This window comes from Aeromonas sp. 9A (assembly GCF_963900955.1).
Classification (GTDB): domain Bacteria; phylum Pseudomonadota; class Gammaproteobacteria; order Enterobacterales; family Aeromonadaceae; genus Aeromonas; species Aeromonas salmonicida.
The window spans coordinates 3556316-3613986 of record NZ_CAWRFG010000001.1 but is presented as its reverse complement, the minus strand read 5'-3'; the positions used below and the strand labels follow the sequence as shown (position 1 = coordinate 3613986).

Annotated in this window: 39 protein-coding genes, 2 tRNA genes, 1 pseudogene and 1 riboswitch (2 of these 43 running past the window's edge); of the genes and pseudogenes, 21 read left to right on the top strand and 21 right to left on the bottom strand. The window is 59.3% G+C overall.

Annotated features, from left to right (window positions below):
• Nucleotides 1-1487: the 5' portion of an NB-ARC domain-containing protein gene (locus AACX78_RS16680; RefSeq protein WP_159166861.1), read on the bottom strand. 1159 nt of this gene lie to the left of the window's left edge; the window shows 1487 of its 2646 coding nt (coding positions 1-1487); it begins with the start codon at nucleotides 1485-1487; the stop codon falls past the left edge of the window.
• A gap of 386 nt (nucleotides 1488-1873) precedes the next feature.
• Here AACX78_RS16680 and AACX78_RS16675 point away from each other — a divergent pair, with 386 nt between their 5' ends.
• Complete coding sequence (locus tag AACX78_RS16675; RefSeq protein WP_159166860.1) at nucleotides 1874-2089, top strand: hypothetical protein; 216 nt, start codon at nucleotides 1874-1876, stop codon at nucleotides 2087-2089.
• A 75-nt stretch (nucleotides 2090-2164) separates the two neighbouring features.
• Here AACX78_RS16675 and AACX78_RS16670 read toward each other — a convergent pair whose 3' ends face one another.
• Nucleotides 2165-2605 (bottom strand): hypothetical protein, encoded by a 441-nt coding sequence (locus AACX78_RS16670; protein WP_159166859.1) that lies wholly within the window; start codon nucleotides 2603-2605, stop codon nucleotides 2165-2167.
• Nucleotides 2606-2620: 15 nt separating this feature from the next.
• A complete protein-coding gene (locus AACX78_RS16665; RefSeq protein WP_159166858.1) occupies nucleotides 2621-3145 on the bottom strand; it encodes a DinB family protein in 525 nt (174 codons plus the stop codon).
• Between the two features lie 276 nt (nucleotides 3146-3421).
• Between AACX78_RS16665 and AACX78_RS16660 the strand changes: the two are divergent.
• From AACX78_RS16660 to aqpZ, 3 genes and pseudogenes are all read left to right on the top strand, one after another.
• Nucleotides 3422-4337 (top strand): annotated as a pseudogene (locus AACX78_RS16660) (Gfo/Idh/MocA family protein).
• 272 nt (nucleotides 4338-4609) lie between these two features.
• Entirely contained in the window at nucleotides 4610-5131 is a 522-nt protein-coding gene (gene ruvC, locus AACX78_RS16655) for a crossover junction endodeoxyribonuclease RuvC (RefSeq protein ID WP_042873682.1), read from the top strand.
• A gap of 333 nt (nucleotides 5132-5464) precedes the next feature.
• Entirely contained in the window at nucleotides 5465-6151 is a 687-nt protein-coding gene (gene aqpZ, locus AACX78_RS16650) for an aquaporin Z (protein ID WP_159166857.1), read from the top strand.
• Nucleotides 6152-6218: 67 nt separating this feature from the next.
• Here the strand turns inward: aqpZ and AACX78_RS16645 are convergent, their stop codons facing one another.
• The 3 genes from AACX78_RS16645 to AACX78_RS16635 all read right to left on the bottom strand — a co-directional run bounded on the left by AACX78_RS16645 (nucleotide 6219) and on the right by AACX78_RS16635 (nucleotide 9890).
• Complete coding sequence (locus AACX78_RS16645; RefSeq protein WP_201302956.1) at nucleotides 6219-6980, bottom strand: lytic transglycosylase domain-containing protein; 762 nt, start codon at nucleotides 6978-6980, stop codon at nucleotides 6219-6221.
• A gap of 156 nt (nucleotides 6981-7136) precedes the next feature.
• Complete coding sequence (locus AACX78_RS16640; RefSeq protein ID WP_236556350.1) at nucleotides 7137-8534, bottom strand: alpha-amylase family protein; 1398 nt, start codon at nucleotides 8532-8534, stop codon at nucleotides 7137-7139.
• Between the two features lie 192 nt (nucleotides 8535-8726).
• A complete protein-coding gene (locus AACX78_RS16635) occupies nucleotides 8727-9890 on the bottom strand; it encodes a M23 family metallopeptidase (RefSeq protein WP_159166856.1) in 1164 nt (387 codons plus the stop codon).
• A 473-nt stretch (nucleotides 9891-10363) separates the two neighbouring features.
• On the opposite strand from AACX78_RS16635, the gene AACX78_RS16630 reads away from it, so the two are divergent.
• Nucleotides 10364-10804, top strand: a complete 441-nt coding sequence (locus AACX78_RS16630) for a GNAT family N-acetyltransferase (protein ID WP_159166855.1) — start codon at nucleotides 10364-10366, stop codon at nucleotides 10802-10804.
• Nucleotides 10805-10808: 4 nt separating this feature from the next.
• Here the strand turns inward: AACX78_RS16630 and AACX78_RS16625 are convergent, their stop codons facing one another.
• On the bottom strand, nucleotides 10809-11351 hold the full coding sequence (locus AACX78_RS16625; RefSeq protein ID WP_005316771.1) for a DUF1439 domain-containing protein: 543 nt from the start codon (nucleotides 11349-11351) through the stop codon (nucleotides 10809-10811).
• Nucleotides 11352-11449: 98 nt separating this feature from the next.
• Between AACX78_RS16625 and cls the strand changes: the two genes are divergently transcribed.
• Both cls and AACX78_RS16615 read left to right on the top strand, forming a co-directional pair.
• Nucleotides 11450-12931 (top strand): cardiolipin synthase, encoded by a 1482-nt coding sequence (gene cls, locus AACX78_RS16620; RefSeq protein ID WP_159166853.1) that lies wholly within the window; start codon nucleotides 11450-11452, stop codon nucleotides 12929-12931.
• A 95-nt stretch (nucleotides 12932-13026) separates the two neighbouring features.
• Nucleotides 13027-14289 carry a DUF945 family protein gene (locus AACX78_RS16615; RefSeq protein ID WP_125607592.1) on the top strand — a complete coding sequence of 421 codons (1263 nt, stop codon included), beginning with the start codon at nucleotides 13027-13029 and terminating at the stop codon, nucleotides 14287-14289.
• A gap of 69 nt (nucleotides 14290-14358) precedes the next feature.
• Here AACX78_RS16615 and purU read toward each other — a convergent pair whose 3' ends face one another.
• The gene (gene purU, locus AACX78_RS16610) at nucleotides 14359-15195 is read right to left on the bottom strand and encodes a formyltetrahydrofolate deformylase (protein WP_059113012.1); all 837 of its coding nucleotides are present in this window, start codon (nucleotides 15193-15195) and stop codon (nucleotides 14359-14361) included.
• Between the two features lie 209 nt (nucleotides 15196-15404).
• Nucleotides 15405-15564, top strand: a riboswitch (FMN riboswitch).
• Nucleotides 15565-15668: 104 nt separating this feature from the next.
• Between purU and ribB the strand changes: the two genes are divergently transcribed.
• Both ribB and AACX78_RS16600 read left to right on the top strand, forming a co-directional pair.
• On the top strand, nucleotides 15669-16322 hold the full coding sequence (ribB, locus tag AACX78_RS16605; RefSeq protein ID WP_005316761.1) for a 3,4-dihydroxy-2-butanone-4-phosphate synthase: 654 nt from the start codon (nucleotides 15669-15671) through the stop codon (nucleotides 16320-16322).
• A 225-nt stretch (nucleotides 16323-16547) separates the two neighbouring features.
• Nucleotides 16548-16790 carry an Lpp/OprI family alanine-zipper lipoprotein gene (locus tag AACX78_RS16600; protein WP_005334342.1) on the top strand — a complete coding sequence of 81 codons (243 nt, stop codon included), beginning with the start codon at nucleotides 16548-16550 and terminating at the stop codon, nucleotides 16788-16790.
• 142 nt (nucleotides 16791-16932) lie between these two features.
• Here AACX78_RS16600 and AACX78_RS16595 read toward each other — a convergent pair whose 3' ends face one another.
• Nucleotides 16933-17781: a tetratricopeptide repeat protein gene (locus AACX78_RS16595; protein ID WP_159166852.1), complete on the bottom strand. Its 849-nt coding sequence runs from the start codon at nucleotides 17779-17781 to the stop codon at nucleotides 16933-16935.
• Nucleotides 17778-18500, bottom strand: coding sequence for a 4'-phosphopantetheinyl transferase family protein (locus tag AACX78_RS16590; RefSeq protein WP_159166851.1), 723 nt, complete (start codon nucleotides 18498-18500; stop codon nucleotides 17778-17780). The genes AACX78_RS16595 and AACX78_RS16590 overlap by 4 nt, the downstream gene beginning before the upstream one ends.
• A 298-nt stretch (nucleotides 18501-18798) precedes the next feature.
• On the opposite strand from AACX78_RS16590, the gene AACX78_RS16585 reads away from it, so the two are divergent.
• The 3 genes from AACX78_RS16585 (at nucleotide 18799) to AACX78_RS16575 (ending at nucleotide 21322) form a co-directional block, all read left to right on the top strand.
• The gene (locus AACX78_RS16585; protein ID WP_059113016.1) at nucleotides 18799-19263 is read left to right on the top strand and encodes a C40 family peptidase; all 465 of its coding nucleotides are present in this window, start codon (nucleotides 18799-18801) and stop codon (nucleotides 19261-19263) included.
• A 149-nt stretch (nucleotides 19264-19412) separates the two neighbouring features.
• Nucleotides 19413-20369, top strand: coding sequence for a 23S rRNA (adenine(1618)-N(6))-methyltransferase RlmF (rlmF, locus tag AACX78_RS16580; protein WP_159166850.1), 957 nt, complete (start codon nucleotides 19413-19415; stop codon nucleotides 20367-20369).
• 245 nt (nucleotides 20370-20614) lie between these two features.
• Complete coding sequence (locus AACX78_RS16575; protein WP_159166849.1) at nucleotides 20615-21322, top strand: MaoC family dehydratase; 708 nt, start codon at nucleotides 20615-20617, stop codon at nucleotides 21320-21322.
• Between the two features lie 136 nt (nucleotides 21323-21458).
• Here the strand turns inward: AACX78_RS16575 and AACX78_RS16570 are convergent, their stop codons facing one another.
• Complete coding sequence (locus AACX78_RS16570) at nucleotides 21459-22457, bottom strand: DUF481 domain-containing protein (protein WP_159166848.1); 999 nt, start codon at nucleotides 22455-22457, stop codon at nucleotides 21459-21461.
• Nucleotides 22458-22487: 30 nt separating this feature from the next.
• Nucleotides 22488-23405 carry a L,D-transpeptidase family protein gene (locus tag AACX78_RS16565; RefSeq protein WP_159166847.1) on the bottom strand — a complete coding sequence of 306 codons (918 nt, stop codon included), beginning with the start codon at nucleotides 23403-23405 and terminating at the stop codon, nucleotides 22488-22490.
• 442 nt (nucleotides 23406-23847) lie between these two features.
• Here AACX78_RS16565 and AACX78_RS16560 point away from each other — a divergent pair.
• Nucleotides 23848-23937: transfer RNA gene (locus AACX78_RS16560), tRNA-Ser, on the top strand.
• 232 nt (nucleotides 23938-24169) lie between these two features.
• On the opposite strand, the gene AACX78_RS16555 is transcribed toward AACX78_RS16560, so the two are convergent.
• Nucleotides 24170-24245: transfer RNA gene (locus tag AACX78_RS16555), tRNA-Thr, on the bottom strand.
• A gap of 87 nt (nucleotides 24246-24332) precedes the next feature.
• Nucleotides 24333-25073, bottom strand: coding sequence for a phosphatase (locus AACX78_RS16550; protein WP_096118130.1), 741 nt, complete (start codon nucleotides 25071-25073; stop codon nucleotides 24333-24335).
• A gap of 466 nt (nucleotides 25074-25539) precedes the next feature.
• Between AACX78_RS16550 and AACX78_RS16545 the strand changes: the two genes are divergently transcribed.
• The 4 genes from AACX78_RS16545 to AACX78_RS16530 all read left to right on the top strand — a co-directional run bounded on the left by AACX78_RS16545 (nucleotide 25540) and on the right by AACX78_RS16530 (nucleotide 32867).
• Nucleotides 25540-26193, top strand: a complete 654-nt coding sequence (locus AACX78_RS16545; RefSeq protein WP_021138409.1) for a TetR/AcrR family transcriptional regulator — start codon at nucleotides 25540-25542, stop codon at nucleotides 26191-26193.
• Between the two features lie 48 nt (nucleotides 26194-26241).
• On the top strand, nucleotides 26242-28566 hold the full coding sequence (locus AACX78_RS16540) for an acyl-CoA dehydrogenase (protein WP_159166846.1): 2325 nt from the start codon (nucleotides 26242-26244) through the stop codon (nucleotides 28564-28566).
• A 173-nt stretch (nucleotides 28567-28739) separates the two neighbouring features.
• The gene (locus AACX78_RS16535) at nucleotides 28740-31805 is read left to right on the top strand and encodes an efflux RND transporter permease subunit (RefSeq protein WP_159166845.1); all 3066 of its coding nucleotides are present in this window, start codon (nucleotides 28740-28742) and stop codon (nucleotides 31803-31805) included.
• A gap of 15 nt (nucleotides 31806-31820) precedes the next feature.
• A complete protein-coding gene (locus tag AACX78_RS16530; protein WP_159166844.1) occupies nucleotides 31821-32867 on the top strand; it encodes an efflux RND transporter periplasmic adaptor subunit in 1047 nt (348 codons plus the stop codon).
• Between the two features lie 60 nt (nucleotides 32868-32927).
• On the opposite strand, the gene pyk is transcribed toward AACX78_RS16530, so the two are convergent.
• Both pyk and AACX78_RS16520 read right to left on the bottom strand, forming a co-directional pair.
• Nucleotides 32928-34367: a pyruvate kinase gene (pyk, locus tag AACX78_RS16525; RefSeq protein WP_017412636.1), complete on the bottom strand. Its 1440-nt coding sequence runs from the start codon at nucleotides 34365-34367 to the stop codon at nucleotides 32928-32930.
• Between the two features lie 163 nt (nucleotides 34368-34530).
• The gene (locus AACX78_RS16520) at nucleotides 34531-35385 is read right to left on the bottom strand and encodes a MurR/RpiR family transcriptional regulator (RefSeq protein ID WP_165484139.1); all 855 of its coding nucleotides are present in this window, start codon (nucleotides 35383-35385) and stop codon (nucleotides 34531-34533) included.
• Between the two features lie 349 nt (nucleotides 35386-35734).
• Between AACX78_RS16520 and glk the strand changes: the two genes are divergently transcribed.
• On the top strand, nucleotides 35735-36703 hold the full coding sequence (gene glk / locus AACX78_RS16515) for a glucokinase (RefSeq protein ID WP_125601695.1): 969 nt from the start codon (nucleotides 35735-35737) through the stop codon (nucleotides 36701-36703).
• A 362-nt stretch (nucleotides 36704-37065) separates the two neighbouring features.
• Here glk and AACX78_RS16510 read toward each other — a convergent pair whose 3' ends face one another.
• From AACX78_RS16510 to AACX78_RS16490, 5 genes are all read right to left on the bottom strand, one after another.
• Nucleotides 37066-38451 carry an ATP-binding protein gene (locus AACX78_RS16510; RefSeq protein ID WP_034523497.1) on the bottom strand — a complete coding sequence of 462 codons (1386 nt, stop codon included), beginning with the start codon at nucleotides 38449-38451 and terminating at the stop codon, nucleotides 37066-37068.
• Entirely contained in the window at nucleotides 38451-39125 is a 675-nt protein-coding gene (locus tag AACX78_RS16505; protein ID WP_201302883.1) for a response regulator, read from the bottom strand. The genes AACX78_RS16510 and AACX78_RS16505 overlap by 1 nt, the downstream gene beginning before the upstream one ends.
• Before the next feature lie 130 nt (nucleotides 39126-39255).
• Nucleotides 39256-41400 (bottom strand): type I secretion system permease/ATPase, encoded by a 2145-nt coding sequence (locus tag AACX78_RS16500; RefSeq protein WP_236556349.1) that lies wholly within the window; start codon nucleotides 41398-41400, stop codon nucleotides 39256-39258.
• 35 nt (nucleotides 41401-41435) lie between these two features.
• On the bottom strand, nucleotides 41436-42800 hold the full coding sequence (locus tag AACX78_RS16495; protein ID WP_159166841.1) for an HlyD family type I secretion periplasmic adaptor subunit: 1365 nt from the start codon (nucleotides 42798-42800) through the stop codon (nucleotides 41436-41438).
• Complete coding sequence (locus AACX78_RS16490; protein ID WP_265342340.1) at nucleotides 42797-44833, bottom strand: peptidase domain-containing ABC transporter; 2037 nt, start codon at nucleotides 44831-44833, stop codon at nucleotides 42797-42799. The genes AACX78_RS16495 and AACX78_RS16490 overlap by 4 nt, the downstream gene beginning before the upstream one ends.
• A gap of 226 nt (nucleotides 44834-45059) precedes the next feature.
• On the opposite strand from AACX78_RS16490, the gene rtxH reads away from it, so the two are divergent.
• The 3 genes from rtxH to rtxA form a co-directional block, all read left to right on the top strand.
• A complete protein-coding gene (gene rtxH, locus AACX78_RS16485; RefSeq protein ID WP_236556348.1) occupies nucleotides 45060-45593 on the top strand; it encodes a protein RtxH in 534 nt (177 codons plus the stop codon).
• Between the two features lie 85 nt (nucleotides 45594-45678).
• Nucleotides 45679-46074: a protein-lysine palmitoyltransferase gene (locus AACX78_RS16480; RefSeq protein WP_269768382.1), complete on the top strand. Its 396-nt coding sequence runs from the start codon at nucleotides 45679-45681 to the stop codon at nucleotides 46072-46074.
• A 17-nt stretch (nucleotides 46075-46091) separates the two neighbouring features.
• Nucleotides 46092-57671, top strand: the 5' portion of a protein-coding gene (gene rtxA / locus AACX78_RS16475; protein WP_159166838.1) for an MARTX multifunctional-autoprocessing repeats-in-toxin holotoxin RtxA. It continues 1347 nt past the right edge of the window; the window shows 11580 of its 12927 coding nt (coding positions 1-11580); its start codon is at nucleotides 46092-46094; its stop codon lies off the right edge, out of view.

Sequence of the window (57671 nt, the reverse complement as noted above, 5' to 3'; positions counted from 1 at the left end):
GCTGTCTGATTTATCAGTTTTGTTGATTCGTCTTCGGTCATTCCTCCAACTTCTACTGGGTAATCTCCTTTGAACTCACGAAGTCTCGTTGTAATTAGTGCCTTGTTAGGTAGGCGGATAAATGAGTCAATCCAGCTAAACATTTCTGCCGGATTTTGTGTTGTTTCAAAATTGTCAAAAACAAAAAGGCACGTACCAAAATCTGATGTCTGTAATTGTTTTTCCAAATATTCTCTTGGATTAAATTGTTTTTCTTTAATTTTATCGTCAGTTAGTACCAGACTGGCATAGTATTTACCCATATCATCTGGTGATAATACTAATGGTCTGACTGGCTTGGGTCCTGTTAGTTGTAAATCTACGTCTCGGGAACTCAACCACACAATACCAAGATACTTGTTGTCTTTGTAAAGCTCTTGTATGATCTTCAATGCTAAAGAGGTTTTACCTATACCTCCTCGACCTAATAATGTTATTATTGGTCTTTTGTTATCATTAATTAGATCTAATAATTCATTTTCTAGTTCTGGTCTGGATATATAATCATTAGGTAAGTCCGGCGCATTTGATAAACAATTTCCAATTGGTATTAATTCACCTTTACCTTCGGTATTACTTGCTGGTAATGTACCTGGTGGAGTTAAAAATGCAGTGCCATCACCGTCAATCCGATCATCAGTTTCATAAGAGAGTAGTTCATATTTCTTATTGCTCATTCCACCATTTGATATATAGAAATCCCTAAGATCTGAGTTGGTCTCTATTAAATTTATTTTCCTTAGATCTCCAATTTTTAAATATATGCCATTGGCATAATTTAAATCATTTTTTTTAGTTAAGTGTGAAAATTCAGAAATATCATCATTAATCGGTGTTACTCCATTAATCGGTGTTACTCGATATTTTCCACTCAAATTTCTATGTAAATGAAGCCATGGCCTTTTGAATATAGAGAAGTTCTTATAGATGAGCATGATGCTATTCATTAGGTGTGGTGCGGCATTTGAAGCATGCTCTGATTGCGTGGCACCGTGAGCTCTCGTTTTGTTTCTAAGTGTTGAAAAAAGTCTAAACCATCTTTTTAGATCGGTTTTTGAGCTAAATTCTTCAGAATCTAGTCCTAGAATATCAATGGCTTTTTTCAGTTCATAGACGGAATCGTATTGCCACTCGCCTTTAGAACATGATTTTGTTATTTCTGATTGCTCTATTCTTGCTTCAACTGTAAGGAATTGAGATGCGGCTCCAGTTACAGCATCATCTAGTACTCTACCCCAGTCGCCAATCCCATCAGCCCTAACCAATTGATGCTCTAATCTGTAGCGATTTCTATCTTTATCTTCGGATATCGTAGATACGATTCCAAGGACAATTGTCTTTGTTAGCGCCTCTGCGGTTAATAGTAATGAAAAAAAGTAGCTAAAATCAGATTCTGATTTTGATATTTCTGCTCTGTTTAATATTCGCTCGATTAATATATGTGACATAGGAATGTATCTCTTCTTGAAATTTAAAGTTATAGAGTGTGAAATTAAGCCAACATTCTTATATAGCTACATCAGTGGTGCTTGTTATACAAGTAACACGCTACCGCCCGCGGATTACTGCTTCCAAAATGCTCCATTGACCAGCGAGGGCTGTGACCTATTGCAGTTCAACAGGTTCTGGATGGCTATAGTAAGTCAAACGAAGCCGATCCAGCGAGCACAAAACGCATGCAATCATCAGGAAATCATCGTTTTTTGAACTGCGTCATCAAAGCGCTTAAGCAGGTGCGATAAAGGCGGGCAAGCAGGCACGGCTTTGCTATCTTGTTCGGCCTATGGATAAGGGGAGGGGCTGAATGGTCGGCTCCCTTGCACAGGAGCAATAGATGGCAGTGAAAGTCAAATCCAGAAGAGAGAAGATGGGCAGCGGGCTGGGGCTGCTGTTCGGGATCCTCATTTTCAATCTGATTGCCTATCAGTTTGTTGAGACAAAAGCGCTCTCCGAGACCAACCGGATGATAGGGGCGATTGTCAGCGCCCTGCTCTGCTCCGGGCTGGGGGCCAGAGTGGGTAAATGGCTGGATCGCAGAGAGCAATCTTAACGGGATTTCCCGAGTCACTCTGCAAACGGCTGTCACCTGGCCATGGGGCAGCAAAGCGTTCAGCTTTATAGCCCTTTATTGCCACACTTCCTGCCCCTTGGCATTGAGCAGGGTGTGAAACAGATAGTGATCGTCCCGATCGTAATAGACGGTGAGGGTGTGGCGCTGGGTGTAGTCCGCCGCCACGCCAGCCACCGTCATCGGTATCAAGATCAGCTCCCCCAGCCCCATAGTCACGGCGCTCGCCGTGGCCTGGCCATTGCCGTCAGCGCGCTTGTGGATCTTGCCGAGCACGGTAAAGCGATCGCAACCCTGCACCTTATCCTCGGTCAGAAAGGTGGCCTGCTGGCAAAGCTGGGGCTCGCCCAGTTCGGCGCGAATGGTCGCGCGGGTTTCCCCTGGTGCCAAGGTGTTGCGAAAGCGCCCCGAGTAGTGATCGATAGCGGCGGCGCAGCCGCCCAGCAGCAATGGCAGCACGAGCAGGAACGGGTGAGAGAAGCGCGTGAGTTGGTTCATAAGGGCAAGACTCCATTATCCCGCAAAGGGTGAGCCATATTCGCCGCGCCGCTTGGGTTCGCTGCGATGCAAAAAGGTGGTCAGGGTATCGCGCGGCGGCGTGATGCCGCACTGCACCAGCATTCGCCCGATCGCTCCCCTGTGATAGCCGCCGTGGGTCACCAGATGGAGCAGCATTTCCTCGCGGCTCATCTGCCCCCTGTCGCCATCGACAAAGCGAAACGAAAGCGAGGTTTCACCGTCTTGCGGGCTGAGGGCGGTGACGTACTCCGCCAGCCAGTTATCCAGTGCGGTGACCGAGCTGCGCAGCACTGCCAGGGTCGGCGTTTCCGGGGTATTGGTGGCACTGAAGCCGTGGGACTCCCCAAGCAGATTGGCCTTGAAGATGGCATCGACCACATGGATATGGTTGAAGATCCGAAGGCAGGTGTGGTGGGCTTCGGCATATTGCTGCGAATCCAGCGTGGCGATCGCATCCAGCAGTTCGCCATCGGCCCAGCGCTTGTAGTGAAAGAGGGATTGCAGCGTCTTGTTGCTCATCAGTTCCTTGTCCCTGTGTCTCCTGAAAGTGGGGCATGTTAGCCAAAATGGGTGCAATACGAAACCCGTTTTGCTGGCGATACATATCAGTCCACCTTGTCTCTTGGCAGGGGAGGTAGTAAAGCCACTCTCGCCTGCTCCTCGCCCTTGCGAAGGGGAAGGCTGAGAGGGATGAGGCAGCCGCAGGTTGCGGCAAGGCTGGATCTGCGGGGGAAATCCTGAGATGGTGCGGGCAACTTAGCCGGTTATCCCGTTATCGAGTGAAAAGGAGTCGAGATGCGCATTGCCCTGATTGGCCTTGGCGATATTGCCCAGAAGGCCTATCTGCCGCTGATTGCCAGCGACGAGCGGGTCACCCCGCTGCTCTGCACCCGAAGCCCAGAGGTGCTGGACAAGCTCTCTCGCCAATACCGGATCCCCGAGTGCTTCACCGATGTGGATGCGCTGCTGGCAAGTCGCCCCGACGCCGTGATGATCCACGCCGCCACCTCGGTGCACTTCGCGCTGGCCCGCCAATGCCTGCAAGCGGGCATTTCCACCTTTGTCGACAAGCCGCTCTGCTTTGATTACGCCGAGGTGGAGGCGCTCGCCAATCTTGCCATGGCGCAGGACTGCCCGCTGTTTGTCGGCTTCAACCGCCGCTATCTGCCCGCCATGCGCGCCACCCGTACAGATAATCAGCCGCTCACCGAGCTCAACTGGCAAAAGCACAGACACGCCCTGCCGGGGCTGCCGCGCCAGTTCCTGTTCGACGACTTTATCCATGTGCTCGACAGCCTCTGTTTCTATGGCGGCCTGCCTACCTACCGGGGATCTGCATGCTGTGCTGCGGCGCAGCAGTCAGCAGCCCGAATTGCTGGCCGGAGTGAGCGTCGCCTGGCAAAGCGGGCAGACGGCGGTGAGCGGCAGCATGAACCGCAGCGCCGGCATCACGGAGGAGCGTGTCGATGCCTATGGCGACAATCTCTCCCTGCACCTGGAAAACTGCACCCGGGGCACGATTGCCCGAGACAAAACTGTGCAGACTCTGGCACCGGACGACTGGCAGCCGGTACTGGCCCAGCGGGGCTTCGTGGCGATGCTCGATCACTGGTATCGGCAAATCGAGCTGGGCAAGGCCGATGGGGCACTCATCGAGAGCTATCTGCACGGCCATCGACTGGCCGAGCGGCTGGTGGCGCTGGCGACCTGACCTTTCTCCTGCGCCTGTGGTGCCTGATTTGGCGGGCCCGCACGGGTGAAGGAACCGGCAGACCACTGTACAAGATGGCGGATCCCTGCGCAGTCAGCCAGCGAGGGCGCCGCCGCGCGAGCCAAGCGGACGCTTGTTTGCTATCTTGGCGGCCATGAACTGCCTTCAGAGCAACAGAGTGTCATGAGCATTGTTTTGGGAATGGAGCCGGGCCCCCGGCTCACGGGTGATGAGGCTGTGAGCCGCCCCCAGGCCAGCATGGCGGAGCGGCCATGAGCATTATTCTGGGGATAGACCCCGGTTCGCGCATCACAGGCTACGGCGTTATCCGCATAGTCGCAGGCAAGGCGGAGTATCTGGGCTCCGGTTGCATTCGCACCGACCTGGGCGAGCTGCCGTCCCGCCTCAAGCAGGTGTATGACGGGGTGAGCGAGATCATCACCCAGTTCAAGCCCGACGAGTTCGCCATAGAGCGGGTCTTCATGGCCCGCAACGCCGATTCTGCCTTGAAGCTGGGTCAGGCCAGGGGCAGCGCCATAGTCGCGGCGGTCAATGCCCTGCTGCCGGTGAGCGAATACTCGGCGACCCAGATCAAGCTGGCGGTGGTGGGCACGGGCGGCGCGGCCAAGGAGCAGGTGCAGCACATGGTGACCCATCTGCTCAAGCTGTCGGCCACGCCTCAGGCGGATGCGGCGGATGCGCTGGGGGTGGCACTCTGCCACTTCCATACCCGCCAGAGCCTGATCAAAATGGCGGGGCGGGCCACCAGTTCGGTGCGGGGCCGCTATCGCTGAATCCTGCCGACGCTGACTGTGTCTGAGGACCAGTGTGAGAGGAGGGCGCCCGTGCGCCCTCCTCGTTTATCCACTCGCATGCTGACTTGTTGTCAAAAGAGTCAGCAGGGTCACAAGTTGTCGCATTGCATGGATAAGCTCCGTCTGGTGCAGTTTGCATCTTGCCGGCAATCCCCCCAATTAATCAATAACTTGTGACTTTTATCACATTTCAGGAATAAGGCGGGCTCACTACGCCTTGCTATTTCACACTCCCATAATGTGTCGCCCGTTTAATAACGGCGACCTCATGAGCCCTGGCTCATGTTCCATTCATCATTGGGAGATATAAATGTGAAACCTTTTGCAGCTGAGTTTATGGGCACCTTCTGGCTGGTGTTGGGGGGCTGTGGCAGTGCCGTCTTGGCCGCCGCCTTCCCGAACGTGGGGATTGGCCTGCTGGGCGTGGCGCTGGCATTTGGTCTGACTGTGCTGACCATGGCCTACGCCATCGGCCACATTTCAGGTTGTCACCTGAACCCGGCCGTGACACTGGGGCTGTGGGCCGGTGGCCGCTTCCCGGCATCCGGCGTGTTGTCTTACATAGTCGCTCAGGTATTGGGCGGGATTGCTGCCGCAGCCGTGCTCTATGTGATTGCCAGCGGTCAGGCTGGCTTTGATGTGAGTGCCGGCTTTGCCTCCAACGGTTATGGCGAACACTCGCCGGGCGGTTACAGCCTGCTGGCGGCGCTGGTGTGTGAAGTGGTCATGACCGGCTTCTTCCTGTTCGTCATCATGGGTGCCACCGACAGCCGTGCACCGGCCGGTTTTGCCCCCATGGCCATCGGCTTGTGCCTGACGCTTGTCCACCTCATCAGCATTCCGGTGACCAATACCTCGGTCAACCCGGCGCGCAGCACAGGGGTCGCCCTGTTTGTGGGGGATTGGGCCGTCAGCCAGCTGTGGCTGTTCTGGGTTGCTCCGATCGTCGGTGCCATTCTGGGTGCGTTGGCCTATCGCGTGATTGCACCGAAAGCGTGATCCGTGACGAAAAAGTGTGGTATCGACACGCCCCCGGGCGTGTTTTTTCGTTTCAGGGGGGAGGCATTCAAAGACCCCGAGCGCTCAGCATCTCCTTGTAGCGCAGGTGCAGCAGTTGCACCCGTTCCACATAAGCGCGCGTCTCGGCGTAAGGGGGAATCCCCCCATGCTTTTGTACCGCACCGGCCCCGGCGTTGTAGGCGGCGGTCGCCAGCGCTATGTTGCCGCCATATTGCTTGAGCAGACCTGCCAGGTATTTCACCCCGCCAAAGATATTCTGCTCCGCCATCAGGGCATCACCGACCCCCAGCTCACGGGCCGTAGCGGGCATCAGCTGGGTCAATCCCATGGCCCCCTTGCGGGAGATGGCTTGCGGGTTGAAGGCCGACTCTGCGTGGATCAGCGCCCGTATGAGTGCGGGCTCCACCTGATAGGCCTTGGCCGCCGCCTGTATGGTGCTGGCATAGTCATAGAGAAAGAGACCCGTGGTGTGCCAGTTGACCTTTGAGGCCGGGTTGCAGGCGTAGCAGTCGTTGAACAGCAGCAACTCATAGTGACCCTGATCCGGCATCATGTCGGAATAGCGCACCACGCCATTTTTTTGCACCGATTTGTAGACCTGGATCTGGCGAGTGCCGGATGGCTGCGTGATTTTTGCAGGCGCTGGGGCAGGTGCAGAAACAGGGGAGGGTGACACGCCGGGGGCAGGCGCCACCTTGGGAATGTGAATGGGAGCCTGGGTCTCGGCGGTCAGGATCACCACCTCCGCCGGCGGTGGCGTCCGGCTCCAGCCTGGCGGGGAAAACAGCGGGATCAGCCCCATCAACATCCATGCTTTCAACGGCTTGCTCCTTCAGCCTGATTGGCCTTGTTGAGTAAAGCATCCTGATGGTGGCAGAACAAGCTGCCGATGAGCGCCGGGTTGAAATAGGCAGAGTAAACAAGCGGGGCCGCGCAGTGGCGGCCCCTGGCAGAGTGATACTCCTTATTCTTGCAGCCAGAGCCGGGCGCTGCGGGCGGGAATGGCGACCCGTACCCACTGACTCTGCACATTGATGACGGCATTTTGATCGAGCACATCCCGGTAATTGCGATACCAGTTCATCTCGAATTTGGCGGTATCGAGCCAGTACTCCTGCTCGTACTCGCACTTGTTGACACCTACCAGCCCCTGCTTGCCACGTTTGAACAGCACGAAGCAGTCGCCGCTGCCGACCAGTTGCATGGGCTGGCCCTGCAGCGCGTTATGGAAGCGGATCATGCCTTTGAGATCCGCGCGCTGGTAATAATCCTGCCAGCGCAGCCCATCCTTGGCCTGGGTCTCGCCGTGATCGGAGTAGACCAGCGGCGAGCCACCATCGCGACCGAGCAGGTAGGCATAGGCCAGTTTCTCGTCGGTCTGGTTCAGGATCTGGTAGCGAAAGCCATCGTTGGTGGGAATGTCGTGGGTGATGGCAAAGGTGACGGCGCGGCTGCCCGGCAGGGCCTGACCGTAGGCACCGGGGTCGGCCAGCAAGCTCATGCTGCCGCCATAACCGAGCGCCCCGCGCAGAGAGGCAAACAGCGGAAAGTCATAGGCTCCCTGACCACTGTTGTCGAGATAGGGTTTGAGGAAGCGCTCGTAATCCGTGCTGCCGGCGCCCCCCGTGGTGATCACCTCGCCAAAGACGTGCATGCCCTGTTTTATCTCTGGGGTGAACACGGCATTGATCTGGTAATCGCTCATGTGCTTGACCGCATCGACCCGAAAGCCCTTGATCCCCATCCCCTTGAGCGCCTTGAGATAGGCCTGCTGCTGGCTCACTACCCAGTTGTTGGGATCAAGATCCGGCAGCCCCTTGTCACCGGCACCGCCACACAGGCGCCAGTACTGGACGTGGCCCGGATCGCTCCAGTCGGTGATGCAGCCTTCGGGGTGAAAATCCGATCCGGCCAGCAAGTTCTGGCCGAGATCGCCGAACAGCTTCTGGCGCTCGAAGTAGGCGGAGTTGGCCGCATACTGGCCGAGCAGCTCGCTGCCGGGGTAGTTGAGGTCCTGGCGCTTCCAGCTCTCGTTGGCCATGTGGTTGAGCACAATATCGGCATAGACTGCTATGCCTCGTGCCTGCATGGCGGCGATCAGCTGCTCGAGATCCTGCTTGTTGCCAAGGGGGGTATCGATGAGGCGCAGATCCTGCGGTTGATAGCGTGCCCACCACTCGTTGCCCGATGATTTGAGGGGCGGCGAGATGAGCACCTGCTTGTAGCCGGCGGCCTTGATGAGATCGGCCTTGGCGGTGACTTCACTGTATTGCCAGTTGAAGGCGTGCAGTATGACGTCGGCGTGTGCCAGAGGGGCGATCAGCATGCCTGTGATCACCCAGATTCCCGCTGTTTTTTTCATTATTGTCTGTCCTTGTTTGGGTGCCCATGTGGGCACCCAGAGCCTCACACCGGCCCTTCGGGCCGGCAATCTCCTTTTGACTGTTTTGTGAGCGTTTTCAAAGCAGACTGTGCGGATCTGTGACGGCTTGCATAAAACCGCCTGGCCACGTCATTACTGACTTTCCCATCACTGCAGCGGTTGGCCGGCAACTCAGTCGAGGCCGTTGTTATAGAGTGGCTGCCAGGCACAGAAGCGCTGGCCGTTGCGGCTGTTTTGCAGCCAGAAGCGGTTGCAGTTGTCGTCGTAGTTGCTGGCGCCGACGTTGACGGCATAGCTGCTCAGACGCTGTCCCTGCAGGGACTGGAACACGCCGTTGTAGAGCAGGGAGAAGTGCAGGTGCGGGCCGGTGGAGGAACCGCCCTCGCACAGGGCCTCGTTGCGATTGCTGGCGTAGGTGCCTATGGGGGTGTCGGCGGCCACGTAGTCGCCGCTGCGCACCGAGATGCCGCTCATGTGGTAGTAGTTGGTGGCCCAGCCGTTGGGGGCCGTGATCCGCACCTGGCAGCGGGAGAAGACGGTGACTGTGCCGCTGTTGGCGGCGGTGACAGTGTAGGTGGCTCCGCCCCAGCCCGGCCAGTCGTAGGAGACGTCGATGGAGGAGTAGGGGTAGCCCGAACCGGTATGGGAGTGGGCGCCGTTCACCTTCCAGCTGTAGCCCTGGCGCCAGGGCAGCTGGAACTGGCCACCGGCCAGCCGGGCCGAGGGAAGCGCAGCAGGGGCCTTGGGTGACGTCATGGCCTCCTTGCCAAACAGGGTTTGCCACTGTTCGCTCAACTGCTGCTGGTCGTGGGGAGTGAGCAGACTGCCCAGGGCGGCCTGGTGTGCCGCCAGCGGGGGTAGGGCAGGGACGCTGCGCTGGCTCAGTCGCAATTGGGCTTTGGCCTGGTAGAAGCGCTCGGAGAGCTGGCGAGCCATCTGTTCGAGCTGGTTATCGAATCCCCGGGCCTTGACCAGCTTGGCGAAGGGAGCCGCCATGGCTGGATCCGAGGGGGCCGAGATGAGCTGGCTGCTTGCCTCCATCAGGGCCAGCAGCAGCTGGGGGTTGAGGCTGGTAATGCCGCTCCAGTGCAGGATCACCTCCTCCTTGGGCAGTAGGTGAGGCGCCTGTTGCAGCAAAAAATCGTGCAGATCGAACGCCATGGCTGCCTCGCCAAACACGAAGTGGGCCTCGTCCAGTGGCACAGTGGCGCCGCCGGTGGCGTTGAGCTGCTGCTGGGTGAAGTGGTAGGGAGCAATCGGGATATGGATGTCGCCGGCCCAGCTGGCGGTGGGCAGCAGTGCCAGCATCAGCAGGGAAGGGATGGGTTTGAACATGGTATCTCCTTGGCAAAGTGGTGAGGTGACAGCGTGGGGGTTGTCCCACTCAGGCAACGACAGCGCTATGCTATGCCAAGGCTTCACCATAGGGTGAAACACCAAGATTGCTATTCGATTGAGGCCTTTTATGGCTGGGGGTAATTCATCTGGCTTGTTAACAAATGTTTACGAAGTAATTTTGATATTTTAAATCATAGGTTTACGTTCGATTAAATAGTCCCTTGCCGTAAAATTAATCGCCGCGAGCAAGCCGTGCCCACATTGGGATACCGTGGTAGCATTGCCTGTGATTTATGCGGTCAGCAGTGTGTTAAAAAGTGTACAAACAGGCGCGGTTACTGGCTTTTTTGTTACTAAAAGGCGTGATATCTTGCTGACTTGTCTGGTCGGATCTCTTTCCGGGCAGCCACTGACATTTGAAGACTGGCCGGGCGGCCAAGGATGGAACGGGTGTGATAAGCAAGCGGGCGATGGAACTCACGTTCGAAGAGTACTGTGATGCGGATCTTTCCCTGATCAGGGATTACTACGAAACGACTTTCTCCCATTACGTGCCGGATTTGGCTGAGCGTATCTTTGTGGTGCGCGATGCGAACTGGCTGGTGGGCGCCGTACGCCTGCGCGACGAGCAGGATTACTACCACCTGTGCGGTTTTCGGTTGCTGCCCCACTATCAGTCACTGGGGCTGGGCTCCCGTTTGCTGCAACATGCCTGCAGTGATCTGGTGGACAAGCCCGTGGTGTGTCAGGCATTGCCATTCGAGAAGCCGTTTTACCTCAAGGCCGGTTTTGCTGACCTGCCCCTGCATGAGCTCGATGGCCCCCTCTTTTCTCTCTATGACCAGCAGCGCGAACAGGGTTACCAGATCGAGCTGCTGGTGCGTCAGGCCAACACTCCCGTCTACAACTGACGACTCACTGCGGCTTGGTCAGCAGGTGGATCTTGCCCGGTGACAGCTCAAGCCCCAGCAGATTCTCTTTCAGCCAGGCCTGGTTCGGGTCCTTGTCGTTCAGCCGATAGACGGGCTGGGTCTCCAGCCGTTTCTCCATGCTTTGCAACAGCATGCCCAGCATGAAGCCGAACTTCTGCTGCGCCGCTTCCGGTTCCAGCTTGTATTCAATCAACTTGATGTTGTCGAGGAAGAGGGCGCTCTGAGCCTTGTCATAGCGTGGTCTGGCCTCGTAGGTCATGTTCAGACGCGCATCGTATTCGGTCTGGTCCGGCAGGGCGATCCTCAGTTTTCCCTTGCCATAGACACGGGCGGTATCCGGGCTCTGACGCCCGATCTGGACGTCGCTCTGCTCGAGCTGCACGTGGGCCTTGATGATGCCGGGTAATTCCAGCTGTTTGTTCACTTGTACCTGGGATTGCAGGTACTGATTTATCTGTTGCTCATTGATGTCATATGAGCCTTGACCTAGCATGGCCAGACTGAGCAGCATAGATTGCAGGATCATGCTAACGACCTGATAGAATGGATGTGTTTCACAGCATACCATCCCGGCCTCGTGGGGTCTGCCCACCGCATTTACCCTGATATGTAAAAGGAGTCCTCTTGATCAACGGTTTGGAGTACGACATCCAGCTGCTGTTTTCCCAGTTTCTTGGTTGGCTGCTGCTGCTATTTCATACCGTGATCGTGACAGGGATCTCTTTGCGGGTGGTGATGAAGCGGCGCCCCATCGGAGTCTCGCTGGCCTGGCTGGCGCTCATCTATGCCATCCCGTTTGCCGGGGTCGGCTTCTATGTGCTGTTTGGCGAGATCCGGCTCGGTCGCCGCCGCGCAGAACGGGCCAAGGCTATGTACCGCCCCTACGCTATCTGGATCCGGCAGCTGGCCAGGCTCTTTCCCCAGCACTGCTGCGAGGTGGGCAGCAAGGCCCAGCCATTGCACGATCTGATCCAGGGGCGGCTGGCCATGCCCATGCTCTCCGGCAACCGCATGACCTTGCTGAGCCAACCCGAATCGATACTGCGCGAGATAGCGCGCGACATCCGCCAATCCTCCCAGTCCTGCTATCTGGAGTACTACATCTGGCACCCGGGCGGTGATACCGACGATGTGTGTGACGCCTTGATGGAAGTGGCGGCGCGCGGCGTGGATTGTCGTCTGCTGCTCGATTCCATGGGCAGCAAGACGTTTTTCCGCTCGCACTGGCCCAAAAAGCTGCGCAAGGCCGGGGTCAAACTGGTGGAGGTGCTGCCGGTCGGTGCCTGGCGCATCCCGTTCCAGCGCCAGGATCTGCGCATGCACCGCAAGCTGGTGGTGATCGATGACAGGGTGGGTTACACCGGCTCCATGAACATGGTGGATCCCCGCTTCTTCAAGCAGAACGCCGGGGTAGGCCAGTGGGTCGATATCATGATCAGGGTGCAGGGGCCCGTGGTGCCGCTGATGTGGTCCATCTTCGTCTGGGATTGGGAGATGGAGACCGGCGAGCGGTTGCTCGACAGCCTGCAGCATGATCCGGAAGCCTGGCCCCAGAGCAACTACCGGGCCCAGCTGATCCCGTCCGGCCCCTTCGTTGGCGGTGACTGCATCCAGCAGAGCCTGTTGCTGGCCATCTACCAGGCCCGTCACCACCTGGTGCTGACCACGCCCTATTTCGTGCCGGACGATCCCCTGGCGGCGGCGCTCTCCTCGGCGGCGGCGCGAGGGGTGCAGGTGCAACTGGTGTTGCCCGCGCGCAATGACTCCATCATGGCCAACCATGCCTGCAATGCCTTCATGGAGGAACTTCTGGAGGCCGGGGTTGAAGTCTATCGCTACGATGCCGGACTGCTCCACACCAAGAGCGTGCTGGTGGATGACGACTTTGCACTGGTGGGCACGGTAAACCTGGACAGACGCAGCCTCTGGCTCAACTTCGAGGTGACCCTGCTCATCGACAACCCGCTGTTTGTCGCCGAGATGACCCATCTGGTACAGGGTTATATGACGGAGGCGACACCCATGTCCCTGGCCAAGTGGCGCGATCGCCCCAGGTACAAGAAGGTAATGGAGAACATCTTCTATCTGTTCAGTCCCTTGCTGTGACATTACATAATTGCGGTCGATGCTGAATTGGACTTGCCTAGCCCCGATATCGCCCCGTAGAGTGCGGCAATGAGCCTTTGGAGAATCATATAAAAATGCAGAAGCGAGTAACGCTGGCCGTGTGTGCGGCCTTGGTAGTGGGTGGGCTGGGTGCCTGCTGGTACACGGGCAATACGTTTGACCGCATCATGGACGAGCAGATCGCCAAGGTGAAGCAGGAGAGCGGCGTCGAGCTGAGCTGGGTGCCTGGCGCCAGCAACCTGTTCACCCGTGACGGCATCTTGAAGGTGGTGGTCACACCGCAAACTCTGGCCAGCCTGGATGGTCAGCTGGAAGGGAGCGAGCCGGTCGAGGCGCAGTTCATCGTCAACAGTCGCATTCTGCCGCTCTATATCAAGAGCAACATGCTGCTCGACACCAAGCAGGGAACGCTGGCCACTGTGTTCAGCGCTCTCAAGCTGGAGCAGTGGCAGTTTGGCATAGAGTCGGTCAGCAGCCTCTGGACCATGAGCAACAGCAGCCGCTTCTGGGCCAACGAGTTCAAGGTCAAGCAGGGGCTCGACGAGTTCAGTTTCCTGCCGATGACGGGCGACTACCGCGGCGATATGGATGGCAACGGTCACGTCACCTTCCACTGGCAGGGCATGACACTGCATGAAGAGCAAAGCAAGATGGACATGGTGCTGGCCGAGCTCAAGGGCAGCGCCGATATGGCCGAGATCAGCGGTATCTGGCTCTCTCCCCGTAGCGACATGACCCTCTCTGCGCTGTCGGTGCAGCTGCCAGACAGCGTCAAGGTGTCACTGCAGGGGCTGACCACGGAAACCCAACTGGAAGGCGATGATGCCCAGACCCTCTCCAGCAGCTATCAGATGAAGGTGGAGACTCTCAATCTGGAGAACGAGACCGATAATCTGGCGCTGACCCAGAGCAAGCTGGCCCTGAATCTGAAAGGACTGGATCTGGAAGGTTATCAGGCACTGCAAGCCTCCAGCGGGCAAGGGGTGGAAGATGAAGCCATCCAGCAAGCCCTGGACAAGCTGCTCAAGCGCGGTGCGACCCTGGAGCTGGTGGACTTGAGCGCCCAGCTCAACGGTGAGCCTGTCTCCATGAAGGGGGACGTCAAGCTGGCATCGACTTCTCTGGAACAGCTGTTCAATAGCGAACAGGGAATGCATGCCCTCTCCGGCCTGATGCATGCCAATGTCAGTGACAAACTGGGCAAGGCGGTGCCGCAGCTGGCCCCCATGCTGGAACAGTTCGCTGCCATGGGCTATCTCAAGGCGGACAAGGCCCGGCTGACCGCCGAGCTGAAGCTCGACAAGGGTGCCATGACCATCAATGGCCTGCCGCTGTAAGTCGGTGGCAGAAACAACAAAGGCTCCCGAGGGAGCCTTTGTTGTTTCTGGCGTGGTGCGACAGGTGGGTTACTTGAACACCACCGTCTTGTTGCCGTAGACGAACACCCGTTCGTTGAGCACCAGCTCCAGCGCGCGGCTCAGCACGGATTTCTCCACGTCACGACCGGCTTTGGCCATGTCATCGGCACTGAAGGCGTGACCGACATGGATCACGTCCTGCTCGACGATGGGACCCTCATCCAGATCGTCGGTGACGAAGTGGGCGGTGGCGCCAATCAGCTTGACCCCGCGATCGAAGGCCTGACGGTAGGGACGGGCACCGATGAAGGCCGGCAGGAAGGAGTGGTGGATATTGAGGATCTTGCGCGGATAGGCTTCGACGAAGCTCGGGGTCAGCACTCGCATGTACTTGGCCAGGATCACATAGTCGGGCTGGTAGCCGTCTATGATGGCACGTACCTGCTCCTCGTGTTCGGTGCGGCTCAGGTCCTCATGGCTGACGGTGTGGAACGGAATGTCGAACTTGCCCGTCAATTCTGCGAGCGTATCGTAGTTGCCGATCACCGCCACTATGTCCATGTCCAGCGCACCGGCATAGTTCTTCATCAATATGTCGCCGAGGCAGTGGGTCTCCTTGGTCACCAGGATGACGATGCGCTTCTTGCCCGCCTTGACCAGGCGGCGCTGGGCGCCGGCGGGCAGGGCATCATCCAGATCCGCCAGCAGGGTCTCGTCGTTGAAACGCCCCTCCAGCTCGGTGCGCATGAAGAAACGGCCGTTTTCATGATCCACGAACTCGTCGTTCTTGTTGATGTTGAGCTGGTGCTTGTAGCAGATGTTGGTGATCTTGGCGATGAGGCCCTTGGCGTCCGGACAGTCCGTCAGCAGTATTTTCTTTTCCATCTCTGTCATGATTCCGTTTGTGGTATTGGCGCCTGAGTCTGCGCAGGCAGCGCGTTTTTTCAGGCACTATGCCATAAACAAAATCAGAAAGGACAGCGCGCCGTGCGTCCTTGGGTCAAGTCGTTGTCTGCGGGCGCTGGTCGTTTCCGTATTCATCTTTGATGGGTTTTGGGCTGGTATCCTGCGTTTTTTTTCTTTAGGCTGTCTGCGCTTATTCTCAGGGCGGGGTGCAATTCCCCACCGGCGGTATCCCGATCTGACTCGGGGAGCCCGCGAGCGCCCGACTTTGGTGTCACACCTGAGTCGGGGTCAGCAGATCCGGTGAGATGCCGGAGCCGACGGTCATAGTCCGGATGAAAGAGGATAAGACAGATATTGCAGGCATGCCCCCGTTGGGCCGGCCGCTGCATACCTATCTCTGTCTGCCTTTCCATGCCCTGATTCTGGTCCTTGTCTTATTTAGGAGTCTTACCATGAATCAGTCTCTACTCAGTGAATTTGGTGATCCCCTTGCGCGCGTCGAAGCGGCGCTCGCGGCCTTGCGCGCCGGTCGCGGCGTTTTGGTAGCCGACGATGAAGATCGGGAGAACGAAGGGGATCTCATTTTCGCCGCACAAACCATGACCAATGAACAGATGGCCATGATGATCCGCGAGTGTTCCGGCATCGTTTGCCTCTGTCTGACCGATGAGCGCGTTCGCCAGCTGGCGTTGCCCATGATGGTGGAGGCAAACTCCAGCCACTATCAGACCGCTTTCACCGTCACCATAGAGGCGGCGCAAGGGGTTACCACGGGGGTTTCAGCGGCCGATCGCATCACGACTATTCGCGCGGCCATCGCCGATGGTGCCAAACCGTCCGACCTGCATCGCCCAGGCCATGTCTTCCCGTTGCGGGCACGTACCGGTGGTGTGCTGACGCGCCGCGGCCATACCGAAGCCACAGTCGATCTGATGCAGCTTGCCGGCCTCAAACCGTTCGGGGTTTTATGTGAGCTGACCAAAGAAGATGGCTCCATGGCTCGCCTGCCAGACCTGGTTGCCTTCGGCCGCCTGCATCAGATGCCGGTACTGACCATCGAAGACCTGGTGCAGTATCGTCAATTGCTGTCAGAACGTTCTGCCTGAGCCTCATACGAAATTGTAATAAGTACAAAATTTGGTTACGCTCTGTGCGAACCTCATCCAGAGGCACTCGTTTTTGCTTAAAGTTTGCACATAAAGTGTGCGGCTAAAAAAAAATGAGGGTTTTAATGCATTTATCTGTGATGAGGCCTATCCAAAGTATGATTCTTTTGTGCCATAATCACGCCGCTTGCTAAACGTCTGGCGAGTTAAAGGGAGCTTTTAAAAATGAAAAAATTGTTGTTGGTAGGTGTTGTTGGTCTGTCCGCTCTGCTGGGCGGTTGTGCAAACACCAGCGAACTGGAAACCTCCGTTCAGAATCTGTCTAACAAAGTTGACCAACTGGCTCAAGATGTTAGCGCAGTTCGTGCTGATCAATCCAAGATTGCTGCTGATGTTGCAGAAGCCAAGCAAGAAGCTATGCGTGCTAACCAGCGCATCGACAACATGGCTACTTCCTACAAGAAGTAATCCATGCGAAAAAATGGCGCATTCATGCGCCATTTTTTTTGCCTGAAATTCGTCAATTCCCCGCTTTTCTTCCATATGCTCTCGCCTTGTCAGAGCAATGCCGATCTCTCGGCATCACCCTCACTTTTTATCCCTTCATTACTCAGTAGAGCAGGCTGTATAGCTTGCGACGGTAACTCTGCGCGGCCGGATGGGCACCCATGGTGGTCAGAATGTCCAGATAGGTCTTCTTAGCATCGCCAAAGGCCAGATCGCGTTTGAGAATGGTGAACAGTAGCACCAGTGCTTCCTCCTGACGGCCCGCCTGGCTGTATTGCACCGCCAGCTCCTGGGTCAGGGCGAAATTGTCCGGCTCCTGTTCGTAACGGGCCTCCAGCGCACGCAGCTCAGGGCTGTCTGCGGCTTGCAGCGCCAGCGCCAGACGAGAGCTGAGGGTCTGGTAGTGGTCATCCTGCGCAGCCATGGGGATCTTGCCGAGCCGCTCCTGGGCTTCATCCAGCAGATTGATATCCAGCGCCGCCTGAATGAGCCACAGGCTGATGTCGTGGCGATCCGGCGCCAGCTGGTGGGCCTTGGTGAGATGGGCATAGGCCACATCTGCCTGACCGTCTGCCAGTGCCTGCTGTCCCTTCTCGAACAGCAGTTCCTCTTCCTTGGGAGCGAAGGCGGCAAAGTAGTGGCGCAAGGTAGCTTCATCCTGCGGCCCTTCCAGAATGGCTTGTTCATCCGGGCGCCCCTGATGGAACAGTACCAGAGCGGGCAGGGCACGCAGGCCGAGCTGGCTGGCCAATGGCTGCAACTGCGGATCGTTCATGTCGACCTTGGCCAGGGTTACCTGGGGGTTGTCCGGGCCAACCAGTGACTCCACCAGCGGGGTCATGCCCTGACATTCCGGCATCTGGGGTGCGTGAAAATAGATGACGACCGGCTTTTTCATGGAAGCATCGATCAGTGCGGCTTGAAAATTCTGGGGATTGATGTCGACGATCATGAGGCTGACTCTTGGAAAATGGTGTGAGTTAACATGGGGTTGATAGCGGTGGATTTCAAGTTTTCATCCAGCAGGTAACCGTTGACGGCCAGGGTCGGGGCGGCGAGGCTGAGCCAGCCGCTGCCAATAGGCCAATCCTGCACCCGGTATTCGTGCTCATCGAGCCGGTTATCAAGGCGCCATCCCTCTTGCGGCACAAAGCAAACCTTGTCGAGCCCCGCGGCAATGCCGCCGCCATGGGCCTTCAGTACCGCCTCCTTGCGTGACCAGAGCCGATAGAAGGCGCTGTCCTGCTCTTCTGCCGGCAGGGCGGCGAGCCATTCATACTCGCTGGTGGCATAGAAGCGTCTGGCCAGTGGCAACGTCTGCCGGCGGCGCCTGCCCATCTCTATGTCTACCCCGAGCGGTCCAGTGGCACACAGTGCGATCACCAGCCAGTCGCCGCTGTGGCTCTGGTTGAACTGCCAGCGCGGGTCACTCAGCGCCGGCTTGCCGTGGAGATGGGTACAAAAAAGCAGTTCGCTGGCCTGGCATTGAAGGCGAGCGGCCAGCAAGCACCTTAGCAGTGACCGACTGACCAGAAATTCCTGGCGCCGATCCGGATGCTGGATCTCCTGCCACTGTTGCCGTTCTGTTGGTGAAAGCGTTTCTGGCAGCAGGGCCAACTGAGCGGCGCTGACCCGGGCGGGTTTTAACAAATAGAGATCCACAGAGATCATGATTTTTCACTTTAAAAGAGGACTGAAACAGCGATAAAAGTCAGTTTGATCGAGTCTGCACGGGCGCTTTCGAGATTGTATATTGTTTGGCCATGATCACATTAATTATGAAAAATAATGCATTTCCTTGCGAAAATGTGATGTCGATAGGGATTTTCGCTTGCCTCGATAGAATTCTTGGATATAGTCGGGTGCTGTTGCCTTATAAATTGCCCTTCCGGGCCGTATTTTAACAAGTTTTACTCATTGCGGGGATAAAGGATTGCGCCACCTGATACTACTACTGGTCGCGCTCGGAATGGTGGGTTGTGCATCTGCACCCCAGCCCGAGGTTGCGAGCAAGATTGAAGTTTCCATGATGGAACCCGTGATTGAACCGGAAGCTTCGCAAACCCCAGATGTGAATGAAATCCTGACAGTGTTCCAAGAGTGGCGCGGTACCCCTTATCGCTTTGGCGGTACCAGTGAACGCGGCATAGATTGTTCCGCTTTTGCCCGTGAAGTGTTCCGCAATGCCGTCGGCATCGAATTACCCCGTGATACCCGCTCCCAAGTCCATGAAGGCACTCGCGTTTCCAAACAAGACCTGGTCGAAGGTGATCTGGTTTTCTTCAAGATCAATCGTCGTCTCAATCATGTGGGCATCTATGTGGGCAATGGTGAATTCATCCATGCCTCTACCCGTGCTGGTGTGACGCGCTCCAAGCTGGACAATTCCTACTGGCGCAGTAGATTCTGGCAAGCACGTCGGATCGATATCTGAGTCAGGCTGGACAAACGGCTCGCAGTACGGACTGTTTTTCCAACCTCACTTGAACCGGGCCCTGAAGCCCGGTTTTTTGTGGCTGCTATTTAGACTTTCTGGGGCCAAATCACTATAGTGTGGGCCCGTTTTCCCTCGGCAGGCCCAGCATGAAGACCCACTCCGATCGCAAATCCGGATTGCACCCACGCAATCGCCATCAGGCTCCCTATGATTTCGATGCGCTTTGTCAGCGTACCCCCGAGTTGCGGCCCTTGGTATTCGTCAACGAGCACGGTACCCAGACCCTGGATTTTGCCGATCCTGCCGCCGTCAAGGCGCTGAACAAGGCCTTGCTGGTACTGCACTACGGTATTGCGCACTGGGATCTGCCGGCGGGTTATCTCTGCCCGCCCATTCCAGGACGGGTGGATTATCTGCACCGGGTGGCGGATCTGCTCGCCGAGAGTGCGGGCTGCGTCCCGACCGGCAAGGGCGTGCGGGTACTGGATATAGGGGTGGGGGCGAACTGCATCTACCCGCTGCTGGGAGCTCGCGAGTATGGCTGGCGTTTTGTTGGGTCCGATATCGACCCCGTGTCCGTCAAGGCGGCGGCTCTGCTGGCCAAAAGCAACGGTCTGGGCGGGCAGATAGAGTGCCGCCATCAGGGCAATGCCAAACACGTCTTTCGCGGCATCATAAGCCCGCAGGAGCGCTTCACCCTGACCCTGTGCAACCCGCCGTTCCATGGATCGCTCGATGAGGCCAGCAAGGGCAGTGAGCGCAAGCTGCGCAATCTTGGTAAAACCGTGCAGGGGCAGCCAGTGCTCAATTTCGGCGGCCAGAAGGCCGAGCTCTGGTGTGAAGGGGGAGAAGCCGGGTTTCTTGCCACCATGATCGTCCAGAGCAAGGAGTTTGCTGCCCAGTGCCTCTGGTTCAGCTCGCTGGTGTCGAAGAAGGAGAACCTGCCGGCGGCGAAGAAGGCACTGGCCCAGGTCGGGGCCCGTCAGGTGCGGGTGATCGACATGGCGCAAGGCAACAAGGTGAGCCGGATCCTCGCCTGGTCTTTCCTGGATGAGGTCGCCTGTGGGCAATGGTGGCAACCCGCGCCTCGTGGCGATGTTTGACGGGGGGAGGGGCTGCCTCCTGTCGGTATCCCCCTCTTTCGATATCTGTACTCACGGTGGCAAGCACCTGCCATGATAATCGTTTTCCTCCTTGTTCCATCAGGCTTGCCGTACTTGTGTTAGTGACCACTTCTTTGCTTGGTACAGCTGTACGCTGAGATTTTTTTGCACTTGCAGTTGAAACTTTCATAAAATAGGACTGGTTAGACCTCTTTACAGGCTTTGAATTGAATAGGGATCGGTAGATGAAGGTTGTCGATTTTCTGAAGCGCAAGCGCGAAATCCTGGCGCAGCACCCCTTTGAGCTCAAGGATTGGCTCTCTCCGGCGATCCGTGACTACTGGCGTGAGTTTCAGCAAAAGGCACACCTCCACCCTCTGTTGGGTCGTGTGCTGGACCTGCAAGCTGACAGCCAGTCAGTACGGCAAGTGCAGACCGCCAATGGTCAGCCAGTGCAGACTGACGAGACTGCGGTTGAACTGAGTGGTGAGGCGGCTGCCCTGTTTGCTGCTCTGCAGCCGAGCATTGGTGAAGAGACCCATGTGGGAGAGTGGTTGCTGGTCAGTCAGCAGATGATCAATGAGTTTGCCGCCGTGACCGGCGACAACCAGTGGATCCACACAAACCCGGAGCGTGCTGCTGCCGAGTCACCGTTCAAGACCACCATAGCCCACGGGTTTCTGACCCTGGCACTGTTGCCACGTCTGACGGGCAGTATCAATGAAGCGACACCCGAGTATCCGGCTGCCCGCATGGTGGTGAACTTTGGTCTGGATCAGGTGCGTTTTCCGTATCCAATCAAGGTGGACAGCAACATCCGCGCACGTACCAAGCTGCTGAGGGTGACACCGATAAAAGGCGGTCTTGAGCTGCTCAAGGAGATCAAGGTCGAGATTGAGGGCATTCGTCGTCCCGGCTGTGTCATTGAATCCGTCACTCGGATCTACTTCTGATGTCGTGACGGTTGTCACCGCCGTGGCGTAAATTGTATTGAAATAAAACAGGCTCACCTCGGTGAGCCTGTTTTATTTCTGGCGTTGTGCCACCTGTCTGTGGCTCATCCACTCGTCGAATGGTTTGCCCTGATGACTAGAAGCTGGCCCCCAGGCTGATGAGGTGGCGCCACTCTTTACCATTTCTAGTCAGTGGCAATCCTGGGTAGTCCAACCGGACATCATCCCAGTCCAGCTCGCTTGACCAGGAGAGTCGCAAGTGATCGTTGAAGTAGTAACGCAGGCCCAGACTTCCTTGTACGGATTGCTTCTGGGTCACATAAGGAGAGGGCTGGGCCAGGTAGCGCTTGTAGCCCCCCTTGCTGAACAGCTCTATGTTCTCCGACCACAAGGAGACAGGCTGGCGGTAGTCCCAGCCCAAGTTGAGAAGAGGGTAGTTGATAATCCTGCCATCAAAGATGTTGGCGATGCCGGACTCATCGTAGGCAGCGGGTCTGAGATAGGAGCGTTCCAGACCGGCCTGACTGATCAGTTCCAGTCTTCGCCGCTTATCGTTCCAGAACCGATAACCAGGGCCCAAGGCATAGCCCAGATCCATATATTCGTCATCAAGCATCTGGTATTCATAATCGATGGCGGAGCGCACAAACCAGTTCTCATCAAAGAAGAAGTCCAGCATGGGCTTGAGCCGATACTCATGGCTGTTGGTGACGTTGTTGGCGGTTTCGTATATGTACTCCCCATCCAGGCTGTATCGCCAGTCGAGATTGGCTACCTCGGTGGAGGCTTTCAGGTTGACGTTGTTGGTCTGCTTGTCGTTATGTTTCAGCTTCACATTCAGATCGCTGCTGCCTGTCCAGTGCCAGGCGCGCGTGTCATCCGGGGTGAGAGCGAGCAGGGTGATGCCGGTCTTCACCGTCGGTTTTGGTTTGTCCTGTTTTTCGAGGCGCCAGCGTTTGACCGCCTCGCGTTTGACCGTGACCGGCGAGCTGTAGGGCAGCGCTATGCGCACCTGTTCATCCGTGATCTCCTCTATGGTGCCGGTCAGTCGATCGCCGTTGTGCATCCAGAGGATATCGGCCAGCGCCATCGGGCTGAGCAACAGAGAGAGCAAGAACCAGAAGCGGTATCTCATGGAAAGTCCTTCATGAACACAGGGTTGCCGTTAGCCGCTGACGGGGCGTGGAATGCCGTTCTTATTGTTCAGCACGGCGGCCACCTTGTCACCGTCGATCTCGGACGCTGCGATAAAGGCCTCGACCTCGGGTGAGAGGATCAGGGGGGCGCCCTGTTCCAGCTCCAGTTCAGTGCGGGAGAGGGGGGAGTGAACTTCCAGCCAATGACTGCCATCGGGTTCGATGGCGGTCTTGACCGGCTGGTTGATCACCCGCACTGTCGTGCCGACAGGAACCAGCTTGAACAGTGCCTCTATATCGTCAGGACGTAGGCGAATGCAGCCAGCACTGACCCGCAGCCCAACGCCAAACTCCTGATTGGTACCATGAATAAGATAATCCCGATTGCCGTAACCGAGGCGCATGGCGAATTTGCCAAGGGGGTTGTCCGGACCCGGCGGTACGACGGCAGGCAGGGAGATCCCCTTTTGCTCCAGCCAGGATTTGCGCACCATGGGGCCGGGGACCCAGGTCGGGTTGGGGTTCTTGGCGATCACTGTCGTGGTCATTTCAGGGGTTTCCCGCCCTATGTCGCCAATCCCGATGGGCAGCACTATCACCTCATTTTTCCCCTTGGGAAAATAGTAGAGGCGCAGTTCTGGCAGGTTGATGACTATGCCCTCCCAGGGCACATCCGGCAGCAGCATCTGGGTCGGCAGGGTCAGGCGTGTGCCAGGTTTGGGTAAATAGGGGTCAACCCCGGGATTTGCCTCGAGCAGTGCCAAAAAACCAATCTGGGTGTGCTTGCCTATAAGCTCAAGGTGTTCATCTGGCTGGACTATGTAGTCCTCCAGTTCACCGATCAGGCGGCTGCCAGCCGGTGGCAAGGGATAGGTTGTAGCCCAGCTTGGCGCTGTCCAGAGGCTGGCTGCCACCAGCAGCAGTGAGACGATTCGAGCATTGAACATGGTACTTCCTATCAGATCGCGTGAAGGCGGGTCACTACCCACCCAGAAAAAAGAAGTGAAATTGTTAACCAATCCACTCGTGATTACCAGCCTGTCCCGCAAGGGGTACAGAGGAGTCTGCTCTGGATAAGTCACTATTTTGAGGAATTTTCGCACTTTGTTATGACAGTGCCGGATAATGCGACGAATGGGGTCATGTGCAGGGCAGGACTGTGAACAAGCCGGTATCTGTCATAGCCTGTGTCTGGCGACATGGGCGTCAGTAAGGTACTAGGAGCGTGGGATCACCTTCCAGGACTGTGCCTGCGTGTCGTGGCCCGGGCCATAACAGCAGCCATGGTCACAAACGCAGTAGCATTGTCTTTTTTATCGACAGTCATTTGATCTTTAAAGAGATTCAAGTTGATTTATCAGGCCTGGTCCGGTAAAAGTTAAGCCCCGTGGAGAGATGCCGGAGTGGCCGAACGGGATTGACTCGAAATCAATTGTGGCAGCAATGCCACCCAGGGTTCGAATCCCTGTCTCTCCGCCATTTAGCTGCCTCGTGCAAGCCGACAAACATAAAAAGCCCGCATCGCTTCAAGCATTGCGGGCTTTTTGTTGCCTGTGTTGATCGGCGTTAGAGCTCTCTAGACTGACCTGATGGCATCAGATAGTCATCTTGTTCCCAATGGGGCACCCGGCGTCAACTGTGATGACACATTTTGTGTGTCAGCCAAAAATATATAAGGGTTAACCTCATATGTGGTTAACCCTTATATATCTGGTGCCGGTAAGAGGAGTCGAACCCCCGACCTTCGCATTACGAATGCGCTGCTCTACCAACTGAGCTATACCGGCGTGTGGCCAGATTCCCGAAAATGCAGGTTCAAGTCAATGAGCCTGTCTCACTTTTATGAGTGGGCTCATTGTGTTACGGCCAAACGATCAGAGATCTGCAAACTCCGGGATATGGGCTCGGCCGCGGCTCTCGAGAAAATCGAGCAGGGCGCGGGGAGAGCGCGCCAAGATCCTGTCCTCGGGGAAGTGTGCCTCGGTCACCAGTCGGTGGCAGTGTTCGAAATTCCCAAGGCTGAACGCCACGTGGGAGTCGGAGCCGAAGGTGAGATAGGCACCGAGGTCGCGCGCAGCTTCAACGATGGCGCGGCAGTTGTTCTCGCTACCCGGACGGGAATGGCTGAACGAGGAGTTGTTGAGTTCGAGCGCCACTCTGTATTGCGCGGCGGCCTTGACCACGGCCTGGATGTCGATGGGGAAGGCGGGATTGCCCGGGTGGCTTATCATGTCGACCCGACCGCTCCTGATGGCGTTGATCATGGCCTGGGTATGAGTTGCCTGATCGCAGGGGGGAAACACCGGTTCGTGGAAGCCTGCCATTATCATGTCTAGCCGTGACTCGTAACGTTCGGGGAAGTCGATCTCGCCATCAATGTTCTTGATGTTGGCTTCTATGCCGCGCAGTATGCCGACCCCGTCGACCACCCGTGGCAACACATGCAGATTGACGAAGTGCCAGAAGTGAGGGGCATCGGCCATGTCGGGACCGTGATCAGTGGTGGCAAACAGCTTGATCCCCCTCGCGCGAGCGATGGGCAGATAGTCGTGAATGGTGCTGTAAGCGTGGGTGCTGGCGACGGTATGGGTGTGGGTATCGACCGTATACTTCATCTTCTCTCCCCTTCTGGCGTGAGGCGCCAGCATAACAAAGGTGGCGGGTCGAGACCATGTTGTGGCTTGTCATACTTTGTCACAAATTGCGGGGGCGCTGACAAAGTTTGAACACGCTTGGCCGCCATGATGGGCAAATCGATGAAAGCCTGAACTCGCATCGATGGGTTGGATCAGGATGGTGCAACCTCTTTTCCCCGCCGTCGCTCCCAGCGACGGTTTTTTTTGCCCGCGTATCGGTACCAATACCAACAGGGCAAAAAAATGCCCAACTAGCATGGAGCAGGTTGGGCGAGACTTAATGTTTAATTGCAGTGGCATAGATATAGAGTGCTGTTTGTCAGCTAAGTTCCCGCCTTGTTCCCCCTTTTTAGCAAAAACATTTCACTAACACATGCTCACATTTTCTTGACACAAATGGTTGTGAAACGTACTTTTTAAACATTCGTTTTAAGTGAGGTGTCCTGTGAGTAAAATCGATACCAAAAACCGTATTCTTGATGCCGCCGAGGTCTTGTTTGCCGAGCGGGGATTCGCCGATACCTCTTTGCGTCTGATCACCAGTGAAGCCAATGTCAACCTCGCCTCGGTCAACTACCACTTCGGCTCAAAAAAGGAGCTGATCCAGGCTGTGCTTGATCGCTATCTGAGCCTGTTTATGCCGGATCTGGATGCACGACTGCATACCCTGATGGAGCAGGAGCAGTTGACCCTGCTGCAGGTATTTGAAAGCTTTGTCGATCCCTTGATGAAGCTGGTTGCAGTGCGAGCCAATGGCCCTGCCATCTTCATGCAGCTGCTGGGACGTGGCTATATCGACAGCCAGGGTCACCTGCGCCGCTTCATTACTGCTCACTATGGCCCCATCTTGTTGCGGATCACTCAGGCGATTTCCAAGGCCAATCCGGCTCTGTCACCGGCAGACCTCTTCTGGCGGCTGCATTTCACTCTGGGCACCGTCGTGTTCACCATGGCCTCCGCCGATGCCCTGCGCGACATCGCCTTGGCCGACTTTGGCCAGCAGCTCGATGTGGAAGGGCTGGTGCGCAATGTAATTCCTTATCTGGCGTCTGGTGTCGGGGCGCCCGTGGAGTCGACCAGGCTCTCCCTGGCCGTGTAACAACCAACAATAAATCAACGGAAACAGTGAAATAGAAGGAACTTCGGTATGATCACATTGCTTGTCCTGCTGGTGCTGGCGATAGCCGTCGTGCTCGGCGTGCCCTCCATCCGTAAAAAGGTGGTAACCCGTCCCGTGTTCGGCATCTTCAAGAAGATATTGCCGCCCTTGTCGGCCACCGAGCGGGAGGCCATGGAGGCCGGCTCCGTCTGGTGGGATGGCGAGTTGTTTCGCGGCAACCCCGACTGGAAAAAACTGCACGGTTACGGCAAGGCCGAACTGAGCGCCGAAGAGCAGGCCTTTATCGACAATCAGGTCGAGACCCTGCTCGCCATGGTGGATGACTTCAAGATCGTCAACGAAACCAAAGATCTGCCGGAGCCGGTGTGGGACTATCTGAAGAAGGAGGGCTTCTTCTCCCTTATCATCCCGAAATCCTATGGCGGTCGCGAGTTTTCGGCCATTGCCAACTCCACCATAGTGACTCGCATTGCCACCAAGAGTCTGAGCGTGGCGGTCACCGTCATGGTGCCTAACTCCCTTGGCCCGGGCGAGCTGCTGATGCACTACGGCACCCAGGCCCAGAAAGATTTCTGGCTGCCGGGTCTTGCCAATGGCAAGGAAGTGCCCTGTTTTGCCCTGACCGGTCCGGAAGCCGGTTCTGACGCTGGCGCCATCCCTGACAAGGGGATCGTCTGCAAGGGTCAGTACAAGGGTGAGGAAGTGCTTGGCATCCGCCTGAACTGGAACAAGCGTTACATCACGCTGGCCCCGCGCGCTACCGTGCTGGGTCTGGCGTTCAAGCTGTTTGACCCGGAAAAACTGCTGGGTGACAAGGAAGAACTCGGCATCACCTGCGCGCTCATCCCGACCAGTCACCCTGGGGTGCGGGTTGGCGATCGCCACTACCCCATGGGGCTGGCGTTCCTCAACGGCCCGACCTTCGGCAAGGATGTGTTCATTCCGCTCGACTGGATCATCGGTGGCCCGGATTACGCCGGCCGTGGCTGGCGCATGCTGGTGGAGTGTCTCTCCGCCGGTCGCGGCATCTCGCTGCCTGCCCTGGGCACCGCCTGTGGTCACATGGCGAGCCGCACCGTCGGCGCCTACTCCTATGTGCGCAAGCAGTTCGGCATGTCCATCGGCAAGTTTGAAGGGGTGCAGGAAGCGCTGGCCCGCATCGGCGGCCTTACCTATCAGCTGGAAGGCGCTCGCCGCATGACCGCCGGTTCGCTGGATCTCGGTCAGGCTCCGGCCATCGTCACTGCCATTTCCAAGTACCACATGACCGAAATGGCGCGCCAGATCATGGATGACTCCATGGACATCCACGCCGGTCGTGCCATCCAGCTGGGCCCGAAGAACTACACCGGCTATGCCTACATGGGCATTCCGGTGGCCATCACGGTGGAAGGGGCCAACATACTGACCCGCAACCTGATGATCTTCGGGCAAGGAGCTACCCGCTGCCACCCTTATGTGTTTGGCGAGATGGAAGCGGCGGCCGATCCTGATTTTGAGCGTGGCCTTGAGAAGTTCGACGGCCTGCTTCTCAAACATATCGCGTTTGGTGCCGGCAACTTCTTCGGCGCCCTGTTCCAGGGGCTGACCCTGGGTCACTTCAATGGCTCCCCGGTAGGGGGCGAGACCGCCCGTTACTACAAGCAGCTCGCTCGCATGAGTAAAGGGCTGGCCCTGTGCGCCGATGTTTCCATGCTGATGCTGGGTGGCGATCTCAAGCGCAAGGAGATGATCTCCGCCCGTCTGGGTGACGTGCTGAGCCACCTCTATCTGGCTTCTGCCACCCTCAAGCATTACGAAGATCAGGGCCGCATGGTCTCCGATCTGCCGTTCGTGCAGTATGCGGTGGAGCGCAACCTCTACCTGATTGGCAAGGCGTTCGATGGTTTCTTCCAGAACTTCCCGAACAAGGCGGTAGGTGTCGTGCTCAAGCGGGTCGTCTTCCCGTTCGGCGTCGGCTACCAGATGCCGGTCGATGATCGCTGCCATGCCATCTGTCTGGCCATGATGAAGCCGGGTGAATTCCGCGATCGTCTGACGGCACTGTGCTACGTGGGCAAGGATGACGCGGATCCCGTCGGTCTGATGGAGCGTGCCTTCCTGGCCATGGTGGCGGTGCAGCCCTACGAGAAGAAGCTGGTACAGGCCCAGAAAGAGGGCAAGCTGCCCCGCAAGATGGCGTTGCCCGAGCTGGTCGATGCTGCCTTGTCCCAGTCCATCCTGAGCAAGGATGAGGCCGACAAGCTGCTGGCCGCCGATGCCTTGCGTTACGAAGCCATCCAGGTGGACAACTTTGCTCCTGGCGAGCTGGAAGGTCTGTCTCAGCCGAACCCTGTGGTGCATGCCGCCTGACTGCGTCGCTGGCACTGAACTTGATGAGAAACCGGCCAATCTGGCCGGTTTTTTTGTTTGTTAACCATGCATTTACAACCTGGATTAATTCCAGTTTAATGCAATGGCCCCCACCCTTGGGGCAGGAAGCAAGGCCAGCGGAATGGCCGATAACAACAACTCAGGAAGAGTGAATGAACCTCGCCAAAACGGCGATCGAACGCCCCATCTGGGTGGTGGTGTCGATCGTGCTGATTTTTCTGCTGGGCCTGCTCAGCATTCGGGGGCTGCCCATCCAGCTGTTCCCCGACATAGACCGCCCGCACCTCAATATCTCGGTGGATTGGCGCTCGGCCTCCCCTCAGGAGATGGAGTCGGAAATCACCGACCCCATCGAGCAGGAGATGCAGGGCGTGCAGGGGCTCAAGAGTCTCACCAGCAACAGCTTTCCCGGCTTTACCGAAATTGATCTGGAGTTCGCCCTCGGTACCGACATGCAGCGGGCCCAGCTCGATGTCATCTCTCGTCTGAACCGGGTGTCCGGGTTGCCGGACAACATAGGTGGCCCCTACGTCAACAATTACAGCAGCAACGACACCCTTACCTTCTTCTTCATCCAGCAACTGCCCGGTGCCAAGGGGAAGATTGACGATCATCAGGCGCTGATCGAAGCGCGGGTCAAGCCTGAGCTGGAGCGGATCCCCGGGGTATCGACCGTGGAGGTGGAGGGGATCAACGAGCGCCAGATCCAGATACGTTTCGACCCCTATCGCGCTGCCGAACTGGGGGTGGAGATCCCAGTGCTCGCCAGCCGGGCCAGTACCGGCTGGGATGTGTCGGCGGGTACCCTCGACATAGGCCGTTGGGAATACAAGCTGCGCTTCGCAGGGCGTTATGACGTCGATACCCTGGGGGACAAGGTGGTGGACTGGCGCGATGGTCTGCCCATCTATCTGCGTGATGTAGCAGAGATCAGGCTGTCCCGGGAAGAGAACCCGGTACTGCGCATCCAGAATGGCAATACCGCCATAGCGGCGCAGATCTTCAAGGAGAGCGGTGCCAATGCCCTGGCGGCGCTGGAGGCGATCAAGGTCAAAGTGAGCGATCTCAACCGCGACGTGCTGGCGCCGGTCGGGCTGCACATGGAGCAGTCGTTCGATGCCTCTCTCTACATCAACCGGGCGGTGGGCATGGTGACGGCCAACCTGGGGCTTGGCGTGCTGCTCTCCTGCGCCATCCTCTGGCTGTTTCTGCGCCAGCTCAAGGCGACCCTGATGATAGCGCTCGCCATTCCCATCAGCATCATGCTCACCTTCTGTCTGCTCAAGGTACTGGGCAGGACCCTCAACGTCATCTCGCTGGCGGGCATCGCCTTTGCGGTCGGCATGGTGCTGGATGCCGCCATAGTGGTGCTGGAAAGTATCTACCGGCGCCATGAGCGGGGTGATTTGAGCAAGGCCGAGGCGGCGCTGGAGGGTACCCGACAGGTGTGGACGGCGCTGGTGGCTTCCACCCTGACCACTGTGGCCATCTTCTTGCCGGTACTGCTGCTCAACGACGTGGAGGGTCAACTGTTTGCCGATCTGGCGCTGACCATCGCCTGCGCCGTGACCGTCTCCATGCTGGTGGCGGTCACAGTACTGCCTGCGGTAGCGGCGCGCTGGATGGGGCGCGAGCGACTGGTCGATCCCTATGACTTACTGTGGCAGCGCACGACCCGCCATGTGATCCGCTGGACTGGCACTGCGTCTCGCCGCTGGAGCATCATCATCTTGATGATGAGTCTGCCAGCCCTGGCGACCTGGGCCCTGCTGCCCAAGATGGATTACCTGCCGGATGTAAAACGGGACGCGGTGGATGTCTGGATGAGCTTCACCCCGGGTTTTAATCTCAAGGCCCAGCGGGAAGAAGTGATCGACACCCTGATCGCCCGGCTCGCTCCCTACATGAAGGGGGAGAAGGAGCCGGTCCTCAAGAACTACTACATAATGCGCTACCCGGGCGGTGCCCAGATTGGGGTGAGGCCCAAGGATGAGAACCGCATCAAGGAACTGGAAAACCTGCTGATGAAGCAACTGCTGGTGGGCATTCCCGATACCCAGACGTTCGGTGGCCAGGGCTCCTTGTTCGGTGGTTTTGACAGCGAAAACGGTATTTCTCTCTTGCTGCAGGGAGGCAATCTGCCCGAGCTCTATCAGGCGGCCCGGGAGAGCATGGCCATAGTGAAGCGGGATTTGCCGGGAGCCCAGGTCCGGCCCGAGCCAGATCTCGATTTTACCGCCCCCGAGCTGCGGCTGGTGCCCCAAGACCGGCGCCTCGCCGAGGTGGGCTGGGATCGCACCCCCATGCCTGCCATCATCCAGACCTTCGGCGACGGCCTGCGGGTCGGGGAGTATTTTGATGGGGAGGAGCGGCTCGACATCATGTTGATGGGGCAGACATCCGCCAACCCCGATGAGCTCAAGGCGGTGCCGCTGGCGACGCCGTCCGGCCGGATCGTCCCCCTGGGTGAGTTGCTGCGGGTGGAACACGATATGGGGCCGGCCAGCATACTGCGGGTCGATGGACGGCGTAGCATCAGCCTGCAGATCACCCCGCCTGAGGGGATGAGCATGGAGCAGGTGCTCGACACCCTTCAAGGCAAGAGCTTCGCCGCCATCCGCCCACTGCTGCCCGTCGGTGGGGAGTTGCGGATTGCTGGCAACGCCGACAGTCTGCAACAGGCGCTGGACAATCTGGGTGCCATTTTCCTGTTCGCCGTGGTCATACTGCTGATCCTGCTGTGGGGCGTGTTTGCCTCTCTCAAGGATGCCGTTCTGGTGTTGCTGACCTTGCCGCTTGCCTCGGTCGGCGGTGTGCTGACGCTGCACCTGAGCGGCCTGCTGGTGCCGCTGCCGATGGATCTCTTGACCATCATCGGCTTCGTCATTCTGCTGGGATTGGTAGTCAACAACGCCATCTTGCTGGTGCACCAGACCCGCTCGGCCGAGCGGGACGGCATGAGTCGTCAATGTGCGGTAGCCGATGCGCTGCAAAGCCGGATGCGGCCCATCGCCATGACCAGCCTCACCAGCATCTTTGGCATGTTGCCGCTGATGCTGAGCCCGAGCGAGGGCAGCGAAATCTACCGCGGACTGGCCACCGTCATCGTCGGCGGCATGAGTTGCAGCGCCCTGTTTACCCTGATCCTGTTACCCGCCTTTCTGCGGCTGGGGGAGCAGACTGAACAGCCACCGCTCGCCCTGCGGCAGCGGGCCTGAGCAAGGAGCTCATCAATGAAACGAATTTTCACAAGGATGGTACTGGGCGCGGCCCTGCTGGCGGGGGGCGTACTTCCCGCCCTGGCACAAGGCAAGATGGTGACCCTTGCCGACGTGACCCAAGGGGATGCGGCGGCCAGCATCTGGGTCAGTGGCACTGTGGCAAGCCGTCAGCAGGCGGCATTGAGTGCCGAGGTGAGCGGACGGGTGGAGTGGATTGCCGAGTTCGGCAGCCGGGTCAAGGCGGGGGACGAGCTGCTGCGTCTCGACAGCGCTGCGTTGCAGCTATCGCTGGAACAGGCGCGGGCCGAGCAGGCCAAGTGGGCCAGCAATGTGCGTTATGCCAAGGCCGAGTTTGTGCGTCTCGACCGACTGCACCAACAGAAGAGTGCCTCAGCCAGCCAGTATGACAAGGCCGGTTACGAGGTGGAGCAGGCAGAGCTTGCCGAGCGGCTGGCGAGGGTGCAGGTACGCCAGATCGAGGAGCAGTTGCGTCGCAGTCATATCTTCGCCCCGTTCGATGGGGTGGTGAACAACCACTTTATCCGGCCGGGGGAGCATGTGGATGCCGGCGAGCAGGCGCTGGAGCTGGTCAACCCGGATCAGCCGGATATCCGCCTGCAGGCCCCCATTGTCTGGGCTCAGCGCCTGGAGCCTCGGACCCGATTGCGGGTTGAGGGGGATCAGCTCAGCGGCCATGGCATTTATTACCAGCGGGCGGCGAGTGCCGATCCCAAATCCCGCCTCATCGAGCTGCGCCTCAAGCCAGAATCGGCCAGCTTCATCATAGGGTCGCCGGTGCGGGTGGCGTTGCCGCTGGGTGAGCAGCACACCATGCTGCTGCCACGGGATGCCCTTGTGCTCAATACCGAGGGGAGCGTTGTCTATCAGGTGGAGCAGAGCGGCAAGGGACTCAAGGTCAACCGGGTGCCGGTGACAGTGCTGTTTGGTGACAGTCAGCAGGTGGCGGTGAGCGGGGCGCTCAAGCAGGGAGACAGGGTGGTGGTGCGCGGTGCAGGCAGCCTGCGCCATGGTGACAAGGTCGAACTGTTTCGCGGTTGAGGTCCAGATCAGTCCATTAAAAACGGCTCCCGCGGGAGCCGTTTTTGTTGATGGGGGAAGTTACTCGACCATCATCACCTTGCAGGTGTTGGTACTGCCCACGGTTTCCATCTTGTCGCCGTGGGTCAGCAACACCATGTCGCCGCTCTGGACCAGCCCCTTGGCTTTAAGCACATCCAACGCGTCGCGGCACACTTCGTAGACCGGCTTGGTCTCGTCGCCGTCGAACAGCACAGGGGTGACGCCACGGTAGAGATTGGTCCAGGCCAGTGTCTTGTTGTGGGGAGACATGGCGAAGATAGGCAGGCCCGAACTGATGCGGGACATCAGCAGCGGTGTGGTGCCGGATTCGGTCAACGCCACGATTGCCTTGACCCCTTCCAGGTGGTTGGCGGCATACATGGTGGACATGGCGACTGCCTCTTCCACCGAGGTGAAGGTGTAGCTCATGCGGTGGTTGGAAACGTTCAGGCTTGGGTGCTTCTCGGCGCCCACACAGACGCTGGCCATGGACATGACAGTCTCGATGGGGAACTGGCCGGCGGCGGTCTCGGCGGAGAGCATCACAGCGTCTGTGCCATCCAGCACGGCGTTGGCCACGTCCATCACTTCGGCACGGGTCGGCAGCGGTGCGTTGATCATGGACTCCATCATCTGGGTCGCCGTGATGACGACGCGGTTCAGACGGCGGGAGTGACGGATCAGCTTCTTCTGCACGCCGACCAGCTCGGGATCGCCGATCTCGACGCCCAGATCGCCACGGGCCACCATGACGGCATCTGAGCCGAGGATGATGTCTTCCATCGCCTCGTCGGTGGCGACAGTTTCGGCGCGCTCGACCTTGGCGACAATCTTGGCGTTGGAGCCGGCTTCGCGGGCCAGTTCACGGGCATAGCGCAGGTCATCGCCACAACGGGGGAAGGAGACGGCCAGGTAATCCACGTTCATCAGGGCGGCAGTCTTGATGTCTTCCTTGTCTTTCTCGGTCAGGGCCGGGGCGGAGAGACCGCCGCCTTTCTTGTTGATGCCCTTGTTGTTGGAGAGCGGGCCCGCCACCGTCACTGTGGTGTGGATGCGGGTGCCTTCGACCAGCTCGACTCTCAACTGCACGCGGCCATCGTCCAGCAGCAGTATGTCACCGGCAATCACGTCGTCGGGCAGGCTCTTGTAGTCGATGCCGACCTGTTCCTGGCAGCCTTCGCCCTTGCCGAGCGCCGCATCGAGAATGAACTTGTCACCGATGGCCAGGTAGACCTTGCCATCCTTGAAGGTGGAAACGCGGATCTTGGGGCCTTGCAGGTCACCCATGATGGCGACGTGGCGGCCGAGCCTGGCGGCAATGTCACGCACCTGATTGGCGCGCAAGATATGGTCTTCAGCGGTGCCGTGGGAGAAGTTCATCCGCACCATGTCGGCGCCGGCACGAATGATCGCCTCTAGGATCCCTTCGCGATCGGTCGCCGGACCGAGTGTGGTTACAATCTTTGTACGTCTTGGCATGAAAGACTCCAGTTTGAAGTTGATATGACTTGAGATACTGCCCCGGCAAGCGCATGACCCATAGCACCCGCTTGCAAGCCATCTGGGTGGCTTCTGTTACTAAATTACAATACTACACCAAGGTGGGTGGCATAGACAGCCGGGGGCCGGGGCCCCCGTTGCCTCAGGAGGAGTGGGGAGTATCAAAGCGGGATTCGCGCAAACCTTCTTTGACTTTCTTCAGGTTTTCGCGAAATTTCATGCCACGGCGCAGGGTAAAACCGGTCGCCAGCACATCCACCAGCGCCAGCTGGGCGATGCGTGACGCCATCGGCATGTAGACGTCGGTATCTTCCGGCACATCCATGGAGAGCACCAGATTGCACTCACGGGCCAGCGGCGAGTCTTTGGCGGTGATGCCTATCACTGTGCCATCGTTCTCGCGGGCCAGCGCGGCTATCTCTACCAGCGCCTTGGTGCGGCCGGTATGGGAAATCAGCACCACCACATCCCCTTCGCTGCTGTTGATGCAGCTCATGCGCATCATGACGATGTCATCGAAGCTCACTACCGGAATATTGAAGCGGAAGAATTTGTTCTGGGCGTCGCGCGCCACGGCGGAGGAGGCGCCCAGGCCAAAGAAGCTGATCTTGTTGGCCTGAGTCAGAATATCGACGCAGCGATTGATGGCGGAGATATCCAGGCTGTTCTTGGCGGCATCCAGACAGGCCATTGTGGATTCGAAGATCTTGGCGGTATAGGTCTCGGGACCGTCTTCCGCTTCCACGTGGCGATTCACGTAAGGCGTGCCATTGGCCAGACTCTGGGCCAGATGCAGTTTGAAATCGGGAAAGCCTTTGGTATCGAGACGGCGGCAGAAACGGTTGACGGTCGGCTCGCTGACGTCAGCCATCTTGGCGAGGGTGGCGATACTGGAGTGGATGGCCGTCTGTGGCGAGGCCAGAATGACCTCGGCCACTTTACGCTCTGATTTACTGAAACTTTCCAAATTGTTAGTAATTTTATCAAGGGTATTCATCATCACCACCAGGCATTTTTGTAATTTAGCTTCAGTGTCTTTGCACTAAATTCACGGCTAAGCATGTTTCCAATCAACTGGATGACTATACAAGACAAGCTCTTATTGAAACTAATCTCGGCCCTGCAAAGTATGACTCATGTCTAATTATTTCGTCTTTTTGGTTACAAACTTCCATCCACTCCATGAAAACGCTTACAAATGTTGCAAAGCAACAACACTGTGAGCGGGCGCACAGTTGCATTGATCAAACACGCCGCCGGGGGAGGGGCTCGGGTAGAATTACTGCCAAATAATAATTGCGGGACGGTAAGCGCCGCCCCGACCCAAGTAACGAAGGAGTTATGTTATGCAGCATACCCATGCGCTGGTCGGTGACGTCGGTGGCACCAATGCACGGTTGGCCCTGTGCGAGCTGGCGACCGGCACCATTTCCCGGGCCAAGACCTATTCCGGGCTGGCCCATCCCAGCCTCGAAGCCGTGGTGCGCCTCTATCTGGACGAACACGCTGCGCAGGTGAGCCAGGCCTGCATCGCCATCGCCTGCCCCATCAACGGCGACTGGGTCGCCATGACCAACCACAGCTGGGAGTTTTCCATCGGCGAGATGCAGGCCAATCTGGGCCTGACCCGCTTGCAGGTGATCAATGACTTTACCGCCGTCTCCATGGCGGTGCCCGTGCTGGCAGAAGCCGATCGCATCCAGCTGGGGGGCGGGGCCCCTGTGGCGGACAAACCCATCGCCATTTATGGGGCGGGGACCGGCCTTGGTGTCGCCCACCTGGTGCAGGCGGGTGAGCAATGGCTGAGCCTGCCGGGCGAAGGCGGTCACGTGGATTTTTCCGCCAACAGCGAAGAAGAGGATGCGGTGCTGCAGGTCATGCGCGCCGAGCTTGGTCATGTCTCGGCCGAGCGGCTGCTCTCCGGCCCTGGTCTGGTGAACATCTATCGCGGTCTGGTGAAGTCCGATGGGCGCGAGCCAGAGGCATTGGTCCCCAAAGACATCACTGAGCGGGCGCTGGCGGGGGATTGCCTGGATTGCCGCCGTACCTTGAGCCTGTTTTGTGTGCTGATGGGTCGCTTTGCCGGCAACCTGGCGCTCAACATGGGCACCTTCGGCGGCGTCTATATCGCAGGCGGAATCGTACCGCGTTTTCAGGAGTTCTTTATTGGCTCGGGCTTTCGGGTGGCGTTTGAAGACAAGGGGCGTTTCAAATCCTATCTGAAGGATATCCCCGTCTTCCTCATTACTCACGAGGGGCCGGGTCTGCTCGGCGCCGGTGCCTATCTGCGCCAGTCGCTCGGCATCAAGTTGTAAGCAGAAACAGGGAGGGAATGCCAACTGCGTCATGGTTCAGCCTTGATTCAGTGACCATGGCATAAAGTGACCGCACGTACTCAAGAGGCCAGGGCTCCACAGGGAGTTGGAACTTGTCTTCATCCGCTGGGTACGTTTGTCACCTGACAAGCCTGAACTGTTTCACCGGCCCTTGAGGCCGGTTTTTTTTATCTTCTGATCTGCATCCTGCTTTTGTGTGTCGCTTCCTTGCTGATATGTGATCGATATGACGAGGGTTGCGGGTGTCTATCTGGGCATCAAGAGGAAGGCAACAGCAAGCACGCCTGCGAAGGGGCAGGCGTGCTGAATGGGCTGGCGTGAGGCGGCATGAGCCGAGTGACTTAAGGCAGGTCCAGGGTAAAGCGGGCACCCCCCAGCGGGGACTCATCCACCATGATCTGGCCGCCGTAGCTGTGCACTATCTCGGTGACCACCGCCAGGCCAATGCCCTGGCCGGGTGAGCTGTCGGCCCTCACCCCGCGCTGGAAGATCTGTTGCGATCTGTCCGGGTCTATGCCAGGGCCATCGTCCTCAATCTCTATGCGCAGCCGATCCAGGCGGCGACTCACAGTGACTTGGATTTCGCTGATGGCGAACTTGAAGGCGTTATCCAGCAGGTTGCCCATCAGCTCCATCAGATCCCCCTGTTCACCGGCAAAGAAGACGTCGTCATCGAACTTGAAGCGGGTTTGCAATTTCTTGTGGCGATAGACCTTGGCGAGGCTGGCCAGCAGCTTTTCGATGAGCGGCACCGGCTCTGTGCCCTTGCTGGCGAGGCGCTGGCGACCGGTGACGGCGCGGCGCAGCTGGTACTGGATGATCTGATCCATGGTCAGGATCTGCTCATTGATGTTGTCGTGGATGTCGTGCCCCAGCTTGACCTCCTGCGCCGTTATCTGGATCAGGGCCAACCGGGTTTTCAGGCTGTGGGCCAGATCGTTCAAGGCGTGCTGATAGCGCTGGCTCTGCTGGCGTTCGTTCTCCAGCAGCTGGTTGACCGACTCGGTCAGTGGCGTCAGCTCCCGCTCGTAGTCATTGGAGAGGGCCTCTCGTTTGCCCGCCCTGATCTCGTCTATCTGGCGCGCCATGGTGCGCAAGGAGGTGAGGCTCCAGAAGCTGGTGAGCAGCAAGAGGGCACCGAGCAGCGAGTAGGCCAGCAGTGCCTGACGAATGCATTGGTAGAGGTAGTTGCGGGTCTGGGCCAGATAGCGCTTGGCCGAGTCGACCATCACCACATAGTAGGTGGTGGGGCCATCGCCGTGATTGCGCAGAAAACGCAGGCTGTAGATGAAGTAGCTCTCGCCGTTCTTGATGGTGTGGCGCTTGAAGAAGTAATCCTGATCCAGTCCACCCAGGTAATTCATCAGATCCTGACAGATGGTGTCCCTGGCCTGGACCACCTCTGGCATGTGCAGGCTGGACCAGCTCAGCTGGCCATCCGCCCGGCAGATAAGGGTATCCAGATTGGGGTCGATGGCATCCGGCGTTATCTTGCCAAGATCGGTTGTGGAGTGGGGTTCCGGCAACTTGGAAGAGAACAGCTTGGAGAGGTTCTCCTGCATGCGGGTGCTGGCCTTCTGGGCCTGCTCTTCGGTGTGACCCAGATAGAGGATATAGACGGAGAAGGCCATGATGAGCGCTATGACCAGCATGGCGCTCAGCATCAGCTTGATGTGGAGCGAGCGCTGCAGCAGCTGCATGGGGCGTGACAACAAGCGAAGACCCATCAGTTGCACGAGAGGTTGAAGATGTAGCCCTGGCGCCGGATGGTGGAGATGGGCTGTATGTTCCCCTCCGGGTCCAGCTTCTTGCGCAGTCGGCTCACCATTACCTCTATGGTGTTGGGATCACCCTCGCCATCGCCATAGAGCTGGTCCAGCAGTTGCTGCTTGGAGACCACCTGGCGGGCGTTGCGCATCAGGTACTCGAGGATCAGGTATTCAAAGCTGGTGAGTACCACAGGCTCGCCGCCAATGGTCAGCTCCTTGCGGGAGAGATCCAGTTCATAGTTACCTGCCTTGACCCTGGGGGAGATGAAACCGGCGCTGCGGCGCACCAAGGCATTGAGGCGAGCCAGCAACTCATCCTTCTGGAAAGGCTTGACCAGATAGTCGTCAGCACCGGCCTCCAGTCCTTCCACCTTGTCCTGCCAGTTGCCACGGGCGGTCAACACTATGATAGGGAAGGGGATCTGCCGCTCGCGCAACTGCCTGATGAGTTGCAGGCCGTCCATGTCAGGCAGCCCCAAGTCTATGATGGCGACATCGATGGGATAATCGGTGGCGTAATGCAGGGCCACCTGGGCGTTGTCCGTGCTGTGGACCTGATTCTGGGCCTCGGTCAGCAGGGTAGCAAGGTGGTGATTGAGCAGCTTGTCGTCTTCGACCAACAATATTTTCATTAGGTGCGCGATCATGGGAATCCAGGCTGTCAATTAGAGGGTTTATGCCAGGGCGAGTCAATCCGGATCCTAGCAGGCGCGCCTGTATCGGGACTGAATCGGGGGGGAACCTTTATTGACTTGTGAGTCACTAGAAGGGCGAGATTGCGGCTGACTCGGTCTGGTCTCCGGTTTGCTGACGCCACAATCGGGCATAGAGCCCCTGCTGTGCCAGCAGCTCATCATGGCTGCCGGACTCCACTATCTGCCCCTCATCCATTACCAGGATGCGGTCAGCATGGCGGAGTGTATTGAGGCGATGAGCGATGCTGATCAGGGTGCGGCCACGGCGAATGGCAGCCATGTTGGCCATGATGGCAGCCTCGGATTCGTAATCGAGGGCCGAGGTGGCCTCGTCGAGCAGCAGTATTCTGGGGTTGGCCAGCAGAGCCCGAGCCAGAGCGATCCGCTGGCGTTGCCCGCCAGACAGGCGGGCGCCCTTCTCGCCCACCTGTTGCTCAAAGCCCTGGGGCAGCTCGCGAATAAAGCCGAGTGCGCCGGCCAGCTGCGCCGCCTGCTCCACCTCGGCCTGGCTGGCATCGGGGCGACAGATGCGGATGTTGTCGGCGATCGAGCCACAAAACAGAATGCTCTCCTGCAGCACCACGCACATGTTGCGGCGCAATGAGACGGGGTCGGCGATGGCGAGATCCATGTTGTCGACCAGCACCTGGCCGTGCTGGGGCACGTAGAGCCGTTGCAGCAAGCGGGTGAGGGTGCTCTTGCCACAACCCGATGGGCCCGTGATGCCGATGAACTGCCCGGGTTCGATGGAGAGGGAGAGATTGGCCAGCACCTCGGGGGCATCCGGTTGGTAGCGAAAGCGGATGTGACGAAACTCGATGGCCCCCTCGAGAGCGGGGACGGAGGCGAGCCCGCCATTGCCGTGCTCGGGCGCCTCGTCGAGTATGTCCCCCACCCGGCGCAGGGCTATCAGGGTGTGCTGGAAGTCCTGCCACACCTGGGCCAGCCGCAGCACCGGCTGGGTGACATGACCCGCCAGCATGTTGAAGGCCACCAGCTCCCCCGGACTCAGCCGGCCGTTCAGCACCTCGCCGACCCCAAGCCAGAGCAGCAGGGCGGCGGTGAGCTTTTGCACCAGATCTATTCCCTGTCCCGCGGCAAGCCCCACCTTTCTGGCCTGAAATCCCCGGCGCAACTGGCGCGCCAGCAGACGCTGCCACTCCTGATAAAAGCGTGGCTCCGTGGCCGTGGTCTTGATGGTTTCGATGCCGGTGACTGCCTCCGTCAGGAAGCTGGTGGCATCGGCATCTGCCTGATACTCGGCCTCGACCCGCTTGCGCACCAGGGGGCCAATTAGCAGCCACAGCAGAAAATAGATGAGCAAGGAACCCAGCACACAGCCGGTCAGCACGGGGGCGTAATGGAACATGACGCCGACAAACAGCAGGATGAACACCAGATCCAGCACCAGCATCAGGGTGGAGCCGGTGAGGAACTGGCGGATCTGGGCCATCTCCTTGACCCGGGCGATGATCTGGCCGGTCTGGCGCGCCTTGAAATAGTCGATGGGCAGGCCGACCAGATGGCGATAGAGCTTGCCGGACAGCTCGGCGTTGACCTGGTTGGCCAGATGGCCGAACACCTGGCCGCGCAGAAAGCTGTAGAGCGGCTCGGCGCAGGCCAGTGCCAGCATGGCCAGGGCCAGCACCTGCAGGCTGCCGAGGCTGCGCCCCACCAGTACCTTGTCGATGATGTTTTCAAAAAGTAGCGGGCTGGCGAGGGCTATGAGCTGCAGCACGATGGCGAAGCAGAAGACGTCTCGCACCTGCTTCTGCTGGCGCAGTACCGCCGGGCTGAACCAGCCCAGCCCGAACTTGACCTCGGCCGGGGTGAGATCCTGCTGGGCCAGCAATAGATAGTGCCACTGTTCCGCCTGTGTGGGGTTCGGCAGCGGTTGCAGGCTGCTGGTGCCGGTCGCCGGATCAAACAGCTGCCAGCCCTCAGGCTCGATGGCTGTGATGGTGTACCAGCGCCCCTCCCGCTTGAGCAGGGCCGGCAGTGGCAGCGCCGCCAGCGGGCAGCCCGGCCCCTGTGACAGGGCGCTGCGCAGGCCGAGCCGGGCAGCGGCCTCGCGCACTGTCAGATCTTCCGGCGCCAGATCGCAACCCATAGCGTGGGCCAGTTGACCGGCATCCGCGGCCATCATCAGCTGATGGGCCGCATGGGCGAGGGCGGCGAGGGCGCCATTGGCGATGGGGGTTGGCTCGTTCACGGGTGCCTCTAAGGCCGGTAAAGCCTGTGTCATTGTCATCGCTCCCGCAGTGCCTCGGCCTGGTATTCACGGATCGGGCTCAGCAGGTAGTCGATCACTCGGCGCCTGTCCGTCTTGACCTCGGCCACCACCGACATGCCCGGGGTGAGCCGCACCGGCTGATTGTCTATCTGCATCTCGCCCCGGCTCAGCTTGACCCTGGCGGGAAAGACCAGCCCCAGTTGCTCATCCGTGGTGGCATCGCGCGACACGCTGACCAGCTCGCCGTCTATGGTGCCGTAACGGGTATAAGGAAAGGCATCCACTTTGATGCTGACCGTCTGCCCTTCGTGCACGAAGCCTATGTCCTTGTTGAGGATCTTCACCTCGGCGTACTGGACTCCCTCGTTGGGCACTATGACCAGCAACTGCTGGGCTGGCTGCACCACGGCGCCCTGGGTGTGGATGGCCAGTTGCTGCACTGTGCCCGCCACCGGGGCGCGAATGACTTCCAGGTGCTCCCGCTCGCTCAGTTTGGCGAGCTCCTGCTCGATGGCGGTCAGCTGCAGCTGGGCCTGCTGGCGTTTCTCGATCCACTCCCGCTGTTTCTGCGCCTTGAAGCCGGCCAGCCGCTCCTGCAGGCTCTGCTGCTGGGATTGCAGCACCTCGAGCTCGGCCCGCTGCTGGGCGAGCTGGCGCTGGGTTTCCAGCAGCTCTTTCTCCTGCTCCAGATACTCCACCCGTGAGATGGCCTGGGACTGGCTCAGGGTTTGGCGCGCCTGCAGGCGGGGCCGGATGTTGGCCAGCAGGATAGTGAGGGAGGCCATGTCCCCCCGTCGGGCGGCCTGATTGGCCTGATTGACCCCAAGCTCGGCCTGCAGGTTGTTGAGGGTGCTCCGGTATTCGTGCAGCTCGCTCTGGTGGTTCTCCGCCAGCGCCTGTTGCTGCGCCGGGGTGAGCCTGGCGTAGTCGGGGTGCTGGGTGACGGTTTCGTTGCCATAAAGCGCCTGATAACGGATCAGGGTCTGGTACTGGAATGCCTGTTGCTCGCGCAACCGGCTCAGATCCTGGCTCACCCCCAAAGTGTTGAGGGTCAGCAGCGGCGCGTTGGCGGCGACCGCCTGGCCATCTTCCACGTGAATGGTGATCACCCTGGCCTGCTCGTAGGACTGGATCATCTGGCTGCGGCCAAAGACCAGCAGGCGCCCGCTGGCGGTGGCCTGGATGTCGAGCTGGCCCCAGCAGGCCCAGAGCAGGGTGAGCAGCACACCGGCGCTCAGGGTGAGCGCCGTGATGCGGGCAAAGGGGGAGGGCGGCGTCTCGGCCAGCGCCAGATGGGCGGGCAGGAAGCCGTAGTGGGTCTCCTGCTGCCGGGCTGGACCGGGTTGGCGCCAGCGGCTCAGCCAAGTGCGCAGATTCATGGGGTCTCCTCGTGCAAGTCTTGTTGCAGCTGCCACAGGCGGGCGTAGTGCTGCCCCAGTGCCAGCAGACTGGCGTGGTCGCCCTGCTCCACTATCTTGCCGCGCTGCAGGACTATGATTCGGTCGCAGTAGCGCACTGTGGAGAGGCGGTGGGCTATGGTGATGACGGTGCGGCCACTGGCGATGTGGCGCATGTTGTGCTGGATCAGCGCCTGGGATTCGTCATCCAGGGCGCTGGTGGCCTCGTCAAAGATAAGGATCCTGGGGTCGGCCAGCAGGGTGCGGGCGATGGCCAGCCGTTGGCGCTGGCCGCCGGAGAGCGAACTGCCCCCTTCCGCCAGCACGGTGTCGTAACCAAAGGGCAGTCGCAAAATGAAGTCGTGGGCGCCGGCCAGGGTAGCGGCCCGTATGATGTCGTCCAGGCTGGCGTGGGGCACCGACTGGGCTATGTTGTCGCGTACCGACTTGTTGAACAGGTGGTTTTCCTGCAATACCACCCCCATTTGCTGGCGCAGGTGGTGGAGGGGAATTTGCTGGATGGGCTGGCCATCGATGAGGATCTGCCCCTGCTCCGGCTGATAGAGCCGCAGCAGCAGACGGGCCAGGGTACTCTTGCCCGAGCCGGAGCCGCCGACAATCCCCAGCGTCTCGCCGGGCGCCAGGGCGAGGGAGAGATCGTCGATGATGAGAGGGGCATCCGGTTGATAGCGAAAATGCACCCGCTCGAGCACTATGGCGCCGCCGTGGATGCGGCCATCCCCATCGCGCTGATGTTCCGGTGGGAGGTTGAGCATGTCGCCGAGTTTGTCTACCGCGATCCGGGTCTGGATGAACTGGCCCCACAGCTCGACCAGGCGCGATAGCGGCTGCGCCACGTGACTGGCCATCATGTTGAAGGCGATGAGCTGGCCTATGGTCAGCTGCAGTGCGATCACCTCGCTGGCACCGAGCCAGAGCACTATGACTGTCACCAGTTTTTGCAGCCACATGACCCCGTGCTGGGAGGCATTGTTGAGTTGCTGCACCTGGTAGCCGGCCTCCACCATCTGGCGGGTTTGCTCATCCCAGCGCCGCACGAAGCGCGGCTCCAGCGCCAGGCTCTTGAGGGTCTCGGCCCCGGCGACCGTCTCGTTCAAGAAAGCGGTGTTGGTGGCCGCATGGCCGAACTGCTGCTCGACCGCCTGTTGCATGCGCGGCGTGATCCACCAGGCGATCAGCACATAGGCAGGAATGGAGAGTAGGATCACCAGGGTGAGCATGCCGGAGAGGCTGGCCATGACGGCCAGGAAGACAAACATGAACAGCACGTCTACCGTCAGGGTGAACAGGGTGCCGGTCAGAAATTCGCGGATGGTGTTGAGCTCCTGCACCCGGGTCACAATGGCGCCCACCTGGCGACTCTTGAAATAGAGCAGGGGCAGGGCAAACAGGTGCTGCACCATGCGCAGACCGAGCTGGATATCGATCCGGTTGGCGGTGTGGGCATACTGATATTCCCGCAGCCCTCGCAGACAGACCTCCACCAAGGCCGTGATCAGCAGCCCGAACACCAGCACATCCAGGGTTGCCCAGGCCTGATGCACCAGCACCTTGTCCATCACCACCTGAAAGAAGAGCGGTGAGATGAGCGCCAGGATCTGCAACACCAGTGAGAACAGCAGTATCTCGCCGAGCAGGCGTTTTTGCTGCAAGAAGGCGGGGATGAACCAGCGGATGTCGAAGCGACTCTGCAGTTTGCCGACCTCGAGCAGGCGGCCATCCCAGCGTGCCAGCAGTTCGTCTTGTGCTATGACTTGCGGCTTGCCCACGGCCGGATCCAGGATCAGCGCCTGCTCACCCTGGCGCTGGGCCAGCACGAACGCCTCGCCAGAGGGGCTCAGCAGTACCACAGGCAGAGTCAGTTTATCGAGTTTTCGAGGGGGGACGTGACGCTGACGAATGCGGGTTCCTGTCTGTTGCTGCAGCGTATCGACAATATTGTCAAAGGTGTCGTCTGGCGTGGGTGCTATATCTTTAGAGGGACAACCCAGCATCCCGATAATAATATTGATACACGCTAAAACAGACTCTTCACTCGCCGTCATAATAATATCCGTTTGCCGCTGTGACACCCCTCCTGTTTATATGGGGCAAGGTGGCCTGTTGCAGGCAGGGCGCGCATACTAGCGAGCCATTATTTTACTGTCAAATATTATGTTGGCTGACAAATCTCATAATAAAAGTGTTGGGTTGAGTACTGTGTCAGGCTAATCTTTGGATATGGACTTATTAACCTTGACGATTGAGTTGACATCTTCATTGACGTATTTGCTCTATTTTTTAGGTCATTGTTTAATTGAACATGATAATAATTTCAAATATGGTAAATATAGTGAAATGCGAAATGTTAAGCCCATGTTGTCTTGCTTGGGTTGTTATTTTTCATTTTTGTTTTTCTTTATATTTATTGATAATGGAATTTATATGACAGAGCAGTTTGTACAGACAGTATCCAGCGTCAACTATAACAAGGGGATCTTCTCCCTCTATTTCGTCGGACAAGATCCGCTGAAGATGGCGCAAGGGGTCATGGCAGAAAGTGACAACGAGTTGGCGCTGAAACAGACGGTCCATATGCCTGCAGCTGGCTTTATGTATATGGTTTCAATGATAAAAAATATGCTTGAAGATCCGCGAATGGCCGCCGAGTTTGACAAGTTGATCGCCGCAGGCCTGATCCCTGCAGCCCCTTCTGACGAGCAGCAAGCCGCACCGGCTGCCACAGCACAGGCCGCGCCGCGCAAGAAAAAATAATGTTCCGGTTGGGGATCCAATGAGCTTGGTATTGCAATCAACGGAACCGAACTGGCAACAAAATCAACATATTCTGGGGGGAGTCATGCTGCTGAGTCAGCACTCCTCCCTGCACCGGCGTTATTCCGTCGCCGAGTGGCAGCAGCGAATATTGCCTGCCTTCGAATTGAACCAGTTCAGCTATTATGAAGACTCACACGGGCGCCCGGTTGCATTTTGCAACTGGGCGTTTGTCTCTTTATCCATTCGTGACACCTTGCTGGCCGCCGAGCGGGAGCTGATCCGTGAGGATTGGCAATCCGGCGACCATATTTTTATTCCGGAGATGATAGCGCCATACGGACATGCCCGCGCCGTGGTGAGCGATCTGCGTCGCCGGATATTTCTGCCATGGAAAGGGCAGCGGGTCTGTACCGTGCGCGGTCATGTTCATGCCGAACTTGGCCATTGTGTGCGCAGGGTGCAGTGGTTTTCCATTTAATCATAATGAGCTAATACATGGGAAAGAGTGTATGGAGAAGTATTGAGTACTTCTTTACCGGTAATTACACGGCAGATGATGGCAATAATGACATCAATGCCTTTGGCTTCGGCGGCGTCATCCGTGCCTATGGCGGTGACGACACCATCAAGGTCGGCTCCATTGGTGCCACCGTCTATACCGGCACTGGCAATGACAGCGTGTACGGCGGCGCCGCCTACCTCAAGGTGGTCGACGACTCCGGCAACCTGACCGTCAAGGGGGCGGCGGGCTACGCGGACATCAGCAAGTCCGAGTCAGGCAATATCCACTTTGCCGGCGCCAGCGGCGGCACCAATATCGATCACCTGGGGCGCGAGGGCGACATCCGCTATCAGGGGGCGGCTCTTGCCAACTTCCTGACCCGCAAGGGGATCAGTGGCAACGTCAGCTTCGAGGGGGCCGGGGGGTACAACAAGCTCTGGCACCAGACCGACAGGGGCGATCTGACCTTCAGCGGTGCCGGTGCGGCCAACAAGATAGATCGTACCTGGCACAGCCAGTATCAGGGGTCGCATGGCAACATCAGCTTCCATGGCGCCGGCGCGGCCAACATCATCAGCTCCCTGGTGGAATCCGGCAGCATATCCCTGAACGGGGCCGGCGCCTACAACAAGGTGTTTCGCAAGGGACGCGAGGGGGACGTCACCTTCAACGGCGCCGGCGGCTGGAACGAGATCTCCCGTCTGCGCCATAAGGATGATGCCTATCTGCAGACCCGTGGCGACATCCGTTTCAACGGCGCCGGGGGGTACAACCGCCTGTTGTCAGATGTGGCCGAAGGCAACATTCACTTCAAAGGGGCCGGGGGGTACAACCACCTCTCCCGCAAGGGGTCTGGCAGCGACAGCTCGCCCTTTGCTGGCGCCAGTGCCGACGAGATAGTGCTGACCACGGCCACCATGGGCGGTAGCTGGATTCAAAAGTCCCAGGCGGTCACGGCCATCAAGTCGACCCTGCAACCCAATACCTACCTGTTTGCCTTCTTCGATGGCATGTACACCAAGATAAACCGGGTCGAACTCTCCAACGAGGGCGAGCAGGGTCCCCTGCGTTACCTCTCCACCTCCTGGTACAAGGAAGGTGATCACCTCGCCAGCCTGGCCAGCCGCCAGATCAATGAACAGCAAGGGTTTACCTCGACCCGGACCGACGGCGCCTATCGCCTGACGGATCTGGTGTTTGAACGGCGTCAGCGCATCACACTGCAGGCGGTGGAAGCGGATCTGACCGAAAACAGCTGGATCAACTACGGCGGTGGTGTGAGTGTGGCCGCCGCCGATGTCACCCTCTCCACGGCCAACATGAGTGGTCATGCCATCTATGAAGATGGCACCAAGGTTGCTGTCAGCGCGGTGAAATCCCGGGTACAGGCCAACACCTATGTGTTTGCCAAGCAGCTTGGCCCCTACACCAAGATAGTGGTGGTGGAGCTGGCCAACGACAGGGAAACCGGTGCGCTCAAGTACCTGGCCAGGGCCTGGTACAAGGAGGGCGATCACATCGCCAGCCTGGCCGATCAGGTCATCTCGGAGCAGACGGGTTTCAGTGCCATGGGCACGGGGGGCTACTCACTGAGCGAGGTGCACTACCAGCTCGACACCGTGACAGCTGTGTCGGATCGGCTGCCTGCCACCCGGGAGTTTGACTTCCAGCCGTTGCTCCCCCGCCAGCAAGGCGGCGGCAAGAGCAAGGGCGACATCTTCTTCGACGGTGCCGGTGGCGGCAACGTCATCGAGTCCGACGTGACCGAGGGCAACATCCACTTCAACGGCGCCGGGGCCGCCAACGTGCTGATCAAGCGCGGTCAGCGCGGCGATCTGGTGTTCCGTGGCGCGGGTCTTGCCAACGTGCTGGTACATCAGGGCGCGCAGGGAAAGATGGATGTCTATGCCGTTGGCGCGGCCAACGTGCTGGTACGCAGCGGTGACGGGGAGTATCTGGCCCGCCTGCTGGCCTATGGCAACATCTCGGTGCAGCAGGGCCGTGGCGACAGCCAGGTCGTTATGCTGGGCGGTTACAACACTCACACCCAGATCGGCGATGGCAATGGTCTCTGGCTGGCTGGCGGTGGGGCAAACGTGTTGACCCAGGCCGGTGAGGGGCGGCTCGATGCCATGCTGGTCGGCGGTACCAACGTGCTGACCAAGCTGGGTGCCGGCGAGCTGACTGCCGGACTGCTGGGGGGCGCCAACGTGCTGACCCACATCAGCCAGGGGGACGAGGCTGCCGATACCCGCGCCGTGCTGCTGGGGGGCGCCAACGTGCTCACCAAGAAGGGCAACGGCAAGGTGCAGGCCATCCTGGGGGGCGGCGTGAATGTGCTGACCCAGATTGGCCGGGGTGATACCCAGGCGCTGCTGCTGGGGGCGGCCAACGTGCTGACCCGGGTCGGTGACGGCGATCTCTCTGCCGTGATGCTGGGGGCGGGCAACGTGCTGACCCATGTCGGCGATGGCGCCACCATGGGGATCATGGGTGCCGCCGGCAACCTGTTCACCAAGGTGGGGGACGGCACGGCCATTGCCGCCATGATAGGCGCGGGCAACCTGTTTACCCAGATAGGTCAGGGCGACGCCTGGGCCCTGATGGGCGGGGTGGCCAACGTCTTCACCAAGGTGGGGGATGGCAATGCCTTGGCGCTGATGGTGGCCAAGGCCAACGTCTTCACCCATGTCGGTGACGGCCTGACCGTCGCCCTGATGCTGGCCCAGGGCAACTTGGCGACCAAGGTGGGCAACGGCATGACGCTGGCTGCCATGGTGGGCAATGCCAACGTCTTCACCCATGTTGGCCTAGGCGAGACCTTCGCCGCCATGCTGGGGCAGGCGAACCTGATGACCAAGGTGGGCGATGGCCTGACCGCTGCGCTGATGATTGGCAAGGCCAACATCTACAGCCACATCGGCAACGGCACCAGCCTGGGGTTGTTCGCCGGCGAGCTGAACGTGATGACCAAGGTGGGCGATGGCACCACCCTGGCGGCCCTGTTTGGCAAGGCCAACATAGTGACCCATGTGGGCAGCGGTCTGACCGGGGTACTGGCGCTGGGCAAAGCCAACATCATCACCAAGGTCGGGGATGACTTCCTCGGCGCCATTGCCAAAGCCGATGCCAACGTGTTGACCCACGTGGGCAATGGCACCACGGCCGCCGTGCTGTGGGGCAAGGGCAATCTGCTGACCAAGATAGGTGACGGCACCACAGTGGGCCTGCTTATCTCCGAGGTGGGCAACGTCATGACCCATGTCGGTGGCGGCAGCACCATAGGCCTGGCCAAGGGCCGCGCCAACCTGATCACCAAGGTGGGCGACGGCCTAGTGGTGCAAGGGGCCTGGGGGGATGTCAACCTGCTGACCCAGGTCGGTGACGGTGACCGTTACAGCTTCGCCAAGGGCCGCGCCAACGTGCTGACCAAGGTCGGCGATGGCCGCGAGCTGGCGGTGCTGCAAGGGGAGGCCAACCTGGTCACCCAGGTCGGTGACGGTGACAGTTACACAGGTGCCTGGGGTCGCGCCAACATCATCACCAAGGTGGGGGATGGCCGTCAGGTCGTGTTGGCCAAGGGGGATGCGAACATAGTCACCCAAGTGGGGGATGGCGAGAGCTACCAGGCCCTGCTCGGCAAGGCCAACGTCGTCACCCGGGTGGGAGACGGCATCCAGGTCACCCTCGCCAAGGGGGAGATCAACCAGACCACCACAGTGGGGGATGGCCTGAGCGTTACCGCCGCCTACGGCAAGTTCAACAACAACATCAAGGTCGGCGATGGCACCTCCATCAACCTGGCCTGGGGTGATTACAACCTCAACACCAAGGTGGGGGATGGGCTCAACGTCGCCGTCATGAAGGGCAAGGGCAATGCCAATGTCCAGATCGGCGACGGGCTCGACGTCACGGCGGCCTATGCCCGCCACAACGTGGCCATCAAGATAGGCAACGGCGACTTCTACAGCCTTGCCATCGCCAGCAGCAACACCAGCAGCAACAAGCTCGGTACCCTGTTTGACAACATCAAGCAGACCCTGTTCGGTGCGGCAGGCAACCAGGCCATCAACTACCTGGTACAGGGCGATGAAGAGGGCCCGGTCAAGGCGCCACAAGCGGCCAGTCTGGGGGATGTTCAGGCCCTGAGCGGCTTTGGTCTGGACGAGATTGGCGAGGTGAAATCCTCGCTGGCGAGCGGCCTGACCGGTCAGGTGAGCCAGACCGGCGAACGGGATGAGCAAGCCATGGACAAGGCGTTGCAGCTCGATGAGCAAGGCCTGGCCAGAGGGGGCGAAAACCTCATCGTCAACGGCGATTTCGAACAGGGCGCCCACGGCTGGCAGCATGCCGGTGAGGGGATCGAAGCAGATCATTCCGCCAGCGCCTACGGGCTGGCCACCGAGGGGCACGGCGCTCGCGTCAGCGAACTCTCTACCGACAGAAATACCCAAATCTCCCAGGATCTTGCCGGCCTCAAGGCGGGTGAGACTGTCACTTTGAACTTCGATTTTGCCCGTCGGGCCAACATCTCGCTGCAGCACGGCATCGAGGTACTGTGGAACGGCGAGCGTGTCTTTGCCAGCGAGGGCGACGCCGACAGCTGGCAGACCAAACAGTTGACCCTGACTGCCAGAGAGGGCCGCAATAGTCTGGCGTTCCGGGGCACGGGGGAGAACAACGGCCTTGGCTACCTCATCGACAACGTGGTCGCCACTGCGGCTGGCAAGGCCGAGATAGGCCAGGTGAGTACCCAGCTGGCGGAAGACGGCAACGCCGCCCAGGCCCAAGCCGATCGGGCCAGTGCCGATGCCGACAAACAGCGGCTGGAGCAGGAGAAGGCGCAGCAGCTCGCCGCCATCTCGGGCACTCAGGCCCAGCTGGAAGCCACCGACGAGGGCAAGCTGGCCGAGAATGGTCAGGATCAGCGCGGCGTCATCGAGGCGGAAGCGCGCGACATGACGGCCCAGCTCGACACCCTGGCCCGCCAGTTTGAACAGCTCAAGCAGCCCGAAGCGGCCACCATCCCGTCCGGCCAGCACTGGCGCAATGGTTTTGCCGACCGCTTGTTGACCGATGCACAGGAAGATCTGGAAGAGGCCAGCGGCAGGGCAGGCGATGCGATCGCGGATGCAAAAAACCGCCGCGAGCAGCAGAACCAGCAGGTCGAGGCCGCCCTTGCCCAGTCCAAATCTGGCCAGCAGCGCAGCGAACAGTTGCAGGGCGAGGCCCTGGCGCAGGGGCAGAGCCGGACCGAGCAGGCCGAACAGCGTCGTCTCGATGCCCTGACCCGCGAGGCCGATGCCCGGCAGCGGCAGCAAGAGGGCGAGTCGAGCGCCAGCCAGGCCCAGGCCGCAGGCGAGCAGGCCAGCAGCCAGGCCAGCCAGCAGGCAACACAGGCCAGGCAGAATGCGGCAAGCCTGAAACAAAGCGGCGACAAGCCGAGCCATCAGGAAGCGAATAACGGCCAGAGCCCGATGGCGGCACCCCGGTTGCCGCAGGTCGGTGAGCTTGATGTGCCCAATGCCAGCGGTCTGTCGACCGACGCGTCGGCCAGCGCCCAGCCATCGGCCATTGATGCCGCCAATGGCTTGAGCGAACAGGAGCAGTCCGCCCTCGATGGCGCCCTGTCTGCGGTCAACCGCCTGCAGATCAATGCCGGCATGCGTCAACCTGTTGAGCGACCCGTTTCCCCGACCCCGACGGAGGTGAAGGGTGAAGAGCCAGCAGCAAGCGCTGCGGCCAAGCCGGTGCAACGACATGAGGTGTTTACCACCACGGCTGTTGATCTGACCGGTTTGAACGGCCCTCGCACTGGCAGCAAGTCCGTGCCCGACTTCAACAGTCACTTCGATACTGCCTCCATTGGCATCGAAAACGAGCTGACGGGGCTGGTGGTTGCCTTGCCAAAGAACTCGGCCCAGAAGTTCGGTTATGTGCACGATGCGGCCGGCAAGCCGCTGTTCATGTTGACCAAAGACATGAATCAGGGGGGGTATACCAATCCGGCCGAGATCACCGATGTCAAAGGGATCAGTCAGTGGCAGACCCACACCATAGAGCTGGTGACCTATCCGAGCGAGATACAGGACAGCCAGGCGGTTGAAGCGCGCAAAGAGGCCATGCTCTGGCTCGCCAGAGAGTTTACCCAGCACATCAGCCAGACCAATCACACCAAGCTGCCGGATCTGGTCAGCGAGGATGGTCGTTTCACGCTGGTCATCTCCAATGCCAACCACGTCATCGCCGCTGGCAATGGCGCCTCTCGTGACGGTCAGGGGCAGACCATCGGCATGACGCCGAGCGGTCAACAGGCGACCATGGCTGTGAGTGCGAAGGCGTTCGGTACCGGTTCGTCCCAGGAGATCCGTCTGCTGGAGTCGGCCCCCTGGTATCACGCCGAGTTGAAGGAGCTCTTCCTGTCAAACACGGCCAATGTGTCGTTGGAGGATGCGGCCACCGCGCAAAATGTCTTTGCCTATCTCACCTCCGTTTATGGCAAGACGGCCGACCTGGCACGGGAATATGGTCTCCATATCAATGACTGGGATCCTGTCTCGGAAGGGATCGCCCCCAATGCGCAGGGGCTGACAGATCCCAAGGTCAAGAATGCCTGGGAAATTCTGCCAAGAACCAAGCCCGTTGCCATGCTGGCATTGCTCAGCAGTCATGACAAAAAGGTCGTGTCGGATCAGATCCTGGCGACCCTGAAATCGGCCTACTCGCCGGGGTTGGCACAGAACATTTATGACTACTTCAAGGTCGGCGGCGAAGTCGCGGGTCACGGCATCAACAATGCCACTACGGGTGACAGCAAACATCCCGAACCGGCGATCCTGTTCGAGTTTCGTCAGGTACCCAACGAGCTGAGCCAGTTTGTGCCCAAGTCAGAATCAACCGCCAGGGTGGAGGTGAAAACCCTCGATCAGTTCGACCCGGTCAGCCGGCGCACCATAGTGGCGGCAGTCAACAACCTGGTCGAGCAGAGCGCAGATTTTGACGGCTGGTATCAGGCGTATCGGGAGAGCCAGGGGCTTCCCTCCGTCAAGAATGCCAAGAAGGTCGCATCGGCCAACCACAAGGCCGAATGGGTGATGGCCAACCATGCCGAGGCGTGGAGCCAGCTCACTGCTGAGCATCTCCAGGATGACGCTGCAGGTCTGCAAGCCCTGGGTGACAAGAAATCGGGAGGCGATGCTTCTCGCGTGTTGGATATCGATGCGGCACCGGTAGACAGGCAGCCGCTCAACCCTCTGACCCGTTTCCTCAACGACAACCTGTATGGCACCCGTGATGAGCGCCGCCAGGTGGGCGACATCACCCGGCAGTTGCTCGACCATGCGGTGAGCAAAGGGGAGGCTGCACAAGTGACCCTGCAAGGGGACGCCGGCCGCCTGTCCGGGTTCCTGCACAAGGGGACCGAACGGCAAGGGACGCAGGAGGATGGCAAGCCCGAGGTGGTGCTGTTCCTGCATGGCTCAGGCTCTTCTGCCGAGGAGCAGGCCGATGCCGTTCGCAGTCATTACCAGAAGCAGGGCATCGACATGTTGGCGGTCAACCTGCGTGGCTACGGTGCCAGCGATGGCGGCCCAAGCGAACAGGGGGTCTATCAGGATGCCCGCACCATGTTCCGCTATCTGGTGGAAGAGCGCGGTGTGGCGCCCGGCAAGATCCTGATCCACGGCTACTCCATGGGCGGCCCCATCGCCGCCGATCTGGCCCGTTATGCCGCCGAGCAGGGCAAGCCGGTGGGCGCCCTCTTGCTCGATCGCCCCATGCCCAGCATGAGCAAGGCGATCACTGCCCATGAGCTGCCCAATCCGGGCGGTCTGGTCGGGGCGATCGCCAAGGCGGTCAACGGCCGTTTCTCGGTAGAGAAAAACCTCGACGGCCTGCCCAAGAGCACGCCCATCATGCTGCTGACCGACAACGAAGGGCTCGGCAGCGAGGGTGAAAAGCTGCGGGCCAAGCTGGCCGTGGCCGGGTATCAGGTCAGCGGTGAACAGACCTTCTATGGCCATCTGGCCAGCAACCGCTTGATGGGCCAATATGCCGAGCAGATAGTCGGCGATCTGTTCAACCGCAAGAGTGGCATCGATTTTTCAACCATCTCTCGCCCGGATGAGCTGAAAAAAGCCGCCCAGGTATTTGCCAAGCCCATTGGCGAGTCTTATCAGGGGATCCTGGATCAGCTCACCGTGCTGCACAGTGTGACCGGGCAGGCGCAGGTGGAGGCCGCATTGCGGCTGAACAAGCTGATCGACGACTACCAGACCAGGCACGAAGGCTCCGGCAGAAACCCGGCGCTGACCCAGTTGCAGAGCCAGCTCAACGGCGGGCTCTATCGCGGTGAGCTGGCGTCGCTGCAAGCCGATGTCGCGACACTGGCCAAGCGTCGCCCCGATCTGGCAGCCCTCGTCATCGGCAAGGCTGCCGAAGAGGCGAATGGCAAGCACCCGGGTCTCACCCAGATGTTGCTGCGCTGGGTGGCACAAGATCCCTATCTGGCGGTCAAGGGGGGATACCAGGGGCAGGCGCCTGCGGATCTACCGTTTGATGCCAGCTTCCATGTCGCGCTTGGCGAGCAGTATGGCGAGCTGAAGACGTGGCTGGCAGATGCCCAGTCGAAGGGGCTGCTGAGCAAGGCCGTGCTGGACGAGACCGGCAAGGTGCTGCACCTGGGCTACTCCTATCAGGAGTTGCAGGACATGACAGGTGATCAGTCTGCCCAGATGACTGTCTACTTCATCAAGGAGGCAGCCAAGCAGGCGGCGCCCGGCTCCGAGCTCTCTGCCGAGATGATCATGCTGGACAAGTTTGCCGACCGCCGCTATCTCGGCGAGCTGGAGTCCCTCCGCATCGAGCAGGTTGAGAACATCTATCACAGCAGCAAGCAGACAGACGTGGCGGCCTGGGATGCCCGCTATGCCGGCAATGCCCTGCGGGATCTGAACGATCAGGTGGCGCAGGAGAGCACGCTGGCAGGACAGCTGTCACGCCTGCTGGAGAACCGCAACGGCCTGCTGATCGGTGAAACCCATGGCAGCGACGTGAATGGTCTGCGTTTCGTCAACGAGCAGATGGATGCCCTCAAGGCGCAGGGGGTGACCGTCATCGGTCTGGAGCACCTGCGCGGCGAGCTGGCGCAGCCGCTGATAGACCGCTATCTGGCGGGGGGAGACATGTCCCCCGAGCTGGCAACCATGCTGAAAACCAAGCATCTGGATCCCTCCCTGTTCGAGCGAGCGCGTGAGAAAGGGCTGCGGATTGTGGCGCTGGACGACGGCAGCACGGCAAGACCCGCGATTGCTGGGACTGAGCACGGCCTCATGTATCGCGCCGGGGCGGCCAACAACGTCGCCGTCGACGTGCTGGGCAAGTTGCCGGCTGGCGAGAAGTTCGTCGCCATCTACGGCAGCGCGCACCTGGCCTCCCACAAGGGGATCGAAGGCTTTGTGCCGGGCATTACCCACCGTCTGGGGCTGCCCGCCCTGAAGGTGGATGCGGACAACCGCTTCCGCCTGCAGGAGGATGACGCCAGCCAGCGGGTCGAGTACGGCGATGTCGCCAGGAAATGGACGCCGGTGGCGGGCCTGGACGGTGCGGATCAGCCGGTACGCAACCAGCAGGTTACCCAGTGGCAGCAGCCTGAGGTGACACCGGGCCGCCAGGGGGGCGAGACCCGCTTCGATGGCCAGATCATCATCCAGACCGAAGATGATCCGGTTGCCGCCAAAGCGGCGGCCAGTCTGGCGGGCAAGCACCCCGATCGCAGCCTGGTGGTGCAGCTGGATGCGGATGGCAACTATCGGGTGGTGTATGGCGATCCTGCTCAGCTGGCTGGCAATATTCGCTGGCAGGTGGTGGGTCACGGTCGTGACGGTGACGAGCAGAACAACAGCCGACTCAGTGGCTACAGTGCCGATGAGCTGGCCGGGCGTCTGCGCCGGTTCGGCGAGCGCCTGCAAGAGGCGGGTGTGGCGAGCAAGCCGAGCTACGTCAGCCTGGTGGGTTGCTCCCTGGTGAGCGACGACCAGCAGACAGGGTTTGCGAGCCGCTTCATCAAGGCATTGAAAAACGAGGGGATCAACGCCCAGGTATCGGCCCGCAGCAGCGAGGTGGCGGTCGATCTGGCTGGTCGCAAGCACACCCGTGGTGAAGATGATGTCTGGGCCCGCAAGGTGGCCGGCAACAAGGTGGTGCTGACCCTCAACGAAGCCGGCGAGCCTGTGGCGCACACCGAGTTGGTGCGCGGCGGCGTGGCCGAAGGGGATATCGATCTGGCCAACGTGGGCCGGGGTGACGGCGAGAGTCGCGCCCATGGCGCCATCGCCGACAATGACGAGACCTTCGTCGCCCCCGAAAAACAGCGCCAGTCTGAGTCTGCCGCTGGAAAGGCCGACAATGCCGTCAGCTACTCCGGCAACATTCAGGTCAACGTGGGGGATGGCGAGTTCACCGCCATCAACTGGGGTACCAGCAACCTGGGTGTCAAAGTGGGTACGGGGGGCATGAAGTCGCTGGCCTTCGGCGACAACAACGTCATGGTGCACATCGGGGATGGCGACAGCAAACACAGCCTCGACATCGCCGGTTACCGGGCGTTGGAGGGGGCCCAGCTGTTCGTGGGCCAACGCAACGTCAGCTTCAACCAGGGGCGCAGCAACGATCTCATCGTGATGCTGGAGAAATCCATCCCCACGCCGCCCATGGTCAACCCCTTTGGTGGGGCGGCCCGTATCGCCGGTGCCCTGCAGCAGATAGCCGGTGACGGCTCTCAGCCGAACTGGGTTGCCAGCCAGTGGGAGCAGTGGACCCTGGCCGGGGCCGACAAGTTCGTGGCGGACATGGCCGGGCTGGATCAGACCAGCAGCGTCAAGTACGGCTCGCTCACGATTCTGGACAGCGACCATGAGCGCAGCAGTCGCGGCCTCAAGAGCGATCTGGAAGCAACCCTCAACAAGGCGTTCAACCAGCACGTCTTGGGCGGCGGCCAGGGTGAAAAGGGGCCTCTGAGCCGGGCGGACAAGCTGCGCCAGGCCAACGAGAAGCTGGCGTTCAACTTCGCGGTTGCCGGGCAGGGGGCTGACATCCAGGTCACCACTGGCAACTGGAACTTTGTGTTTGGTGACAACATCCAGGCGATGCTGGACACCAACCTGGGCTCCCTGTTCGGGATCCTGACCCAGGAGTTCACCTCGACCGGGCAGGCCAAGACCACCTTTACCTTCACTCCGACCGATTTGCCGCGCCAGCTGCAAAACCGGCTGCTGGGACGACTGGCCGGGGTCGGTGCCGACACCACGCTGGCAGATATCTTCGGCGTGGATTACAACGCCCGGGGCCAGCTGGTGGCGCGCGATGGCGCGGCCATCGATGCACCTGCGCTGTTGCAGGAGATGCTGGGGGTCATCGCCGAATTTGGTGGCGATCAGCTCAAGAGCCTGACCGATCCTGCCAAGTGGCTCGACAGCCTCAAAGCCGGGCTGGATCTGGGCACAGATGCCCTCGGCGATTTTGCCCGCACCCACGGCTTGCAGGAGGCGGCCCCCGAAGAGGCCAAACCCGGTGAG

Bases quoted from the DNA above. Each gene is read 5' to 3' on its own strand.
- AACX78_RS16510 (WP_034523497.1), bottom strand. From the start codon at position 38,451: ATGGGTCTTCGCTTGTTGTCACGCCCCATGCAGCTGCTGCAGCGCTCG.
- AACX78_RS16535 (WP_159166845.1), top strand. From the start codon at position 28,740: ATGAACCTCGCCAAAACGGCGATCGAACGCCCCATCTGGGTGGTGGTG.
- AACX78_RS16540 (WP_159166846.1), top strand. From the start codon at position 26,242: ATGATCACATTGCTTGTCCTGCTGGTGCTGGCGATAGCCGTCGTGCTC.
- pyk (WP_017412636.1), bottom strand. From the start codon at position 34,367: ATGCCAAGACGTACAAAGATTGTAACCACACTCGGTCCGGCGACCGAT.
- AACX78_RS16600 (WP_005334342.1), top strand. From the start codon at position 16,548: ATGAAAAAATTGTTGTTGGTAGGTGTTGTTGGTCTGTCCGCTCTGCTG.
- glk (WP_125601695.1), top strand. From the start codon at position 35,735: ATGCAGCATACCCATGCGCTGGTCGGTGACGTCGGTGGCACCAATGCA.
- AACX78_RS16575 (WP_159166849.1), top strand. From the start codon at position 20,615: ATGAAGGTTGTCGATTTTCTGAAGCGCAAGCGCGAAATCCTGGCGCAG.
- ribB (WP_005316761.1), top strand. From the start codon at position 15,669: ATGAATCAGTCTCTACTCAGTGAATTTGGTGATCCCCTTGCGCGCGTC.
- rlmF (WP_159166850.1), top strand. From the start codon at position 19,413: ATGAAGACCCACTCCGATCGCAAATCCGGATTGCACCCACGCAATCGC.
- AACX78_RS16590 (WP_159166851.1), bottom strand. From the start codon at position 18,500: ATGATCTCTGTGGATCTCTATTTGTTAAAACCCGCCCGGGTCAGCGCC.
- AACX78_RS16595 (WP_159166852.1), bottom strand. From the start codon at position 17,781: ATGATCGTCGACATCAATCCCCAGAATTTTCAAGCCGCACTGATCGAT.
- ruvC (WP_042873682.1), top strand. From the start codon at position 4,610: ATGAGCATTATTCTGGGGATAGACCCCGGTTCGCGCATCACAGGCTAC.
- AACX78_RS16570 (WP_159166848.1), bottom strand. From the start codon at position 22,457: ATGAGATACCGCTTCTGGTTCTTGCTCTCTCTGTTGCTCAGCCCGATG.
- AACX78_RS16495 (WP_159166841.1), bottom strand. From the start codon at position 42,800: ATGAATCTGCGCACTTGGCTGAGCCGCTGGCGCCAACCCGGTCCAGCC.
- AACX78_RS16490 (WP_265342340.1), bottom strand. From the start codon at position 44,833: ATGCTGGGTTGTCCCTCTAAAGATATAGCACCCACGCCAGACGACACC.
- AACX78_RS16665 (WP_159166858.1), bottom strand. From the start codon at position 3,145: ATGAGCAACAAGACGCTGCAATCCCTCTTTCACTACAAGCGCTGGGCC.
- AACX78_RS16630 (WP_159166855.1), top strand. From the start codon at position 10,364: ATGGAACTCACGTTCGAAGAGTACTGTGATGCGGATCTTTCCCTGATC.
- AACX78_RS16505 (WP_201302883.1), bottom strand. From the start codon at position 39,125: ATGAAAATATTGTTGGTCGAAGACGACAAGCTGCTCAATCACCACCTT.
- AACX78_RS16640 (WP_236556350.1), bottom strand. From the start codon at position 8,534: ATGAAAAAAACAGCGGGAATCTGGGTGATCACAGGCATGCTGATCGCC.
- purU (WP_059113012.1), bottom strand. From the start codon at position 15,195: ATGGAAAAGAAAATACTGCTGACGGACTGTCCGGACGCCAAGGGCCTC.
- AACX78_RS16565 (WP_159166847.1), bottom strand. From the start codon at position 23,405: ATGTTCAATGCTCGAATCGTCTCACTGCTGCTGGTGGCAGCCAGCCTC.
- AACX78_RS16670 (WP_159166859.1), bottom strand. From the start codon at position 2,605: ATGAACCAACTCACGCGCTTCTCTCACCCGTTCCTGCTCGTGCTGCCA.
- AACX78_RS16585 (WP_059113016.1), top strand. From the start codon at position 18,799: ATGGTGGGTTGTGCATCTGCACCCCAGCCCGAGGTTGCGAGCAAGATT.
- AACX78_RS16550 (WP_096118130.1), bottom strand. From the start codon at position 25,073: ATGAAGTATACGGTCGATACCCACACCCATACCGTCGCCAGCACCCAC.
- AACX78_RS16635 (WP_159166856.1), bottom strand. From the start codon at position 9,890: ATGTTCAAACCCATCCCTTCCCTGCTGATGCTGGCACTGCTGCCCACC.
- AACX78_RS16520 (WP_165484139.1), bottom strand. From the start codon at position 35,385: ATGAATACCCTTGATAAAATTACTAACAATTTGGAAAGTTTCAGTAAA.
- AACX78_RS16480 (WP_269768382.1), top strand. From the start codon at position 45,679: ATGCTGCTGAGTCAGCACTCCTCCCTGCACCGGCGTTATTCCGTCGCC.
- AACX78_RS16530 (WP_159166844.1), top strand. From the start codon at position 31,821: ATGAAACGAATTTTCACAAGGATGGTACTGGGCGCGGCCCTGCTGGCG.
- AACX78_RS16615 (WP_125607592.1), top strand. From the start codon at position 13,027: ATGCAGAAGCGAGTAACGCTGGCCGTGTGTGCGGCCTTGGTAGTGGGT.
- AACX78_RS16625 (WP_005316771.1), bottom strand. From the start codon at position 11,351: ATGATCCTGCAATCTATGCTGCTCAGTCTGGCCATGCTAGGTCAAGGC.
- AACX78_RS16675 (WP_159166860.1), top strand. From the start codon at position 1,874: ATGGCAGTGAAAGTCAAATCCAGAAGAGAGAAGATGGGCAGCGGGCTG.
- AACX78_RS16645 (WP_201302956.1), bottom strand. From the start codon at position 6,980: ATGTTGATGGGGCTGATCCCGCTGTTTTCCCCGCCAGGCTGGAGCCGG.
- rtxH (WP_236556348.1), top strand. From the start codon at position 45,060: ATGGACTTATTAACCTTGACGATTGAGTTGACATCTTCATTGACGTAT.